The 55,873-nt window shown below is 69.1% G+C and carries 63 protein-coding genes (2 of these 63 running past the window's edge); 60 read left to right on the top strand and 3 right to left on the bottom strand.

Going from position 1 to position 55,873, the window contains the following annotated elements:
* The 13 genes from AC3WRT_RS04240 to AC3WRT_RS04180 form a co-directional block, all read left to right on the top strand.
* A protein-coding gene (locus AC3WRT_RS04240) for an ABC transporter ATP-binding protein (RefSeq protein WP_492719469.1) crosses the window boundary here: on the top strand, positions 1-62 show its 3' end. It extends 973 nt beyond the left edge of the window; the window shows 62 of its 1,035 coding nt (coding positions 974-1,035); its start codon lies off the left edge, out of view; it ends in the stop codon at positions 60-62.
* 1 nt (position 63) lies between these two features.
* Positions 64-834 carry an MlaE family ABC transporter permease gene (locus tag AC3WRT_RS04235; RefSeq protein ID WP_492719467.1) on the top strand — a complete coding sequence of 257 codons (771 nt, stop codon included), beginning with the start codon at positions 64-66 and terminating at the stop codon, positions 832-834.
* A gap of 9 nt (positions 835-843) precedes the next feature.
* Positions 844-1,698 (top strand): MlaE family ABC transporter permease, encoded by an 855-nt coding sequence (locus AC3WRT_RS04230; RefSeq protein WP_492719465.1) that lies wholly within the window; start codon positions 844-846, stop codon positions 1,696-1,698.
* Entirely contained in the window at positions 1,695-3,035 is a 1,341-nt protein-coding gene (locus tag AC3WRT_RS04225; RefSeq protein ID WP_492719463.1) for an MCE family protein, read from the top strand. Before AC3WRT_RS04230 ends, AC3WRT_RS04225 begins: the two co-directional genes overlap by 4 nt.
* Complete coding sequence (locus AC3WRT_RS04220; protein WP_492719461.1) at positions 3,032-4,063, top strand: MCE family protein; 1,032 nt, start codon at positions 3,032-3,034, stop codon at positions 4,061-4,063. The genes AC3WRT_RS04225 and AC3WRT_RS04220 overlap by 4 nt, the downstream gene beginning before the upstream one ends.
* Positions 4,060-5,091 carry an MCE family protein gene (locus tag AC3WRT_RS04215; protein WP_492719459.1) on the top strand — a complete coding sequence of 344 codons (1,032 nt, stop codon included), beginning with the start codon at positions 4,060-4,062 and terminating at the stop codon, positions 5,089-5,091. The genes AC3WRT_RS04220 and AC3WRT_RS04215 overlap by 4 nt, the downstream gene beginning before the upstream one ends.
* Positions 5,091-6,305: an MCE family protein gene (locus AC3WRT_RS04210; RefSeq protein ID WP_492719457.1), complete on the top strand. Its 1,215-nt coding sequence runs from the start codon at positions 5,091-5,093 to the stop codon at positions 6,303-6,305. The genes AC3WRT_RS04215 and AC3WRT_RS04210 overlap by 1 nt, the downstream gene beginning before the upstream one ends.
* A 56-nt stretch (positions 6,306-6,361) precedes the next feature.
* Entirely contained in the window at positions 6,362-7,606 is a 1,245-nt protein-coding gene (locus tag AC3WRT_RS04205) for an MCE family protein (RefSeq protein WP_492719455.1), read from the top strand.
* A complete protein-coding gene (locus AC3WRT_RS04200; RefSeq protein ID WP_492719453.1) occupies positions 7,603-8,901 on the top strand; it encodes an MCE family protein in 1,299 nt (432 codons plus the stop codon). Before AC3WRT_RS04205 ends, AC3WRT_RS04200 begins: the two co-directional genes overlap by 4 nt.
* Positions 8,902-8,925: 24 nt before the next feature.
* Positions 8,926-9,576: an Rv1363c family protein gene (locus AC3WRT_RS04195; protein ID WP_492719451.1), complete on the top strand. Its 651-nt coding sequence runs from the start codon at positions 8,926-8,928 to the stop codon at positions 9,574-9,576.
* Positions 9,560-10,330, top strand: coding sequence for a hypothetical protein (locus AC3WRT_RS04190; protein ID WP_492719449.1), 771 nt, complete (start codon positions 9,560-9,562; stop codon positions 10,328-10,330). The genes AC3WRT_RS04195 and AC3WRT_RS04190 overlap by 17 nt, the downstream gene beginning before the upstream one ends.
* 94 nt (positions 10,331-10,424) lie before the next feature.
* A complete protein-coding gene (locus AC3WRT_RS04185) occupies positions 10,425-11,387 on the top strand; it encodes a nitrilase-related carbon-nitrogen hydrolase (RefSeq protein ID WP_492719446.1) in 963 nt (320 codons plus the stop codon).
* A 47-nt stretch (positions 11,388-11,434) separates the two neighbouring features.
* Positions 11,435-12,445, top strand: coding sequence for an agmatine deiminase family protein (locus AC3WRT_RS04180; protein WP_492719680.1), 1,011 nt, complete (start codon positions 11,435-11,437; stop codon positions 12,443-12,445).
* Positions 12,446-12,548: 103 nt separating this feature from the next.
* On the opposite strand, the gene AC3WRT_RS04175 is transcribed toward AC3WRT_RS04180, so the two are convergent.
* Positions 12,549-12,854 carry a DUF4282 domain-containing protein gene (locus tag AC3WRT_RS04175; protein WP_492719442.1) on the bottom strand — a complete coding sequence of 102 codons (306 nt, stop codon included), beginning with the start codon at positions 12,852-12,854 and terminating at the stop codon, positions 12,549-12,551.
* 698 nt (positions 12,855-13,552) lie between these two features.
* On the opposite strand from AC3WRT_RS04175, the gene rpoB reads away from it, so the two are divergent.
* From rpoB to tuf, 7 genes are all read left to right on the top strand, one after another.
* On the top strand, positions 13,553-17,035 hold the full coding sequence (gene rpoB / locus AC3WRT_RS04170) for a DNA-directed RNA polymerase subunit beta (RefSeq protein ID WP_492719440.1): 3,483 nt from the start codon (positions 13,553-13,555) through the stop codon (positions 17,033-17,035).
* Between the two features lie 121 nt (positions 17,036-17,156).
* A complete protein-coding gene (locus tag AC3WRT_RS04165; protein WP_492719438.1) occupies positions 17,157-21,056 on the top strand; it encodes a DNA-directed RNA polymerase subunit beta' in 3,900 nt (1,299 codons plus the stop codon).
* A 70-nt stretch (positions 21,057-21,126) separates the two neighbouring features.
* A complete protein-coding gene (locus AC3WRT_RS04160; RefSeq protein WP_492719436.1) occupies positions 21,127-21,723 on the top strand; it encodes a hypothetical protein in 597 nt (198 codons plus the stop codon).
* Positions 21,724-22,095: 372 nt separating this feature from the next.
* The gene (gene rpsL / locus AC3WRT_RS04155; RefSeq protein ID WP_020143255.1) at positions 22,096-22,470 is read left to right on the top strand and encodes a 30S ribosomal protein S12; all 375 of its coding nucleotides are present in this window, start codon (positions 22,096-22,098) and stop codon (positions 22,468-22,470) included.
* Complete coding sequence (gene rpsG, locus AC3WRT_RS04150; protein ID WP_492719433.1) at positions 22,470-22,940, top strand: 30S ribosomal protein S7; 471 nt, start codon at positions 22,470-22,472, stop codon at positions 22,938-22,940. The genes rpsL and rpsG overlap by 1 nt, the downstream gene beginning before the upstream one ends.
* 127 nt (positions 22,941-23,067) lie before the next feature.
* A complete protein-coding gene (gene fusA, locus AC3WRT_RS04145) occupies positions 23,068-25,185 on the top strand; it encodes an elongation factor G (RefSeq protein WP_492719431.1) in 2,118 nt (705 codons plus the stop codon).
* Positions 25,186-25,289: 104 nt separating this feature from the next.
* On the top strand, positions 25,290-26,486 hold the full coding sequence (gene tuf / locus AC3WRT_RS04140) for an elongation factor Tu (protein ID WP_492719429.1): 1,197 nt from the start codon (positions 25,290-25,292) through the stop codon (positions 26,484-26,486).
* A gap of 321 nt (positions 26,487-26,807) precedes the next feature.
* Here the strand turns inward: tuf and AC3WRT_RS04135 are convergent, their stop codons facing one another.
* Positions 26,808-27,740, bottom strand: a complete 933-nt coding sequence (locus AC3WRT_RS04135) for an LLM class flavin-dependent oxidoreductase (protein WP_492719427.1) — start codon at positions 27,738-27,740, stop codon at positions 26,808-26,810.
* Positions 27,741-27,874: 134 nt separating this feature from the next.
* Between AC3WRT_RS04135 and AC3WRT_RS04130 the strand changes: the two genes are divergently transcribed.
* The 28 genes from AC3WRT_RS04130 (at position 27,875) to AC3WRT_RS03995 (ending at position 46,046) form a co-directional block, all read left to right on the top strand.
* A complete protein-coding gene (locus tag AC3WRT_RS04130; protein WP_492719425.1) occupies positions 27,875-29,179 on the top strand; it encodes a M18 family aminopeptidase in 1,305 nt (434 codons plus the stop codon).
* Positions 29,180-29,306: 127 nt separating this feature from the next.
* Positions 29,307-29,729 carry a thiol-disulfide oxidoreductase DCC family protein gene (locus AC3WRT_RS04125; RefSeq protein WP_492719423.1) on the top strand — a complete coding sequence of 141 codons (423 nt, stop codon included), beginning with the start codon at positions 29,307-29,309 and terminating at the stop codon, positions 29,727-29,729.
* 343 nt (positions 29,730-30,072) lie between these two features.
* Complete coding sequence (gene rpsJ, locus AC3WRT_RS04120) at positions 30,073-30,381, top strand: 30S ribosomal protein S10 (protein ID WP_009775966.1); 309 nt, start codon at positions 30,073-30,075, stop codon at positions 30,379-30,381.
* Positions 30,382-30,392: 11 nt separating this feature from the next.
* Positions 30,393-31,046: a 50S ribosomal protein L3 gene (gene rplC, locus AC3WRT_RS04115; protein WP_492719420.1), complete on the top strand. Its 654-nt coding sequence runs from the start codon at positions 30,393-30,395 to the stop codon at positions 31,044-31,046.
* Entirely contained in the window at positions 31,043-31,678 is a 636-nt protein-coding gene (gene rplD / locus AC3WRT_RS04110) for a 50S ribosomal protein L4 (protein WP_492719418.1), read from the top strand. The genes rplC and rplD overlap by 4 nt, the downstream gene beginning before the upstream one ends.
* Positions 31,675-31,974 carry a 50S ribosomal protein L23 gene (gene rplW, locus AC3WRT_RS04105; protein WP_020143242.1) on the top strand — a complete coding sequence of 100 codons (300 nt, stop codon included), beginning with the start codon at positions 31,675-31,677 and terminating at the stop codon, positions 31,972-31,974. Before rplD ends, rplW begins: the two co-directional genes overlap by 4 nt.
* 28 nt (positions 31,975-32,002) lie before the next feature.
* Positions 32,003-32,839, top strand: a complete 837-nt coding sequence (rplB, locus tag AC3WRT_RS04100) for a 50S ribosomal protein L2 (RefSeq protein ID WP_492719415.1) — start codon at positions 32,003-32,005, stop codon at positions 32,837-32,839.
* Positions 32,840-32,854: 15 nt separating this feature from the next.
* A complete protein-coding gene (gene rpsS / locus AC3WRT_RS04095; protein WP_141823434.1) occupies positions 32,855-33,136 on the top strand; it encodes a 30S ribosomal protein S19 in 282 nt (93 codons plus the stop codon).
* A 26-nt stretch (positions 33,137-33,162) separates the two neighbouring features.
* A complete protein-coding gene (gene rplV, locus AC3WRT_RS04090; protein ID WP_142204303.1) occupies positions 33,163-33,531 on the top strand; it encodes a 50S ribosomal protein L22 in 369 nt (122 codons plus the stop codon).
* Entirely contained in the window at positions 33,531-34,355 is an 825-nt protein-coding gene (gene rpsC / locus AC3WRT_RS04085) for a 30S ribosomal protein S3 (protein WP_343991715.1), read from the top strand. The genes rplV and rpsC overlap by 1 nt, the downstream gene beginning before the upstream one ends.
* 2 nt (positions 34,356-34,357) lie before the next feature.
* Positions 34,358-34,777, top strand: a complete 420-nt coding sequence (rplP, locus tag AC3WRT_RS04080; protein WP_030194232.1) for a 50S ribosomal protein L16 — start codon at positions 34,358-34,360, stop codon at positions 34,775-34,777.
* On the top strand, positions 34,777-35,154 hold the full coding sequence (gene rpmC, locus AC3WRT_RS04075) for a 50S ribosomal protein L29 (RefSeq protein ID WP_492719411.1): 378 nt from the start codon (positions 34,777-34,779) through the stop codon (positions 35,152-35,154). Before rplP ends, rpmC begins: the two co-directional genes overlap by 1 nt.
* Positions 35,151-35,441 carry a 30S ribosomal protein S17 gene (gene rpsQ / locus AC3WRT_RS04070; RefSeq protein ID WP_492719409.1) on the top strand — a complete coding sequence of 97 codons (291 nt, stop codon included), beginning with the start codon at positions 35,151-35,153 and terminating at the stop codon, positions 35,439-35,441. Before rpmC ends, rpsQ begins: the two co-directional genes overlap by 4 nt.
* Positions 35,442-35,634: 193 nt before the next feature.
* Complete coding sequence (rplN, locus tag AC3WRT_RS04065; RefSeq protein WP_020143234.1) at positions 35,635-36,003, top strand: 50S ribosomal protein L14; 369 nt, start codon at positions 35,635-35,637, stop codon at positions 36,001-36,003.
* A 2-nt stretch (positions 36,004-36,005) separates the two neighbouring features.
* Positions 36,006-36,377: a 50S ribosomal protein L24 gene (gene rplX, locus AC3WRT_RS04060; protein WP_492719406.1), complete on the top strand. Its 372-nt coding sequence runs from the start codon at positions 36,006-36,008 to the stop codon at positions 36,375-36,377.
* 1 nt (position 36,378) lies between these two features.
* Positions 36,379-36,939 carry a 50S ribosomal protein L5 gene (gene rplE / locus AC3WRT_RS04055; RefSeq protein ID WP_492719404.1) on the top strand — a complete coding sequence of 187 codons (561 nt, stop codon included), beginning with the start codon at positions 36,379-36,381 and terminating at the stop codon, positions 36,937-36,939.
* 1 nt (position 36,940) lies between these two features.
* Entirely contained in the window at positions 36,941-37,126 is a 186-nt protein-coding gene (locus tag AC3WRT_RS04050) for a type Z 30S ribosomal protein S14 (RefSeq protein WP_020143231.1), read from the top strand.
* Positions 37,127-37,256: 130 nt separating this feature from the next.
* On the top strand, positions 37,257-37,655 hold the full coding sequence (gene rpsH / locus AC3WRT_RS04045) for a 30S ribosomal protein S8 (protein ID WP_020143230.1): 399 nt from the start codon (positions 37,257-37,259) through the stop codon (positions 37,653-37,655).
* A gap of 12 nt (positions 37,656-37,667) precedes the next feature.
* The gene (gene rplF, locus AC3WRT_RS04040; RefSeq protein WP_492719401.1) at positions 37,668-38,204 is read left to right on the top strand and encodes a 50S ribosomal protein L6; all 537 of its coding nucleotides are present in this window, start codon (positions 37,668-37,670) and stop codon (positions 38,202-38,204) included.
* Positions 38,205-38,207: 3 nt separating this feature from the next.
* Positions 38,208-38,582 carry a 50S ribosomal protein L18 gene (gene rplR / locus AC3WRT_RS04035; protein ID WP_492719399.1) on the top strand — a complete coding sequence of 125 codons (375 nt, stop codon included), beginning with the start codon at positions 38,208-38,210 and terminating at the stop codon, positions 38,580-38,582.
* A gap of 40 nt (positions 38,583-38,622) precedes the next feature.
* Positions 38,623-39,279 carry a 30S ribosomal protein S5 gene (gene rpsE / locus AC3WRT_RS04030; RefSeq protein WP_142176975.1) on the top strand — a complete coding sequence of 219 codons (657 nt, stop codon included), beginning with the start codon at positions 38,623-38,625 and terminating at the stop codon, positions 39,277-39,279.
* Positions 39,279-39,461: a 50S ribosomal protein L30 gene (gene rpmD / locus AC3WRT_RS04025; RefSeq protein ID WP_045191891.1), complete on the top strand. Its 183-nt coding sequence runs from the start codon at positions 39,279-39,281 to the stop codon at positions 39,459-39,461. Before rpsE ends, rpmD begins: the two co-directional genes overlap by 1 nt.
* 2 nt (positions 39,462-39,463) lie before the next feature.
* Positions 39,464-39,940 (top strand): 50S ribosomal protein L15, encoded by a 477-nt coding sequence (gene rplO / locus AC3WRT_RS04020; RefSeq protein WP_492719396.1) that lies wholly within the window; start codon positions 39,464-39,466, stop codon positions 39,938-39,940.
* Between the two features lie 179 nt (positions 39,941-40,119).
* A complete protein-coding gene (secY, locus tag AC3WRT_RS04015) occupies positions 40,120-41,445 on the top strand; it encodes a preprotein translocase subunit SecY (RefSeq protein ID WP_492719393.1) in 1,326 nt (441 codons plus the stop codon).
* Entirely contained in the window at positions 41,445-42,014 is a 570-nt protein-coding gene (locus tag AC3WRT_RS04010; protein ID WP_492719388.1) for an adenylate kinase, read from the top strand. Before secY ends, AC3WRT_RS04010 begins: the two co-directional genes overlap by 1 nt.
* Before the next feature lie 40 nt (positions 42,015-42,054).
* On the top strand, positions 42,055-42,909 hold the full coding sequence (gene map, locus AC3WRT_RS04005; RefSeq protein ID WP_492719386.1) for a type I methionyl aminopeptidase: 855 nt from the start codon (positions 42,055-42,057) through the stop codon (positions 42,907-42,909).
* Positions 42,910-42,956: 47 nt separating this feature from the next.
* Complete coding sequence (locus AC3WRT_RS04000; protein WP_492719384.1) at positions 42,957-44,378, top strand: serine hydrolase domain-containing protein; 1,422 nt, start codon at positions 42,957-42,959, stop codon at positions 44,376-44,378.
* A 90-nt stretch (positions 44,379-44,468) separates the two neighbouring features.
* Entirely contained in the window at positions 44,469-46,046 is a 1,578-nt protein-coding gene (locus AC3WRT_RS03995; protein ID WP_492719382.1) for a DHA2 family efflux MFS transporter permease subunit, read from the top strand.
* 52 nt (positions 46,047-46,098) lie between these two features.
* Here the strand turns inward: AC3WRT_RS03995 and AC3WRT_RS03990 are convergent, their stop codons facing one another.
* Positions 46,099-46,839, bottom strand: a complete 741-nt coding sequence (locus AC3WRT_RS03990) for a hypothetical protein (protein WP_492719380.1) — start codon at positions 46,837-46,839, stop codon at positions 46,099-46,101.
* Positions 46,840-46,960: 121 nt separating this feature from the next.
* Between AC3WRT_RS03990 and AC3WRT_RS03985 the strand changes: the two genes are divergently transcribed.
* The 12 genes from AC3WRT_RS03985 to AC3WRT_RS03930 all read left to right on the top strand — a co-directional run.
* Entirely contained in the window at positions 46,961-47,305 is a 345-nt protein-coding gene (locus AC3WRT_RS03985) for an iron chaperone (RefSeq protein ID WP_492719378.1), read from the top strand.
* A 204-nt stretch (positions 47,306-47,509) separates the two neighbouring features.
* Positions 47,510-47,731, top strand: coding sequence for a translation initiation factor IF-1 (gene infA, locus AC3WRT_RS03980; RefSeq protein ID WP_013493543.1), 222 nt, complete (start codon positions 47,510-47,512; stop codon positions 47,729-47,731).
* A gap of 152 nt (positions 47,732-47,883) precedes the next feature.
* Positions 47,884-47,997 carry a 50S ribosomal protein L36 gene (gene rpmJ, locus AC3WRT_RS03975; RefSeq protein WP_006592630.1) on the top strand — a complete coding sequence of 38 codons (114 nt, stop codon included), beginning with the start codon at positions 47,884-47,886 and terminating at the stop codon, positions 47,995-47,997.
* A 224-nt stretch (positions 47,998-48,221) separates the two neighbouring features.
* Positions 48,222-48,596 (top strand): 30S ribosomal protein S13, encoded by a 375-nt coding sequence (gene rpsM, locus AC3WRT_RS03970; RefSeq protein WP_492719372.1) that lies wholly within the window; start codon positions 48,222-48,224, stop codon positions 48,594-48,596.
* A gap of 56 nt (positions 48,597-48,652) precedes the next feature.
* Positions 48,653-49,048, top strand: coding sequence for a 30S ribosomal protein S11 (gene rpsK / locus AC3WRT_RS03965; RefSeq protein WP_034801606.1), 396 nt, complete (start codon positions 48,653-48,655; stop codon positions 49,046-49,048).
* 32 nt (positions 49,049-49,080) lie between these two features.
* Positions 49,081-49,689, top strand: a complete 609-nt coding sequence (gene rpsD / locus AC3WRT_RS03960; RefSeq protein ID WP_492719369.1) for a 30S ribosomal protein S4 — start codon at positions 49,081-49,083, stop codon at positions 49,687-49,689.
* Between the two features lie 154 nt (positions 49,690-49,843).
* Positions 49,844-50,875, top strand: coding sequence for a DNA-directed RNA polymerase subunit alpha (locus AC3WRT_RS03955; RefSeq protein ID WP_492719367.1), 1,032 nt, complete (start codon positions 49,844-49,846; stop codon positions 50,873-50,875).
* A gap of 72 nt (positions 50,876-50,947) precedes the next feature.
* A complete protein-coding gene (gene rplQ / locus AC3WRT_RS03950; protein ID WP_492719365.1) occupies positions 50,948-51,577 on the top strand; it encodes a 50S ribosomal protein L17 in 630 nt (209 codons plus the stop codon).
* Positions 51,578-51,690: 113 nt separating this feature from the next.
* On the top strand, positions 51,691-52,557 hold the full coding sequence (gene truA, locus AC3WRT_RS03945; protein ID WP_492719363.1) for a tRNA pseudouridine(38-40) synthase TruA: 867 nt from the start codon (positions 51,691-51,693) through the stop codon (positions 52,555-52,557).
* Between the two features lie 62 nt (positions 52,558-52,619).
* A complete protein-coding gene (locus tag AC3WRT_RS03940; RefSeq protein ID WP_492719361.1) occupies positions 52,620-53,234 on the top strand; it encodes a hypothetical protein in 615 nt (204 codons plus the stop codon).
* A gap of 47 nt (positions 53,235-53,281) precedes the next feature.
* Positions 53,282-54,964, top strand: coding sequence for an ABC-F family ATP-binding cassette domain-containing protein (locus AC3WRT_RS03935; RefSeq protein ID WP_492719359.1), 1,683 nt, complete (start codon positions 53,282-53,284; stop codon positions 54,962-54,964).
* Between the two features lie 34 nt (positions 54,965-54,998).
* Positions 54,999-55,873 carry the 5' portion of a nitronate monooxygenase gene (locus AC3WRT_RS03930; protein ID WP_492719357.1) on the top strand. The gene runs 175 nt beyond the window's last position, so 875 of the gene's 1,050 nt are visible here — the first part of the coding sequence; it begins with the start codon at positions 54,999-55,001; the stop codon falls past the right edge of the window.

Here is a 55,873-nt window from a genome sequence, read left to right as displayed (position 1 = left end):
CGACGTCGGTCCAGCCCAATGGCACGGCGACGTCGCCCGAGCTCGTGGGGGAGGTGAGCTGACGTGGCCGCGCCCCTCACCGGCGTCCTGCGCCAGTCGGGTTCGCTCTTCGCGCTGGCCCTCGACGTCATGCGGGCCGTGCCGAAGCGGCCGTTCCAGGTCAAGGAGTTCATCCAGCAGGCCTGGTTCATCGCCAGCGTCACGATCCTGCCGACGGCCCTGGTGTCCATTCCCTTCGGAGCCGTCATCGCCCTCCAGCTCGGCACGCTCACGCGCCAGCTCGGTGCCCAGTCCTACACCGGTGCCGCCAGCGTCCTCGCCGTGCTGCGCGAGGCCAGCCCCATCGTCACCGCCCTGCTCATCGCCGGGGCCGGCGGCTCGGCCATCTGCGCAGACATCGGCTCGCGCAAGATCCGCGAGGAGATCGACGCGATGGAGGTGCTCGGCATCAGCCCGATCCAGCGCCTCGTCGTGCCGCGAGTGCTCGCCTCGATGCTCGTGGCGGTGCTGCTCAACGGCCTCGTGTCCGTCGTTGGCGTCGTCGGCGGCTACGTCTTCAACGTCATCGTCCAGGGCGGCACGCCGGGCGCGTACATCGCCAGCTTCACGGCGCTCGCGCAGCTGCCCGACCTGTGGACCGCCGAGATCAAGGCGCTGATCTTCGGGGCGATCGCGGCCGTGGTCGCGGCCTACAAGGGCCTCGGCGCGGGCGGAGGCCCGAAGGGCGTCGGCGACGCCGTCAACCAGAGTGTCGTGATCACCTTCATGCTGCTCTTCGTCGTCAACTTCGTCATCACGGCCGTCTACTTCCAAGTCGTCCCGCAGAAGATCTGAGAGGCGACGATGGCGACGAAGACCGACAACCCCGCGGGTGAGCGGCTGCTGCACCTCGCGACCCGGCCCTCCCGCGCCCTCGACTCGCTCGGCGAGCAGATGCGCTTCTACGTCCGCTCGCTCGCGTGGAGCGGTCGCACGCTGCGCCGCTACAAGAAGGAGGTCGTGCGGCTGCTCGCCGAGGTCTCCCTCGGCACCGGCGCCCTGTCCGTCATCGGCGGCACGGTGGGCGTCATCGCCTTCCTCGCCTTCTTCACCGGCACCGAGGTGGGGCTGCAGGGCTACTCCTCCCTCGAGCAGCTCGGCACCGGTGCCTTCACCGGCTTCTTCTCCGCCTACCTCAACACCCGCGAGATCGCCCCGCTCGTCGCCGGGCTGGCGCTCGCGGCCACGGTCGGCTGCGGCTTCACCGCCCAGCTCGGCGCGATGCGCATCTCCGAGGAGGTCGACGCCCTCGAGGTCATGGGCATCCCCTCGCTGCCCTTCCTCGTCACGACCCGCATGATCGCCGGCTTCATCGCCGTCATCCCGCTCTACGTCCTGGGCCTGCTGAGCTCGTACGCCGCCACACGGTTCATCGCGACGGCGTACTTCGGGCAGTCGGAGGGCACCTACGACCACTACTTCCACCTGTTCCTGCCGCCCGGTGACGTGTTCTGGTCGTTCGTCAAGGTGATGGTCTTCGCGGTGGTCATCATCCTGATCCACTGCTACTACGGCTACAACGCCTCCGGAGGCCCGGCCGGTGTCGGCGTGGCGGTCGGCACCGCCGTGCGCACCTCGATCGTCGCCATCAACATCGTCGACTTCTTCCTGTCCCTCGCCATCTGGGGCGCGACGACGAGCGTGAGGATCGCCGGATGAGCGTCACGAGCGACACGAGTCCTGGGCCGCTCACCCAGCTCACGCGCTGGCGTATCGGCGTCAAGGCATACGGCATCGTCTTCCTCGTCGTGCTGGCGCTGCTGCTGGGGCTGGCGATCGCCTCCTTCCAGAAGCGGTTCACGCCAGTCGTCACGGTCACGCTCGAGACCGACCGGCTGGGCAGCCAGCTGCAGGAGAGCTCGGACGTGAAGCTGCGCGGCCTGCTCGTCGGCGAGGTGCGCCACGTCGAGGCGACCCCGACGGGCGCCCGCCTCGAGCTCGCGCTGCAACCCGACGAGATCGCCAGGATCCCCGCGAACGTCAGTGCCCGGCTGCTGCCCAAGACGCTCTTCGGCGAGCGCTACGTCGACCTCGTGACCCCCGCCTCGGCGAGCCGGCCGATCCGTGCCGGCGACGTCATCCCCCAGGACCGCAGCCGTGTCTCCATCGAGCTCGAGACGGTCCTCGACAACCTCTACCCGTTGCTGCGCACCGTCCAGCCGGCCAAGCTCGCGACCACCCTGGGTGCCCTGTCGACGACGCTCGACGGCCGCGGTGACCAGATCGGCCGCAACCTCGTGCTCGTGGACCGCTACCTCAAGGCGCTGAACCCGAGCATGCCGACGATCCAGCGGGACATCACCCTGCTCGCCGACACGGCGGACCTCTACGCCGGCGTCGCCCCGGACTTCTTCCGCCTCACCGAGTCGCTGCGGGTCACCAACAAGACGATCGTCGAGAAGGACCAGCAGCTCGCGGCCTTCCTCGTCGGCACCGCGGGCTTCGCCAACGAGGCCGCCGGCTTCCTGCGCGACAACGAGCAGCGGATCATCCAGGTCGGGCGGGTCAGCAAGCCGACCCTCCAGCTGCTCGCCGAGTACTCCCCGATCTACCCGTGCGTGGCCTCGGGGCTCGTCAACTGGCTTCCACGCGCCAACGCGGCGTTCTCCGGCGGCACCTTCCACATCACCCTCGAGGTCGTGCCGCCCCGGCAGCCGTACCGGCCGGGGGAGGAGCCGCGCTGGGACGACAAGCGCGGCCCGCACTGCTACGGGCTGCCGACCCCCAACGGATCGCAGTCGAACCCCTTTCCGGGCAACCACTTCGACGACGGCACCCAGCCGGCGAGCAACGCGCCCACCTTTTCCGCCGTGCCCCGGGCGCTGCTCGGCAACGCCTCCGCCAGCGACTCCGGCAGCTCAGGCACGGTCGACGAGCAACGCGTCGTCGGCGCCCTCCTGGCCCGCGACGGCCAGCCGGCCGCCCAGGGCGCGAACGGCATCCAGACGCTGCTCGCCGGCCCGCTGATGCGGGGCACGGTGGTGAGCACCCGATGAAGGTCAAGGGATCGCTCGTCAAGCTCATCGTCTTCGCCGCCGTCACGCTCTTCGCGACGAGCATCCTGGCGCTGACCATCGCCAACATCCAGCTCGGCTCCAAGGCGACCTACGCGGCGCTCGTCACCGACGCGACGGGCGTCATCCCCGGCCAGGACGTCCGGATCGCTGGCGTGCGGGTCGGCGAGGTGACCGACGTGCGCGTCGCGCGTGGGGCCGCCTCCGACGGGGCGACGGCGGAGATCGACTTCTCCGTCCTGAAGAGCTCGGTGCTCACGCAAGGCACCGAGGTGACCGTGAAGTACCGCAACCTCGTCGGCCAGCGCTACCTCGCGCTGACGCAGGGCACGGGGGCGCCGACGGCGCTGCCCGACGGCTCGACCATCCCGCTCTCACGCACCCACCCGGCGCTCGACCTCACCGTCCTGTTCAACGGTTTCAAGCCGCTCTTCGCGGCGCTCTCGCCGAGCGACGTCAACGAGCTGTCCGGCCTGCTCATCCAGACCCTGCAGGGCGAGGGCGGCGACCTGAACACCCTCCTCGCCAAGACCGCCAGCCTCACGTCGGCCATCGCCGACCGCGACGCCGTCATCGGCCGCACCATCGACAACCTCAACGCCGTGCTCGGCACCGTGGACGCCCACGACCAGCAGCTGCTCTCGCTGATCGACCAGCTCCAGCGCTTCACGAGCGGCCTGGCCGCCGACCGCGAGACCATCGGCCGCTCGCTGTCCGGGATCAACACCCTCTCCGCCGAGACCGCCGACCTGCTCGTCTCGACGCGCCCGCTCATCAAGGACGACGTCGCCCAGCTGCGCACGCTAGCCACGACTCTCAACAAGCCGGCCAACGTCAAGGAGTTCGAGGACTTCATCACCGGCGCTCCGACGCGCATCACCACCCTGACCCGCACCGCCACCTACGGCTCGTGGTTCAACTTCTACCTGTGCAAGTTCGACACGAGGAGCCCCGTCCTGCCCGGCGTGAGTCCCGCCTACGACGTCTCGTCAGCGAGGTGCCAGCCATGAGCATCCCCTTCCGGGAGCGCAACCCGGTCCCGATCGGTGCGGTGGGACTGCTCGTCATCGCCGTGCTGCTCTACCTGGCCTTCAACGCCTCGAGCCTGCCCATCATCGGCGGCGGGACGGCATACAGCGCCGCGTTCTCGGAGGCCGGCGGCATCAAGCCGGACGACGACGTGCGCATCGCCGGCGTCAAGGTCGGCAAGGTCACGGGGGTCGACCTCGAGAACGGCCACGTCCGCGTCGACTTCACCATCACCGAGGACGCGAGCTTCGGCCCGCAGACCGGCGCCTCCATCCGGATGAAGACGATCTTGGGCGAGAAGTACGTCGCGCTCGACCCCAAGGGCCAGGGGCAGCTGGACCCCGACGCGCAGATCCCCGTCTCGCGGACCGTGAGCTCCTACGACATCGTCAACGCGTTCCAGGACCTCACGACGACGACCGAGCGCATCGACACCGACCAGCTCGCGAAGTCCCTCAGCGTCATCGCGACGGAGTTCAAGGACAGCCCGCAGTACGTCAGGGCCACCCTGGACGGTCTCGGCCGGCTCTCCCGCACCGTCGCCAGCCGCGACGCCGAGCTCGGCTCGCTGCTCCAGCGCGCCAACCGCGTCAGCGGCCTGGTGCGAAGCCGCAACGAGCAGGTGAGCACCTTGATCAAGGACGCCGACCTGCTCATGCTCGAGCTGGTCAAGCGTCGCGACGACATCCGTACGCTGTTTCGCAACACCTCGGCGCTCGCCCGCCAGCTGACCGGCCTTGCCCGCGACAACCGCGCGCAGCTGAAGCCGGCGCTCGACGAGCTCGACAAGACCCTTGCGCTGCTCCAGAAGCACGACACCGACCTCGAGAAGACGATCCAGGCGATGGGCCCCTTCACCCGGGTCTACGCCAACACTCTCGGCACCGGTCGCTGGTTCGACACGTGGGTCTCCAACCTCATCGTCCCCGTCGGCACCCCGGGGCTGGCCCTGCCCGGCACGAAGCTGCCCGACCTGCTTCTTCCCGGCCTCACCGGAGGTGGTCGCTGATGCGCGCGCCCCAGCCGTCTCGTATGCCGTTCGGCCGGCTTCACGCCCCCGCGACCGCGCTCGGCCGGCTGGTGACCGCTCTGGTGGTCATCGGACTTGTCGCAGCCGGCGTCGTCTTCTGGCCGCGGCAGACCCAGACCACCGTGAGCGCCGACTTCACCCGGGCGGTCGGTCTCTACCCGGGATCCGACGTGCGCATCCTCGGCGTGAAGGTCGGTCAGGTCGACACGGTCACGCCCGAGGGCGACCACGTGCACGTCATCTTCAGCTACGACGACGAGTACCGCGTCCCGGCCACGGCCAAGGCAGCCATCGTCGCCCCGTCCCTCGTCTCGGACCGCTATGTCCAGCTGCTGCCCGTCTACCAGTCGGGCCCGGCCCTGACCGCCGGGACACGGATCCCCATGGAGCACACCGCAGTTCCGGTCGAGCTCGACCGCGTGTCGCAGAGCCTCGACGACCTCATGGTCGCGCTCGGTCCCGACGGGGCAAACAAGAACGGCGCGCTCAACGAGCTGCTGCACACCTCCGCGGCCAACCTCGAGGGCAACGGGGACCGGATCAACGGCACGGTCCACGACCTCTCGACGGCCCTCTCGACGTTGTCGGGCAGCCGCGACGACCTCTTCGGCACGGTCAAGAACCTCCAGTCGTTCACCTCGATGCTCGCCGCGAACAACGGCCAGGTGCGCCGGCTCAACTCCGACCTCGCCACGGTCGCCGGCCAGCTGAGCGAGGAGCGCGAGAACCTCAAGGACACCCTCCAGAGCCTCGGGGTGGCCGTCGACGAGGTGTCGGGCTTCGTCTCCGACAACCGGGCACTGCTCAAGAGCGACCTGGACCGCGCGGTGGCGGTCACGAACACCCTCGCCAAGAACCGCCAGGCCCTCGCGCAGGTGCTCGAGAACGCACCGGTCGCGCTGTCGAACCTCCAGAACGCCTACCACCCGCAGACCGGCACCCTCGACACCCGCAACAACGCCAAGGGGCTCGACGACCCGCTGCTGCTCGTGTGCTCGATCCTCACCGGGCCGACGCAGACCGGCAACACGAAGCTGTGCGACTCCCTCAAGAAGGCGCTGCTGCCGAAGCTGCCCACCCTGCCGACCCTGCCCAGCGGCGCTGCGCTGCAAGGCGTCCCGCAGCCGAGCGGTCTGGTCAACCTGCGCGGCGCCGACCCTACACTCGGCGGACTGCTCGGAGGCTCCCGATGACGTATGCCGACCTACGGGGGGCCACGCCCCACGTGAGCCCCCCGAGAAAGAGCCGCGTGGTGACCGTCGCGCTCTGCCTGCTGACCCTCGTAGGGGTCTCTGGGTGCAGCGCCTACGACCTGCCGCTGCCGGGCGGCGCCGGCACGGGCGACAACTCCTTCACGGTGACGGCCGATTTCGCCGACGTGCTGGACCTCGTGCCGCAGTCGTCCGTCAAGGTCAACCAGGTCACGGTGGGCTCAGTCGAGGACATCCAGGTGAACGGCTGGACCGCGACGGTGCGGATGCGGCTGCCCGGCGACGTCGTCCTGCCCGACAACGCGACGGCCGAGCTCAAGCAGACCTCCCTGCTCGGCGAGAAGTACGTCGCCCTCGCCGCCCCCACCGACGTGCCGCCCCAAGGCCGGCTCGGGCAGGGTGACCGCATCCCGCTGACGCGCACGAGCCGCAACCCCGAGGTGGAGGAGGTCCTCGGCGCGATGTCCCTTCTGCTCAACGGTGGTGGCGTGGCCCAGCTCAAGACCATCGAGGTCGAGCTCAACAACGCCCTGCGCGGACGCACGGGCGACGTCAAGGACCTCGTGACACAGCTCAACACGTTCGTCGGCGGTCTCGACGCCCAGAAGGGCGAGATCGTGCGCGCCATCGACAGCATCGACCGGTTGTCGTCGACGCTCGCGAAGAACCAGGCCAAGATCGCTGCGGCGCTCGACGAGCTGCCGAAGGGGCTGACGATCCTCGCCGACCAGCGGCGCCAGCTGACGGCCATGCTGACCGCACTACGCGACCTCGGCGAGGTCGGCACCCGGGTCATCCGCGGGTCGCGGGCCGACCTCGAGGCCAACCTCAGGGCGGTGAGCCCGATCCTGCGCCAGCTCAACAAGGCCGGCGACGACCTGCCCAAGAGCTACCAGCTGCTGCTGACCTACCCCTTCCCGAACAACGCCCAGAACACCATCAAGGGCGACTACACCAACCTGTGGGCGACCCTCGACACCAACCTCGGCACCATCGCCGACAACCTCGGCGTCGGCAGGCTCCCGACCGTCCCGGGCATCCCGAGCGTGCCGCTTCCCTCGTTGCCGTCGGTGCCGTTGCCGTCGGTGCCGCGGCCCTCGGTTCCTTCCCTGCCCTCGGTGCCGCTGCCCAAGGTTCCGGTCCCCACCGTGTCCGGCCTCCCGCTGCCGACCACCCTGCCCGGCGGGCTGCTCGGTTCAGCGGCGGACGGTTCCGCTTCGTCCGGGGACTCCGCCGACGCCGAGTCGTGGTCCGTCCTCTTCCCCACGGGAGGCTCACGATGATCACTCGCACCGTGCGGCTGCAGCTTGCCGCGTTCGCCCTGCTGTCCGTCACGCTCGTGGCGATCCTCTCGGCCGGCTACGTCGGGCTCACCGACAAGATCGCGGGTGGCAGCTACGTCGTCTCCGCCGACCTCGACCAGTCGGGTGGCATCTTCGTCGGGGCCGAGGTCACCTACCGCGGCGTCACCGTCGGCAAGGTCGAGGACCTGCGACTCTCCGGCGACGGCGTCGTCGTCGACGCAAGACTCGACCGTGGCACGGAGGTGCCGAAGGACACCAGGGCCGTCGTCGAGAACCGTTCGGCGGTGGGGGAGCAGTACCTCGACCTGCAGCCCCGCACCTCCCGCGCGCCCTACCTGGCGGCCGGCGACGTGATCCCGCGCGACCGGACGGCCTTCCCGGTCCGCATCGACCAGCTGCTCCAGCACGTCGACGACACGGTCTCGTCGGTGCCTCGCGACGCGCTGGTCACCACGGTCGACGAGCTCGCCGACGCCTTCAAGGGCGGCGGCTCCGACCTGCAGCGCCTGATCGACTCGGGCGATGCCCTGACAACCTCCGCGTCCGAGGCGCTGCCGGAGACGACCCGGCTCATCGACGACGGCCGCATCGTCCTCGACACGCAGGTCAGGAGCGGCGCCGACATCCGCGCCGGCGTGTCGGGATTCGCGAACGTCGCTGACGCCCTCCGCGAGGCCGACCCCGACCTTCGCGTCGTCCTCGACCATGGCTCCGTCGCGGTCCAGCAGCTCGACGCCCTCATCTCCGAGAACAAGCAGAGCCTTGCCGCCCTGCTGGCCAACTTCATCACCATCGGCAACGTCACGACGGCGCGGCTCGACGGCATCGAGCAGCTCCTCGTGACCTATCCAGACGTCGTGACGGGCGGCTTCACGGTCGTGCCCGGAGACGGCACAGCCCACTTCGGCCTCGTCCTCAACGTCGACGACCCGAAGGCGTGCGAGGCCGGCTACGAGGGCACGACCAAGGTCGATCCCCACAAGACGACCGGCCTGCCTCCCGTCAACCTCGACGCCCACTGCGCCGCCTCGCGAGGCTCGGGCGTCAACGTCCGCGGCGCGCAGAACGCCCCCAAACCGACGCGTGGCGGACAGAGCGGGCAGAGCTATCCGATGGCATTCGGGCCCACTCCTGTCTCGCTTGGCAACCCGGCCGTGACCTCCGGCAGCCCTGCCTCGTTGTCCGTCCAGTCGCCGGTCGTCCCGGCCGGTGGCGAAGAACGGACCGACAACGGCACGAGCTGGCTCTGGATGATGCAGGAGGCGCTCCGCTAGCCGGTGACGGAAGGAATCCCCTCGATGACGATGGTCACCACCCGCTCGGAGACGAAGCCGCTCGACTCGCCCGAGAGCTCCACCGACCGCGAGCCGCCCGGCGCGGACTCCCTCGCCCCGGACCGCCCCGACGCCGGAGGCTCCGGTCACCTTGACACGCCACGTGCGGGCCTCAGGGGTGTCCGCACGTGGCGTCCCACTCGGCGCCTGCTGTGGAGCGCCACGGTCGTGCTGCTGCTTGCGGCTGTCGCCGTCACCGCCACCATCGGACGTTCGGCCTGGCAGCAGCAGCACGATGCCGACAACCGGGCCGCGGCCCTCGCCGCCGGACGTCAGATCGCGGTGAACTTCGTGACCATGAGGGCCGCGTCCTTCGACGCCGACACCAAGCGGGTCCTCGACGAGTCGACCGGCGCCTTCCAGAAGGAGTACGCCTCCACGCTGGCGCAGCTGAAGCCCGTGGTCACCGCGAACAAGACCGTCTCCACCGTCGAGCGGGCCGAGGCTGCGCTCGTGTCGGGTGACGACGACTCCGCCAAGGTCATCGTCGGTGTCGTCGCCCCGACCTCCAACGCCTCGACCCCGACGGCCGAGAAGAAGACGTACCGGCTGCGGCTCGACCTCGTGAAGGTCGGCGACGCCTGGAAGGTGAGCACCCTTGACTTCGTCAGCTGATCTCCGTCGCCCGGCCGCCGCGGCAGCCGCCCCGCGCAAGCGGGTCGCCGGCGCGCGCCGCCGGTCCTCCGAGGGCGCTCCTGCAGGAGCCGCTCCTCTGGCGGCCGCTCCCGTCGTGTCCGGCACCACCGTCCCGAGGACGAGTGACCTGTCCCGGGCGACCGACGTCCTCGTCGCCCCACGAGCCGCTGAAGCCACTGAAGCCACCGAAGCCACTGAAGCCACCGAAGCCACCGAAGCCAGTGGGGCGACCGGCACCACACGGACCTCGCCCAGGCTGTGGCCGTCCGCGATCGCAGCGACCCTGGCGCTCGCCGTGCTCGCCGCGGCTCTGGTCCATGGCCTGCGCCCCACCGTCTCCGACACGGACCGCACCGCGGCCGTCGGGTCGGCCCGGACCACTCTGGAGAGCCTGCTGAGCTACAGCGGGTCGGCCTTCGACAAGCACGTGGCCGAGGTCGCCCCGCAGCTGGCCGCACCGTTCAAGGACCAGTTCACCAAGGTCGCGGCCACCGACATCAAGCCGATGGCCGTCAAGAACGAGGCGACGGTGCAGGCCAAGGTCTACGAGGCCGGCGTCATGGACTCGAGCGGCGACGGCGGCGAGGGCAGCACCGTGCGGGTCATGGCGTTCGTCAACCAGGCCACGACCACCAAGGCGCAGCAGGCTCCCGCCATCGACCAGAACCGCGTCATCGCGACGATGCGCAAGGTCGGCGACCGCTGGCTCGTCAGCGACCTCGCAGCCTACTGAGCGGTTCGCGTACCGATCCCCTCAGCGAGGTGCTCAGGACCGCGCGTCCCCGACGCGCGGTCCGGGGAACCCGGACGTTGGCATACTGGCCGCTGTGAAGCTCATCCAGGCCAATGGCGTCCCCAAGTCCCTCGCTCGCGTCCACGAGCCGCAGACAGCACCCCTGCGGGTCGGGCTGGTGCAGCACCAGTGGGTCGACGACCCAGCCGGCCTGGTCGAGACGCTCCGTGACGGCATCCGCACCGCCGCGGAGGCGGGCGCCCGGATCGTGTTCCTGCCGGAGCTGACGTTGTCGCGCTACCCCGCCGACACCCTTCCGGAGGGCGTCCCCTCGGCGACCGCGGAGGATCTCGACTCCGGTCCCACGATCAGCTTCGCCCGTGCGGCGGCGCGTGACTTCGGGATCCACGTCCACGCCTCGCTCTACGAGCGGGCCCACGGGGACGACGGCCTGGGGTTCAACACCGCGGTGCTGGTGTCGCCGGCCGGTGAGGTGGTGGCTCGCACCCGCAAGACGCACATCCCCGTCACGGCCGGCTACTACGAGGACAAGTACTTCCGCCCCGGGCCGGTCCAGGACGCGTACTCCCTGGTCACGGTGGCTGACCCCCCTGTCAAGCTCGGGCTGCCGACCTGCTGGGACGAGTGGTTTCCCGAGGTCGCTCGGCTGTACTCGCTCGCCGGTGCCGAGGTGCTGTGCTACCCGACGGCGATCGGCTCCGAGCCGGACCACCCGGACTTCGACACCCAGCCCCTCTGGCAGCAGGTCATCGTCGGCAACGGCATCGCCAACGGCCTGTTCATGGTCGTGCCGAACCGTTTCGGCACCGAGGGGCTCATCACGTTCTACGGCAGCTCCTTCATCAGCGACCCCTACGGGCGCATCCTCGTCCAGGCGCCTCGGGACGAGGCGGCAGTCCTCGTCGCCGACCTCGACCTCGCCCAGCGCGAGGACTGGCTCGAGCTCTTCCCCTTCCTCGCGACGCGCCGTCCCGACTCGTATGCCGACCTGACGGCTCCCGTGCGCCAGGAGCACCGTCGCGAGGTGGCGCAGTGACCGACGCCCCATCGGCTGCGGAGGACACCTCGGCGGCCGGCTGGCTGATGCCGTCCGAGACCGACCGGCACGAGTGCACGTGGATGGCCTGGCCCAGCTCGGGCTACACGCTCGGTGACACCCCGGAGGAGGTGGCCGCGGCACGGCGCACCTGGGCCGCCGTCGCCAACGCGGTGGTGGAGCACGAGCCGGTGCGCATGGTCGTGCTCCCGGCGGACGTTCCGGTGGCTCGGGCACACCTGCACCCGGACGTGGAGCTGCTCGAGGCCGAGCTCGACGACGCGTGGATGCGCGACATCGGTCCGACGTTCGTCCGCTCGGCCGACGGCTCGCGGCTCGGGGCGGTCGACTGGGTCTTCAACGGATGGGGCGCCCAGGCGTGGGCGTCGTGGGAGCACGACGCCCGCATCGGCTCGCTCGTCGGCGGCCGCACCGGCGCCGAGGTGATCGGTTCCTCCCTGGTGAACGAGGGCGGTGGCATCCACGTCGACGGGCTCGGCACCGTGCTGCTCACCGAGACCGTGCAGCTCGACCCGGGCCGCAACCCGGGCCTGACCCGCGCCGACGTCGAGGCGGAGCTCGCCCGCACGATCGGGACCACGACGTGCCTGTGGCTGCCGCGCGGCTTGACGCGCGACTACGACGAGTTCGGCACCCGCGGCCATGTCGACATCGTCGCGACCATCCCGAGCCCCGGGGTGGTGCTGCTCCACGAGCAGCAGGATCCCTCGCACCCGGACCATGCCGTCTCCCGGCAGCTTCGCGACCTGCTCGAGGACGCGCGAGACGCCCGGGGTGAGCGCTTCCAGGTGATCGGGGTGCCGGCGCCGCGCACCCTCGCCGACGCCCAGGGGCCCGTGGACTGGTCCTACATCAACCACCTCGTCGTCAACGACGCCGTGATCGCCTGCACCTTCGGCGACGAGCAGGACGACGCCTCCCTGGGTGTGCTCGCCGCCGCGTACCCCGGGCGCCGGATCGTCGGCGTCGACGCGCGCCCGCTCTTCGACCGCGGCGGCGGCATCCACTGCATCACCCAGCAGCAGCCCGCCCTCTGAGGTCGAGTGGGCACGTTCCCCGCGGTCCGACAGACGTCGAGTGGGCACTTTCACTGGGGGAAGTGCCCACTCGACCTGCGTCCGGGACCGACGCCGGGCGTGGTCAGGCCTGGGGGAGGCGCTGGTGGATGTCCTGGCTCATGCGCACGACGGAGAGGTAGAACTCGAGGGTCATGCGGACGATCGCGAGGTAGATGATGACGAAGATCGGCCCGAGGATGAGGGCCAGCAGGCCGCTCCCGGCGCTGTAGGCGAAGCCCGCGAAGACGAAGACCAGCCAGGCCACCACGAGCGCCACCGTCGCCAGCAGGTAGACGAAGCGCACGAGGATCGGCGTGACGAAGTTCGTGAAGCTGAAGTCGAAGAGCGCGGTGAAGAAGCCGGCGCCCTCCTTGGCTGGGTCGGGCATGGTCGACATGCCTGTTTGCCCGGAGTGGCGGCCGGGCCCTTGGCCTGCCGGCGGCACCGGCGGGGGTGGAGGAGGCGTGCTGCCGGCAGCGGCACCGCCCGCAGGGGCCGGGGGTGTCGCCGGGCTGCTCGGCAGGGGCGTGGTCGGCTCGCTGCCGGCCGGCTGGTTGAAGGAGGGTTGCTCGGGTGGGTTGGGATCTGACATGGCCTGCCTCTCGGACGAGACGTCGACGGATCTCTGGTGTGCCCATGCTAGGTCGGAGCCCTTCGGAGGGGACCCGATCGGCGCCACGTGGTCGGCCATCTCCGCAGGTCAGCGCGGTCCTGCGGCCGGGAGCGCGGCGTGTCGCGACGCGCCCGTGGGCCTCAGGTCTTGACGCGGCGGCCACGGAGGGCCATATTCGTCGCGTTCGCATCGCGAGCCCCCGGTCCGGGGGGCGTGGCAGGTGAGGGCGAGGGCGTCGGTCGTTCGAGACCGGCTGGACACCTCGCCTGACGACCTCCGCCTCTTGACCCGGCTGGACACTCCTGCCCTTTACAGGTAGGCTAAGCCTTTGCGCTGCCCATGCCCACCTCTCGCGCCCTCGGTCAGGCCAATCACCATGCCACCCGGCATCCGGTACGACCCGGGACCAGCGAGCGGAGCCATGCGACAACGCGGATCTGAAGATTCGAAAAAGGCCCGTGGAAGGACCCTCCTTGGCTGCCTCGCGTACCGCGACGAACATGTCCACCGCACAGACCCCTTCGGGGCGTCTGTCCTTCGCGAAGATTCGCGAACCACTCGAGGTCCCCGACCTCCTGGCGCTTCAGACGGAGAGCTTTGACTGGCTGCTCGGCAACGAGCGCTGGCAGGCTCGCGTCGCCGCGGCCAAGGCCGAGGGACGCACCGACGTCCCGGACCGGTCCGGGCTCGAGGAGATCTTCGAGGAGATCTCCCCGATCGAGGACTTCAGCGGCTCGATGTCGCTGTCGTTCCGCGACCACCGCTTCGAGGAGACCCGCAAGACGATCGAGTCGTGCAAGGAGCGCGACCAGACGTACGACGCACCGCTCTTCGTCACCGCCGAGTTCATGAACGCCCAGACGGGCGAGATCAAGAGCCAGACGGTGTTCATGGGCGACTTCCCGCTCATGACCGAGCGCGGCACCTTCATCATCAACGGCACCGAGCGTGTCGTCGTCTCGCAGCTCGTCCGCAGCCCGGGCGTCTACTTCGAGCGCACGCCCGACAAGACGTCCGACAAGGACATCTACACGGCGAAGATCATCCCGAGCCGCGGTGCGTGGCTCGAGTTCGAGATCGACAAGCGCGACATGGTGGGCGTCCGCGTCGACCGCAAGCGCAAGCAGTCGGTCACCGTGCTCCTGAAGGCCCTCGGTTGGACCGAGGCCCAGATCCTCGAGGAGTTCGGCGAGTTCGAGTCGATGCGCCTGACGCTCGAGAAGGACCACACGCAGGGCCAGGACGACGCGCTGCTCGACATCTACCGCAAGCTGCGCCCGGGCGAGCCGCCGACCAAGGAGGCCGCGCAGACCCTGCTCGACAACCTCTACTTCAACGGCAAGCGCTACGACCTCGCCAAGGTGGGCCGCTACAAGGTCAACAAGAAGCTCGGTCTCGACGCCTCCATCAACGACTCGACCCTGTCGATCGACGACATCGTCAAGACGATCAAGTTCATCGTCACGCTGCACGACGGCCAGGACTCGATGAAGGGCGTCAAGAACGGCGAGGAGGTCGACGTCCGTGTCGAGGTCGACGACATCGACCACTTCGGCAACCGTCGTCTCCGCTCCGTCGGCGAGCTCATCCAGAACCAGGTGCGCACCGGCCTGTCCCGCATGGAGCGCGTCGTCCGCGAGCGCATGACCACGCAGGACGTCGAGGCGATCACGCCGCAGACCCTGATCAACATCCGCCCCGTGGTGGCCTCGATCAAGGAGTTCTTCGGCACGTCGCAGCTCTCCCAGTTCATGGACCAGAACAACCCGCTCGCGGGTCTGACGCACAAGCGTCGTCTGTCCGCGCTCGGCCCGGGTGGTATCTCCCGTGACCGCGCCCAGATGGAGGTCCGTGACGTCCACCCGTCGCACTACGGCCGCATGTGCCCGATCGAGACCCCGGAAGGCCCGAACATCGGCCTGATCGGCTCGCTCGCCTCGTACGGTCGCATCAACGCGTTCGGGTTCATCGAGACGCCGTACCGCAAGGTCACCGACGGCCACGTCACCGATGACGTCGACTACCTGTCCGCCGACGAGGAGGACCGCTTCGTCGTCGCCCAGGCCAACGCGCCGCTCGACAAGCAGAACAACTTCACCGAGGACCGCGTGCTCGTGCGCACCAAGGGTGGAGAGGTCGAGCTCGTCCCCGGCGACGAGGTCGACTACATGGACGTCTCGCCGCGGCAGATGGTCTCCGCCGCGACCGCGATGATCCCCTTCCTCGAGCACGACGACGCGAACCGTGCGCTCATGGGCGCCAACATGCAGCGTCAGGCCGTCCCGCTCGTCAAGAGCGAGGCGCCGATCGTCGGCACCGGCATGGAGTTCCGCGCCGCCCTCGACTCGGGCGACGTCGTCCGCGCCGAGAAGGCCGGTGTCGTGCAGGAGGTGTCGGCTGACCTGGTCACCGTCGCCAACGACGACGGCACCTACCAGACGTACCGCATCGCCAAGTTCGCGCGCTCCAACCAGGGCACGAGCTACAACCAGGTCGTCGTCGTCAACGAGGGCGACCGTCTCGAGGCCGGCGGCGTCATCGCCGACGGTCCCGCGACCGAGGGTGGCGAGATGGCGCTCGGGCGCAACCTGCTCGTGGCGTTCATGTCGTGGGAGGGCCACAACTACGAGGACGCGATCATCCTCAGCCAGCGCCTGGTCCAGGACGACGTCCTCTCCTCGATCCACATCGAGGAGCACGAGGTCGACGCCCGCGACACGAAGCTCGGCCCCGAGGAGATCACCCGGGACATCCCGAACGTCTCCGAGGAGGTCCTCGCCGACCTCGACGAGCGCGGCATCATCCGCGTCGGCGCCGAGGTCCGCGACGGCGACCTGCTCGTCGGCAAGGTCACGCCCAAGGGCGAGACCGAGCTGACGCCGGAGGAGCGCCTGCTGCGCGCCATCTTCGGTGAGAAGGCGCGCGAGGTCCGTGACACGAGCCTCAAGGTGCCCCACGGCGAGACCGGCACGGTCATCGGCGTCAAGGAGTTCCGCGCCGACCTGGGCGACGACCTCCCGCCGGGCGTCAACCAGCTCGTCCGCGTCTACGTGGCCAACAAGCGCAAGATCACCGACGGTGACAAGCTCGCCGGTCGCCACGGCAACAAGGGCGTCATCTCGAAGATCCTCCCGGTCGAGGACATGCCGTTCCTCGAGGACGGCACGCCCGTCGACGTCGTGCTCAACCCGCACGGTGTGCCGCGTCGTATGAACCTCGGCCAGATCCTCGAGCTGCACCTCGGTTGGGCCGCCTCGCGCGGCTGGAAGATCGAGGGCAACCCGGAGTGGGCCAAGGAGATCGCGCCCGACGCGCACGAGGCCCCTGCGGGCTCGCGCGTGGCGACGCCGGTCTTCGACGGTGCGTCGGAGGACGTCGTGACGGGTCTGCTCGACTCGACGCTCAAGACGCGCGACGGGGTCCGCCTCATCGACGCCTCGGGCAAGACGCGGCTGTTCGACGGCCGCTCCGGCGAGCCGTTCCCGGAGCCCGTCGCGGTCGGCTACATGTACATCCTCAAGCTCCACCACCTCGTCGACGACAAGATCCACGCTCGCTCGACGGGTCCCTACTCGATGATCACCCAGCAGCCGCTCGGCGGTAAGGCCCAGTTCGGTGGCCAGCGCTTCGGTGAGATGGAGGTCTGGGCGCTCGAGGCGTACGGCGCGGCCTACACGCTCCAGGAGCTGCTGACGATCAAGTCGGACGACGTCCCCGGCCGCGTGAAGGTCTACGAGGCCATCGTCAAGGGCGAGAACATCCCCGACTCGGGCATCCCGGAGTCGTTCAAGGTCCTCCTCAAGGAGATGCAGTCCCTGTGTCTCAACGTCGAGGTCCTGAGCAGCGACGGCACGACGATCGAGATGAAGGAATCCGACGAGGAGGTCTTCCGCGCAGCGGAGGAGCTCGGCATCGACCTGAGCCGGCGCGAGCCGTCCAGCGTCGAAGAGGTCTGAGAAGGCCCCACCCGACGAAGCGGTGCGTATGCCGCTGGGCCCGCTCAGCGGCATACGCACCCCCGTCACCCGAAACCACTCAGACCAAAGACTCAACGAGAGTTACGAGAGAAGGAACCACGTGCTCGACGTCAACTTCTTTGACGAGCTGCGTATCGGCCTCGCCACCGCGGAATCCATCCGCCAGTGGAGCCACGGCGAGGTCAAGAAGCCCGAGACCATCAACTACCGCACGCTCAAGCCCGAGAAGGAGGGCCTGTTCTGCGAGCGCATCTTCGGCCCGACCCGGGACTGGGAGTGCAACTGCGGCAAGTACAAGCGCGTCCGCTTCAAGGGCATCATCTGTGAGCGCTGTGGCGTCGAGGTCACCCGCGCCAAGGTGCGTCGTGAGCGGATGGGCCACATCGAGCTCGCCGCCCCCGTCACCCACATCTGGTACTTCAAGGGTGTCCCCAGCCGCCTCGGCTACCTGCTGGACCTCGCCCCGAAGGACCTCGAGAAGGTCATCTACTTTGCGGCCTACATGATCACGTCCGTCGACGAGGACCAGCGTCACGCTGACCTGCCGTCGCTCGAGGCGCAGATCCAGGTCGAGAAGAAGGAGATCGAGAACCGCCGCGACGCCGACGTCGAGTCCCGGGCCCAGCTGCTCGAGCGCAACGTCGCCGAGCTGGAGGCCGAGGGCGCCAAGGCCGACGCCAAGCGCAAGGTCCGCGACCAGGCCGAGCGCGAGATGAACAACATCCGCAAGCGTGCCGACCAGCAGGTCGAGCGCCTCGAGCAGGTCTGGGACCGCTTCAAGAACCTCAAGGTCCAGGACCTCGAGGGCGACGAGATCCTCTACCGCGAGATGCGTGACCGCTTCGGTCTGTACTTCGAGGGCGGGATGGGCGCCGCGGCGATCCAGAAGCGCCTCGAGTCCTTCGACCTCGACGCCGAGGCCGAGCTCCTCCAGGAGATCATCGCCACCGGCAAGGGCCAGAAGAAGACCCGCGCCATCAAGCGGCTCAAGGTCGTCAACGCGTTCCAGATGACGACGAACCACCCGTCGGGCATGGTCCTCGACGCGATCCCGGTCATCCCGCCGGACCTGCGCCCGATGGTGCAGCTCGACGGTGGCCGCTTCGCGACCTCGGACCTGAACGACCTCTACCGTCGCGTCATCAACCGCAACAACCGCCTGAAGCGCCTGCTCGACCTCGGTGCGCCCGAGATCATCGTCAACAACGAGAAGCGCATGCTCCAGGAGGCCGTCGACAGCCTCTTCGACAACGGCCGTCGCGGTCGCCCGGTCACGGGTCCCGGCAACCGTCCGCTCAAGTCGCTGTCCGACATGCTCAAGGGCAAGCAGGGGCGTTTCCGCCAGAACCTGCTCGGCAAGCGCGTCGACTACTCCGGCCGTTCGGTCATCGTCGTCGGCCCGCAGCTGAAGCTGCACCAGTGCGGTCTGCCCAAGCAGATGGCGCTCGAGCTGTTCAAGCCGTTCGTGATGAAGCGTCTGGTCGACCTCGACCACGCGCAGAACATCAAGTCGGCCAAGCGCATGGTCGAGCGTGCCCGCCCGGTCGTGTGGGACGTCCTCGAAGAGGTCATCACGGAGCACCCGGTGCTGCTGAACCGTGCACCCACGCTGCACCGTCTCGGCATCCAGGCGTTCGAGCCGCAGCTCGTCGAGGGCAAGGCCATCCAGATCCACCCGCTCGTCTGCTCGGCCTTCAACGCCGACTTCGACGGTGACCAGATGGCCGTCCACGTGCCGCTGTCGGCGGAGGCGCAGGCCGAGGCCCGCATCCTCATGCTGTCGAGCAACAACATCCTCAAGCCGGCCGACGGTCGCCCCGTCACCATGCCGACCCAGGACATGATCACCGGCATCTACCACCTGACCGACGCGGTCGACGGTGGCGGCCCGGGTGCGGGTCGTGCGTTCTCGTCCCCGTCGGAGGCCCGCATGGCCTTCGACCGTGGCGAGATCCTGCTCGGCTCGGCGATCAAGCTGCGCCTGACGGACGCGGTGCCCCCGGCCGGCTACGAGCTGCCCGAGGGTGTCGAGGCCGACGAGCGCGGCATCGTGCCGAGCCTCACGCTCGAGACGACGCTGGGCCGCGCGATCTTCAACGACACGCTGCCCGTCGACTACCCGTTCGAGAACCGCCCGGTCGACCGCAAGCGGCTCTCGGCGATCGTCAACGACCTCGCGGAGCGCTACTCCAAGGTCCAGGTCGCCGCGTCCCTCGATGCCCTGAAGGAGGCCGGTTTCCACTGGTCGACCCGGTCGGGCTGCACCGTCGCGATCTCCGACGTCACGACGCCGGACAACAAGACGGCCATTCTCGAGGGCTACGAGACCAAGGCCGCCAAGGTCCAGACGCAGTACGAGCGTGGTCTCATCACCGACGACGAGCGTCGCCAGGAGCTCGTCGAGATCTGGACGCAGGCGTCCAACCAGGTCGCCAAGGAGATGGAGACCAACTTCCCGCGCACGAACCCCATCTACCGGATGGTGTCCTCGGGTGCTGGTGGTAACTGGTTCCAGATCCGTCAGATCGCCGGTATGCGTGGCCTGATGGCCAACCCGAAGGGCGAGATCATCCCGCGCCCGATCAAGGCGAACTTCCGTGAGGGCCTCACGGTGCTCGAGTTCTTCATCTCGACGCACGGTGCCCGCAAGGGTCTGGCCGACACGGCGCTTCGTACCGCCGACTCGGGCTACCTCACGCGTCGTCTCGTCGACGTGTCGCAGGACGTCATCATCCGTGAGGACGACTGCGGCACCGAGCGCGGCCTGAAGCTGCCGATCGCCCAGGTCAACGAGACCACGGGCACGCGGACGCTGAGCGAGGTCGTCGAGGCCTCGGTCTACGCCCGCACGCTCGCCGAGGACGTCGCCGGTCCCGACGGCTCCGTCCTCGCGGAGGCCGGCATCGACCTCGGTGACGTGGTCATCGGCGCGCTCTACGCCGCCGGCGTCGACGAGGTCCGGGTCCGCTCGGTCCTGACCTGCGACAGCAAGGTCGGCACGTGTGCGAAGTGCTACGGCCGTTCGCTCGCGACCGGCAAGCTCGTCGACATCGGCGAGGCCGTCGGCATCATCGCGGCCCAGTCGATCGGTGAGCCCGGCACGCAGCTGACGATGCGTACCTTCCACACCGGTGGCGCCGCAGCGGCCGACGACATCACGCAGGGTCTGCCGCGTGTCGTCGAGCTGTTCGAGGCCCGCACCCCCAAGGGTGTGGCCCCGATCGCCGAGGCCACCGGCCGCATCGAGATCGAGGACACCGACAAGGCGCGCCGCGTCCTGCTCACGCCCGACGACGGCTCCGAGCAGCACGCATACCCGGTCAGCAAGCGTTCGCGCCTGCTCGTCGGCGACGGCGACCACGTCGAGGTCGGCACCAAGCTGGTCCAGGGCGCGATCGACCCCAAGCAGGTCCTTCGCATCCTCGGCCCGCGCGCGGCGCAGAAGCACCTGGTGGACGAGGTCCAGCGCGTGTACCGCCAGCAGGGTGTGTCGATCCACGACAAGCACATCGAGGTCATCGTGCGCCAGATGCTGCGTCGCGTGACGATCATCGAGGCCGGCGACGCCGACCTGCTGCCCGGCGAGCTCGCCGAGCGTGGTCGGTTCGAGGACGAGAACCGCAAGGTCATGGCCGAGGGTGGCCGTCCGGCCGCCGGACGTCCCGAGCTCATGGGCATCACCAAGGCCTCGCTCGCGACCGAGTCGTGGCTGTCGGCCGCGTCCTTCCAGGAGACGACCCGCGTGCTCACGCAGGCCGCCATGGAGGCCAAGTCCGACCCGCTGCTGGGCCTCAAGGAGAACGTCATCCTCGGAAAGCTCATCCCGGCCGGTACGGGCCTGCCCCGCTACCGCAACGTCAAGGTCGAGCCCACCGAGGAGGCCAAGGCTGCGATGTACTCGCTGCCGAGCTACGACGCCTACGACTACGCAGGCTTCGGTTCGGGCACCGGCGAGGCCATCCGCCTCGACGACGAGGCTCTCGGTCTCGACCAGTTCTGACCGGTTCCCGTCAGGGGAGCCGGCCCAGCGGCATTCTGGTCCGAGCCCGGTGCGTCGATAGGGTGGGGCCATGAGCGAGTCGACGGCCGACGTGCCGAACGCGTCCGAGCCCTCCGAGCCGCACGTACCGGCCCCTGCGACGGGGGCCACGGTCGAGGCGGCCGACGGTCACCTGCCCGATGCCGGCCCGTCCCCGGCGATCGTCGTGCTGACCGAGGAGGCCCTCAAGCCCGTAGACGTCGACAAGATCATCGCCCTGCACGAGGACGAGGCCCACACCTACCGGGTGCTCGTCCCCGCCGACACCGACCGCAACATGCTCTCGGGGTTCCTCGACCACCTCAGCCTCTTCGAGATGCGCGAGGCGCTCGACGCGCTCAAGCCCGTCGACCGGACGGAGGCGCACGCCGACGCCCACACGGCCCTGTCCACGACGCTGGCCGAGCTGGAGGCGCACGCGGTCGTGGCGACGGGGGAGATCACCGGTGACGACCCCATGCCGACCCTCGTCGAGGAGGTTGCGCGGCTCGCTGCCCGTGAGGTCATCATCGTCACCGAGCCCCACGCGGTCGAGGACACCTTCCACACCGACTGGGCCTCCAGGGCCCGCGAGACGCTCGGCGTCCCGGTGCTGCACATGTATGCCGGTGACTGGCGGCTCGGCTGACCGGCCCGAGCACGGGTGCCGGGGGACGGCATACCGCATCGACGGTGCGGAAGCTGGTTCAACCGATTTGGTCGGCGTGCCGCGCCCCGGTACCCTTGAAGCCTGTGTCTGAGACACGCATTCAGGCATGCGCGATGACGGCCTCGGTGCCCTGTTCGCCCGCCCCTCGCGGACGTGACATCACTGCGGTCCAGAGCACACTTTCCGCCGGGCAACCCACCTGATCGGCCGCCACCGGGCGGTCTCCACGGATGGGGAGTGCAGGGGGGAGAACCGGTACCGACACACCCGACCTCGGGGGTCGAGGGCCGAACAGCCAAGGAGCCGTCCGCCAGGACGACTGACAACGAGCAACGTTATGGAGTAACCAGGTTGCCTACCATCAACCAGCTGGTCCGCAAGGGCCGCCAGGACAAGGCCAGCAAGGCCAAGACCCCGGCGCTGAAGGGTTCCCCCCAGCGCCGCGGTGTGTGCACCCGCGTGTACACCACCACCCCGAAGAAGCCGAACTCCGCCCTGCGCAAGGTCGCCCGCGTGCGCCTCAGCTCGGGCATCGAGGTCACGGCCTACATCCCCGGCGTGGGCCACAACCTGCAGGAGCACTCGATCGTGCTCGTGCGCGGTGGTCGTGTGAAGGACCTCCCGGGTGTGCGCTACAAGATCGTCCGCGGCACGCTCGACACCCAGGGTGTCAAGAACCGCAAGCAGGCTCGTAGCCGTTACGGCGCGAAGAAGGAGAAGAGCTGATGCCTCGTAAGGGACCCGCTCCGAAGCGCCCGCTCGTCGTCGACCCGGTCTACTCCAGCCCGCTCGTCACGCAGCTCGTCAACAAGATCCTCCTCGACGGCAAGAAGTCGATCGCGGAGACCATCGTCTACGGCGCCCTCGAGGGCGTCCGCGGCAAGACCGGCACCGACCCCGTCGCCACGCTCAAGCGCGCGCTCGACAACGTCAAGCCGGCCATGGAGGTCAAGAGCCGTCGCGTCGGTGGCGCGACCTACCAGGTGCCGATCGAGGTCAAGCCGAACCGCTCGACCACGCTCGCCCTGCGCTGGCTCGTCGGCTACTCGCGGCAGCGTCGCGAGAAGACGATGACCGAGCGCCTGATGAACGAGATCCTCGACGCCAGCAACGGCCTCGGTGCCGCTGTCAAGCGCCGCGAGGACACCCACAAGATGGCCGAGTCCAACAAGGCCTTCGCGCACTACCGCTGGTGACCAGCGGTCCGGTCGGTATGCCGGGAGCCCGCTCCACGGCATACCGACCGGGCACGCGCCCGCCCGTCACTCGACGGGCCCGGCGCCCACGATTTCACTACACGACGAATGAGACGAGAAACCTGACGTGGCACTCGACGTCCTGACGGACCTCAAGAAGGTCCGCAACATCGGCATCATGGCGCACATCGACGCTGGCAAGACCACGGTGACGGAGCGCATCCTCTTCTACACCGGTGTCAACCACAAGATCGGTGAGACCCACGACGGCGCGTCTACGACCGATTGGATGGAGCAGGAGAAGGAGCGCGGCATCACGATCACGTCTGCCGCCGTCACCTCCTTCTGGGAGGGCACCCAGGTCAACATCATCGACACCCCCGGACACGTGGACTTCACGGTCGAGGTGGAGCGCTCGCTGCGCGTCCTCGACGGTGCCGTCGCCGTGTTCGACGGCAAGGAGGGTGTCGAGCCGCAGTCCGAGACGGTGTGGCGCCAGGCCGACAAGTACGACGTGCCCCGCATCTGCTTCGTCAACAAGATGGACAAGCTCGGCGCGGACTTCTACTTCACCGTGCAGACGATCAAGGACCGCCTCGGCGCGGAGCCCCTCGTCATGCAGCTGCCGATCGGTGCCGAGAACGACTTCCTCGGTGTCATCGACCTGATCTACATGCGCGCCCTCGTGTGGCCCGGCGACGCCAAGGGCGACGTGACCATGGGTGCCAAGTACGAGATCGCCGAGATCCCTGCCGACCTGCAGGCCAAGGCCGAGGAGTACCGCACGGCCCTTGTCGAGCGCGTCGCCGAGTCCGACGACGAGCTCATGGAGAAGTACCTCGGTGGCGAGGAGCTGACCCCCGAGGAGATCAAGGGCGGCATCCGCAAGCTCACGGTCAACTCCGAGCTCTACCCGGTGTTCTGCGGCTCCGCGTTCAAGAACCGCGGCGTGCAGCCCATGCTCGACGCCGTCGTCGACTACCTCCCGTCGCCCCTCGACGTGCCCCCGATGATCGGCCACAAGCCGGGCGACGAGACCGTCGAGCTGACGCGTGCGCCGAGCAAGGACGAGCCGTTCTCGGCCCTCGCCTTCAAGGTCGCCACGCACCCGTTCTTCGGCACGCTGACGTTCATCCGCGTCTACTCGGGCCACATCAGCTCGGGCACGAGCGTCATCAACTCGACCAAGGGCCGCAAGGAGCGCATCGGGAAGCTCTTCCAGATGCACGCCAACAAGGAGAACCCCGTCGAGGAGGCCATGGCCGGCCACATCTACGCGGCCATCGGCCTGAAGGACACGACGACCGGTGACACCCTGTCGGACATCAACGAGCAGATCGTGCTCGAGTCGATGACCTTCCCCGACCCGGTGATCCAGGTCGCCATCGAGCCCAAGACCAAGGGCGACCAGGAGAAGCTCGGCACGGCCATCCAGAAGCTCTCGGCCGAGGACCCGACCTTCCAGGTGCACCACGACGAGGACACCGGCCAGACGATCATCGCCGGCATGGGCGAGCTGCACCTCGACATCCTCGTGGACCGTATGAAGCGCGAGTTCAAGGTCGAGGCCAACGTCGGCAAGCCGCAGGTGGCCTACCGCGAGACGATCCGTCGTCCCGTCCTCAAGTACGACTACACGCACAAGAAGCAGACCGGTGGCTCCGGCCAGTTCGCCAAGGTCCAGGTCAGCTTCGAGCCGCTGGGCGAGACCGAGGACGGCTCGATGTACGAGTTCGTCAACGGTGTCACCGGTGGTCGTGTCCCGCGTGAGTACATCCCGTCGGTCGACGCCGGCATCCAGGACGCCATGCAGTACGGCGTGCTCGCCGGCTACCCCCTCGTGGGCATCAAGGCGACGCTCAACGACGGCGCCTACCACGACGTCGACTCCTCGGAGATGGCGTTCAAGATCGCCGGCTCGATGGTCCTCAAGGAGGCCGTCCGCAAGGCGGACCCGGTCCTGCTCGAGCCCATGATGGCCGTCGAGGTCCGTACGCCCGAGGACTACATGGGCGACGTCATCGGTGACATCAACTCCCGCCGTGGCCAGATCCAGGGCATGGAGGACATCAGCGGCGCCAAGGTCGTCAAGGGCCTCGTCCCGCTGTCCGAGATGTTCGGCTACGTCGGCGACCTGCGCTCCAAGACGCAGGGTCGCGCGAGCTTCTCCATGGAGTTCGACTCCTACGCAGAGGTCCCCAAGGCCGTTGCCGAGGAGATCATCAAGAAGACCCGCGGGGAGTGACTACGGGCCATCCCGTAGTCTCTTCCATCGGAAACCACCCCAACAGCGCCACGTCCTGCCCTGGTCGTACGGCGTAACACGAGATAGTCCTGAGGAGGACCACAGTGGCGAAGGCAAAGTTCGAGCGGACCAAGCCGCACGTCAACATCGGCACCATCGGTCACATCGACCACGGCAAGACGACGCTGACGGCTGCGATTTCCAAGGTTCTGCACGACAAGTACCCCGACCTGAACCCCCAGTTCGCGTTCGAGGACATCGACAAGGCTCCCGAGGAGCGCCAGCGCGGTATCACCATCTCCATCGCGCACATCGAGTACCAGACGGAGGGTCGTCACTACGCCCACGTCGACTGCCCGGGCCACGCTGACTACGTGAAGAACATGATCACGGGTGCGGCTCAGATGGACGGCGCGATCCTCGTGGTCGCCGCCACCGACGGCCCCATGCCGCAGACGAAGGAGCACGTCCTCCTGGCCCGCCAGGTCGGCGTTCCCTACATCGTCGTGGCGCTCAACAAGGCCGACATGGTCGACGACGAGGAGATCCTCGAGCTCGTCGAGATGGAGGTCCGTGAGCTCCTGTCGCAGTACGAGTTCCCGGGCGACGACCTTCCGGTCGTGCAGGTCTCGGCGCTCAAGGCGCTCGAGGGCGACGAGAAGTGGGGCCAGTCGGTCCTCGACCTCATGGACGCCGTCGACAACTCCATCCCGGAGCCCGAGCGCGACGTCGACAAGCCGTTCCTCATGCCCGTCGAGGACGTCTTCACGATCACCGGTCGTGGCACCGTCGTCACCGGCCGTATCGAGCGCGGCATCCTCAAGGTCAACGAGGAGGTCGAGATCGTCGGCATCCACACCGGCCCGCCGGCCAAGACCACCGTCACCGGTGTCGAGATGTTCCGCAAGCTGCTCGACGAGGGTCGTGCCGGCGAGAACGTCGGCCTGCTCCTTCGTGGCACCAAGCGCGAGGACGTCGAGCGCGGCCAGGTCGTCGTCAAGCCGGGCTCGATCACCCCGCACACGGACTTCGAGGCTCAGGTCTACATCCTGTCGAAGGACGAGGGCGGCCGTCACACGCCGTTCTACGACAACTACCGTCCGCAGTTCTACTTCCGCACCACGGACGTGACGGGTGTCGTGCACCTGCCCGAGGGCACCGAGATGGTCATGCCCGGCGACAACACCGACATGACGGTCGAGCTCATCCAGCCGATCGCCATGGAGGACGGCCTCAAGTTCGCCATCCGTGAGGGTGGCCGCACGGTCGGCGCCGGTCGCGTCACGAAGATCATCAAGTGATCTGACGCTGCACCTGCAGCACAGCTTCACCTGCAGTACCGGTAGGGCCCGTTCCGCTTCGGCGGGGCGGGCCCTTCCGCATACCCACGCGAGGATGCTCGCTGCCTTTCCGGGTCGTCGCGGACGCCCGACGCGGCTCACGACGAGAGCATCGGCGGCCCCTTCCCGGGCCGCAGTTCTTTGCGTATGCCGTCAGCCGCCTCCGATGCCGCTCGCGCGGTCGCGCGCCCCGCTCCTTGGGCTCCTATGCCGCCGCCGCGCCCGGCGGCTCCGCGGCGCGCGCCGCTGTCCAGGGCGGCGCTGCGAGGGATCCATGGCTCCTCAGGGGCGGTCGAGGAGGGCTGCGGCCTGTCCCACCACCCGGATGGTGTCGATGGTGATCGGGTCGAGGACGAGCTGGAGGTGCACGGCTCCGGCTTCGGCCATGGCGTGGGCGTGGTCCGCGATGGCACCCGGGTCACCGGGCACGGGGACGACCGACGCGGCATACCCGGAGTCACCCATGAGGCGGCCCGCGCCGCCGGCGAACTGGACGTAGACGGCGGCGGTGGCAGCGACCTCTCCGGGCTCGCGACCCACGTGCGCGGCTGCGGCGTCCACGCCGGCCTTGAGGCGGGCGAACTCGGTGGGGGAGTTGGCGTAGCTGCTCCACCACGCGTTCCAGAGGTCGGCGTGCGGCAGGCCGATGCGCATCATCCGTGGCCCGGTCGAGCCGAGCATGAGGGGTGGACCTCCCGCGCGGGCCGGCGCCGGGTCGAGGACGCAGTCCCGGACGTCGTAGTAGCTGCCGTGGAAGTTGCTTCGGCCTTCCCGCAGCAAGCTGCGGACGATGGTGAAGGCCTCCTCGAAGCGACCGACGCGGTGGTCGAACGGGAAGCCGAAGGCGGCATACTCCCGCTCGTTCCAGCCGGCCCCGAGGCCGAGCACGAGCCGGCCGCCGGAGATGGCGTCCACCGTGGCGGCCATCTTGGCAAGCATCGCCGGAGCGTGGAAGCTCGTCGAGGCGACGAGCGGACCCAGCTCGACCCGGCTCGTCACGGCTGCGAGGGCCGCCAGCGACGTCCACGCCTCCCACGGCCCTCGGGTCACGCCGCCCGGGAGGTCGTAGAGCAGGTGGTCGCCGAGCCAGACGGAGTCGAGCCCGACGTCCTCCGCCGCTCGTGCCATGTCGAGGAGCTCGGGCCACTCGACCCGCCGCTCGACCTCGGGAAGCTGGACACCCAGCCGCACCGGGCGCTGCTGCGGGCTGCTCACGGGACCCCGCCACGTTGCACGCTCATGACTCGATCCTGCCTGCCCGGGCTCGCTTCGGGGATGCCGCCGCGGAGGTCATCGGGGGCGGGAGCCGCTACGAGGTCCACGAACGGCCCACAGTAGGGTCGGGAGCCATGGCGCACTCGTTCGACACCGACACCGAAGCCCAGGGCCTGATCGACTACGTCGACGCCTCACCCACTCCGTTCCACGCGTGCGAGCAGGCGGCAGCGCGGCTCGGGGCCGAGGGCTTCACCGAGGTGGTCGAGACCGAGGCCTGGCCGGCGGAGCCGGGACGGCACTTCCTGGTGCGCGGCGGCTCGCTGATCGCCTGGGACACCACCGGCGCGCACGGCGCCGGGGCGGGACCGGCAGCCGGCTTCCGGGTCGTCGGGGCGCACACCGACAGTCCGAACCTGCGCATCAAGCCCAACCCCGACCACTCGCGCGCCGGCTGGCAGCTGCTCGGGGTGGAGCCCTACGGCGGCCTGATCCTCAGCTCGTGGCTCGACCGCGACCTGGGCCTGGCCGGCAGGGTCGCTGTCCGCGGTGCGGGCGGCGTCGAGTCGCGGACCTTCCACGGACGCGACCCGCTGCTGCGTGTGGCCCAGCTCGCCATCCACCTGGACCGGAGCCAGAACGACGAGCTCAGCCTCAACAGGCAGGCGCACATGGAGCCGCTGTGGGGCGTCGGCGACGAGCCCGGCGACTTCGTCGGCTACCTCGCCGAGCAGGTCGGGGTCGATCGCGAGGACGTCCTGTCCTGGGACGTCATGACCCACCCCGTGCAGCCGTCGACGCGCCTCGGCCGCTCCCGCGAGCTCATCGCCGCCCCGCGGCTCGACAACCTCGCCACGTCGTATGCCGGTGTGCGCGCCCTGCTCGATGCCGTGGCCACCGAGCCCACCCACGTGCCGGTCCTCGTCCTCTTCGACCACGAGGAGATCGGCAGCACGTCCGAGCGCGGCGCCACCTCGACGCTGTTGCCATCGGTGCTCGAGCGGATCGTGACGGCAGGGGGCGGCACCCGTGACGACTACTGGCGGGCACTGGCCGCCACCGTCATCGCCTCGGGAGACATGGGCCACGCGACCCACCCGAACTACGCCGACCGGCACGAGCCGATGCACCAGATCCGCGTCAACGGCGGTCCAGTGCTCAAGGTCAACACCAACCTGCGCTACGCGACCGACTCGGTCGGCGCCGCCGCCTTCCGGCTGGCGTGCGAGCAGGCCGGCGTGCCCATGCAGACGTTCGTCACCCGCAGCGACCTGCCGTGCGGGTCGACCGTCGGTCCCGTCACGTCGTCGCTGACGGGCGCGACCACCGTGGACTTCGGCGCTGCCACGCTCTCGATGCACAGCACGCGCGAGCTGATGGGGGCCGAGGACCCGGCGATGTATGCCGGCGCGCTGAGCGCGTTCCTCGCCCCCGCCTGAGCGCGCCTGCGGGACATCGCGGTCGGGCCGGCCCGGCGCGCGACGCCGGCCTGGCTGGAAGGGTGCCGGCGGCATACGCCCTCGGGCTGGGGCGGGGCAGGCCACTCACGGGTGCGAGGATGAGGACGTGGACACCACGCTCGACGCGCCCACGAGGGCGACGCTCGTCTACGACGGCGACTGCGGCTTCTGCACCCGCAGCGTGCAGCTGATCCAACGCTGGGTCGACCGGCGCGGCCGCTACGACGTCCGCCCCTGGCAGGAGCTCGACCTCGTGGCCATGGGTCTGACCGAGCAGGACTGCGACCAGGCGGCTCAGTTCGTGACGCCGGACGGATCGATCCGCTCGGGACACCGGGCGGTCGCGAGCGCCGCGACCCATGGTGCGCCGGCCTGGCGACCCGTCGGGTACCTTCTCCTGGCCCCGGGGGTGTCACAGGTCGCCGCCCGTGCCTACCGCTGGATCGCCGAGCACCGCCACCAGCTGCCCGGCGCGACCATGGCCTGCGCCCGGCCAGGGGTCTCGCCCGAGGCCGGCCAGCCGGGCTGAGCCAGATGGGCCCGCGACGCGCCACGCGCGCAGTCGTGCGGGGCGGACCCGCCCCGATTTGATAGTGCGGCGGGCCCTCTGGCACACTGTTCAGGTTGCTTGACGCGCGTCGCTGACCCATGTCGGTGGCGCCGCCCCTTGAGAGCCTCCTGACGGGGACTCGCCCGGACTCCTCTCGGAGGCCCGAGGGAAGCGCAAGTTACCCGGTTCGGCCGGGCAATCCAGTTGGGAAGTGGCACTTCGGTGCGCACCTCTCGCCGCGAAGCGGGCGCGACACGCCCGACCTCGGGGGTCGGATGCCAAGGGAACCGGTAGTCAGAAGCGAGAGAGAGACGTTCATCAGATGGCGGGACAGAAGATCCGCATCCGGCTGAAGTCGTACGACCACGAGGTCATCGACAACTCGGCCCGGAAGATCGTTGACACAGTGACGCGCGCCGGCGCGACCGTGGTGGGCCCCGTGCCGCTGCCGACGGAGAAGAACGTCTTCGTCGTCATCCGGTCGCCCCACAAGTACAAGGACAGCCGCGAGCACTTCGAGATGCGCACGCACAAGCGCCTCATCGACATCATCGACCCGACGCCCAAGGCCGTCGACTCGCTGATGCGTCTCGACCTGCCGGCGGACGTCAACATCGAGATCAAGCTCTGAGGCGGCCCCCGATGACTGTTGCTCAGAAGAACGTCAAGGGCGTGCTCGGCGAGAAGCTCGGCATGACCCAGGTGTGGGACGCAGACAACAAGCTCGTCCCCGTGACCGTGGTCAAGGCCGGCCCCTGCGTCGTGACGCAGGTGCGCGCCGACGCGACCGACGGCTACTCCGCGGTCCAGATCGCCTTCGGTGCGATCGACCCGCGCAAGGTGAACAAGCCGATGACCGGGCACTTCGAGAAGGCGGGCGTCACGCCGCGCCGTCACCTCGTCGAGCTGCGCACGGCCGACGCCGGCGACTACGAGCTCGGCCAGGAGATCACGGCCGAGTCCTTCGAGGCCGGCCAGCGCGTCGACGCGACGGGCACGACCAAGGGCAAGGGCTTCGCGGGTGTCATGAAGCGCCACGGCTTCGCCGGCGTCTCCTCCTCCCACGGTGCCCACCGCAACCACCGCAAGCCGGGCTCCATCGGCGGCTGCTCGACCCCGGGCCGTGTCTTCAAGGGCATGCGCATGGCCGGTCGCATGGGTGGCGTTCGCCAGACGACCCAGAACCTCCAGATCCACGCCGTTGACGCCGAGAAGGGCCTCCTGCTCATCAAGGGCGCCGTCCCCGGCCCCCGCGGTGGCATCGTCCTGATCCGCACGGCTGCGAAGGGTGCATGATCCAGATGGCCACGAAGACCCCCACGCTTCCCGCTGACATCTTCGACGTCCAGACCAACGTCCCGCTGATCCACCAGGTCGTTGTGGCGCAGCTCGCGGCGGCCCGCCAGGGCACGCACTCGACGAAGACGCGCGGCGAGGTCCGCGGCGGTGGGCGCAAGCCCTACCGCCAGAAGGGCACCGGTCGCGCTCGTCAGGGCTCGACCCGCGCCCCGCAGTTCGCCGGCGGTGGCGTCGTCCACGGTCCGCAGCCGCGTGACTACGCGCAGCGCACCCCCAAGAAGATGAAGGCTGCCGCCCTGCGCGGAGCCCTCTCCGACCGGGCCCGCTTCGACCGCATCCACGTCGTCGACTCCATCGTCACGGGCGAGCTGCCCTCGGCGAAGGACGCCGCCGCACTGCTCGCCGGCCTGACGCAGCGCCCCAACGTGCTCGTCGTGCTCGAGCGCGGTGACGAGCTGTCGTTCAAGTCGGTCCGCAACCTGCAGAACGTCCACGTCCTGGTCGCCGACCAGCTCAACACGTACGACGTCCTGTGCGCCGACGACATCGTCTTCACCCAGGCTGCCCTCGACGCGTTCGTCGCCGGCCCCGTGAAGGCCGACAAGGCCGACAAGGAGGCCACCAAGTGAGCATCCACACCAAGGACCCGCGCGACATCCTGATCGCGCCGGTCGTCTCCGAGAAGTCGTACGGGCTGCTCGACGAGGGCAAGTACACCTTCATCGTCGACCCGCGTGCGAACAAGACGGAGATCAAGATCGCCATCGAGCAGATCTTCAACGTCAAGGTCGACAAGGTCCACACCCTGAACCGTCAGGGCAAGACCCGTCGCACCCGCTTCGGCCTCGGCAAGCGCAAGGACACCAAGCGTGCGATCGTCTCCCTCCGCGAGGGCTCGATCGACATCTTCGGTGCGGGCGCCTGAGATCGACGAAGGATAAGGACACACGAACATGGGTATCCGCAAGTACAAGCCGACAACGCCGGGCCGTCGTGGCTCGTCGGTCGCCGACTTCGTCGAGATCACGCGCTCCACTCCCGAGAAGTCGCTGGTTCGCCCCCTGTCGAAGACGGGTGGCCGCAACAACGCCGGTCGCATCACGACGCGCCACATCGGTGGCGGTCACAAGCGCGCCTACCGCGTCATCGACTTCCGTCGCCATGACAAGGACGGCGTGCCGGCCAAGGTCGCTCACATCGAGTACGACCCCAACCGCACCGCGCGCATCGCGCTCGTCCAGTACGCCGACGGCGAGAAGCGCTACATCCTGGCCCCGAACAGGCTGCGTCAGGGCGACCCGATCGAGAACGGCCCCGCGGCCGACATCAAGCCGGGCAACTCCCTTCCGCTGCGCAACATCCCCGTGGGTACGGTCGTCCACGCGATCGAGCTCAAGCCCGGTGGTGGCGCGAAGATCGCCCGCTCCGCGGGTGCTCGTGTGCAGCTCGTCGCCAAGGACGGCCCCTACGCCCAGCTGCGTATGCCGTCCGGTGAGATCCGCAACGTCGACGCGCGCTGCCGCGCCACCGTCGGCGAGGTCGGCAACGCCGAGCAGAGCAACATCAACTGGGGCAAGGCCGGCCGCATGCGCTGGAAGGGCAAGCGCCCGACCGTCCGTGGTGTCGCCATGAACCCGGTGGACCACCCGCACGGTGGTGGTGAGGGCAAGACGTCCGGTGGACGTCACCCCGTCAGCCCCTGGGGTCAGGCCGAGGGCCGCACCCGCAAGGGACACAAGGAAAGCGACAAGCTCATCGTGCGTCGCCGTCGTACTGGCAAGAAGCGCTGATAAGGAGCCTTTGGAATGCCTCGTAGCCTGAAGAAGGGCCCCTTCATCGACGACCACCTTCAGAAGAAGGTGGACGCCCAGAACGAAGCGGGCACCAAGACCGTCATCAAGACCTGGTCGCGTCGTTCGGTCATCAGCCCGGACATGCTCGGTCACACGTTCGCCGTCCACGACGGCCGCAAGCACGTCCCGGTGTTCGTCACCGAGTCGATGGTCGGCCACAAGCTCGGCGAGTTCGCACCGACCCGCACGTTCAAGGGTCACGTGAAGGACGACAAGAAGGGTCGTCGTCGCTGATGGCCATCGAATCCAAGGAAGAAGTCATGGAAGCCAAGGCTTCGGCGCGGCACGTCCGTGTCAGCCCGCAGAAGGCTCGCCGTGTCGTGGACCTGATCCGCGGCAAGGCCGCCACCGACGCCGTCACGGTGCTCACCTTCGCTCCCCAGTCGGCCTCCGAGCCGGTCAAGAAGGTGCTCGAGAGCGCCATCGCCAACGCCCGCGTCAAGGCCGACCGTGAGTCGGTCGCCTTCGACGAGCGCAACCTGGTCATCACGGCCGCGTTCGTCGACGAGGGCCCGACGATGAAGCGTTTCCGCCCGCGGGCCCAGGGCCGCGCGGGTCGCATCAACAAGCGCACGAGCCACATCACCGTGGTCGTCACCCAGCCCGAGAACAAGAAGGGAGCCCGCTGATGGGTCAGAAGGTCAACCCCCACGGCTTCCGTCTGGGCATCACGACGGACCACAAGAGCCGCTGGTTCGCCGACTCGACCAAGACGGGTCAGCGTTACCGCGACTACGTCAAGGAAGATGTCGCCATCCGTCGCCTGATGGAGAAGGGCATGGAGCGCGCCGGCATCGCCTCGGTCGAGATCGAGCGCACCCGTGACCGCGTCCGCGTCGACATCCACACCGCCCGCCCGGGCATCGTCATCGGTCGCCGCGGCGCCGAGGCCGACCGCATCCGCGGCGAGCTCGAGAAGCTCACGGGCAAGCAGGTCCAGCTGAACATCCTCGAGGTCAAGAACCCCGAGATCGTCTCCCAGCTGGTCGCCCAGGGCATCGCCGAGCAGCTCTCGGCCCGCGTGGCGTTCCGCCGTGCCATGCGCAAGGGCATGCAGTCCGCCCAGCGCGCCGGCGCCAAGGGCATCCGCGTGCAGGTCTCCGGCCGCCTCAACGGCGCCGAGATGAGCCGCACCGAGTTCTACCGCGAGGGCCGCGTCCCGCTGCACACCCTGCGTGCGCAGATCGACTACGGCTTCTACGAGGCCCGCACCACGTTCGGTCGCATCGGAGTCAAGGTGTGGATCTACAAGGGCGACATGACGGCCAAGGAGCTCGCTGCCCAGCAGGCCGCCGCTCCTCGCCCGTCGCGTGGTCCGCGTCGTGACGGCGGTGACCGTCCGAACCGCGCCCGTCGTGGTGACCGCAACGAGACCGCCGCTGCTCCGGCAGTGAACGAGACCGCTGCTGCCGAGGCCCCTGCCGCGGCCAGCACCGAGAATGAGCAGGCCTGACCATGTTGATTCCCCGTCGAGTCAAGCACCGCAAGCAGCACCACCCGAACCGCCACGGTGCGGCCAAGGGTGGCACGACGATCGCGTTCGGCGACTTCGGCATCCAGGCTCTCGAGCCGGCCTACGTCACCAACCGCCAGATCGAGTCCGCTCGTATCGCGATGACCCGCTACATGAAGCGTGGCGGCAAGGTGTGGATCAACATCTACCCCGACCGTCCGCTCACCAAGAAGCCCGCCGAGACCCGCATGGGTTCCGGTAAGGGTTCACCGGAGTGGTGGATCGCCAACGTCAAGCCGGGCCGCGTCATGTTCGAGATCTCGGGCGTGGCAGAGCCGGTCGCGCGTGAGGCCATGCGTCTCGCGATGCACAAGCTCCCCATGAAGTGCCGCTTCGTCCAGCGTGAGGGTGGTGACATCTGATGGCAGTCGGAACCAAGGACCTGGCTCCCGAGCAGCTGCGTGGTCTTGACGACACCAAGCTCGCGGACGAGCTGAAGAAGGCCAAGGAAGAACTGTTCAACCTGCGTTTCCAGTCGGCCACCGGCCAGCTGGACAACCACGGCCGTCTGCGCGCCGTCAAGAAGGACATCGCGCGGATCTACACCGAGATGCGTGAGCGCGAGCTCGGCATCGGTTCGGCCCCCGCCGCCCCCAAGGCGGAGGAGAAGGCCGAGAAGTCGTCGGCCAAGGCCGACAAGAAGGCCGACGAGGCCGAGAAGGCTGACAAGCCCGAGAAGGCTGACAAGGCCGAGAAGAAGGCCAAGAAGGCTGACAAGGCGCAGGAGGCTGACGCATGAGCGAGCAGGAGAAGGTCGTGAGCGACCAGGCGAGTGAGCGCAACTACCGCAAGACCCGTCAGGGCTACGTGGTGAGCGACAAGATGGACAAGACCGTCGTCGTCGAGGTCGAGGACCGCGTCAAGCACGCGCTCTACAGCAAGGTCATCCGCCGCACCAGCAAGGTCAAGGCGCACGACGAGCAGAACGCCGCCGGCGTGGGCGACCGCGTGCTGATCATGGAGACGCGCCCGCTCTCCGCGACCAAGCGCTGGCGCATCGTCGAGATCCTCGAGAAGGCCAAGTAACCGCTCGGGGGCTTCTCCCCCGCGTACCCCCAGCCGCCCGCGTGGCTGGGGGAGCGGGCCGGACGGCATACGTGCCCGTATGCCGTCGGCTCGCACCAAGACCACAGTTCCATTCAGTTCGGCAAGGCTCTCGAACCATGCGCGCCCGGCGCGGATCGTTCGAGAGAACCAGCACGACGACAGGAGTTAGACAGTGATTCAGCAGGAGTCGCGGCTGCGCGTCGCCGACAACACCGGTGCCAAGGAGATCCTTTGCATCCGTGTTCTCGGTGGCTCGGGCCGTCGCTACGCCGGCATCGGCGACACCATCGTCGCCACCGTCAAGGATGCGATCCCTGGCGGCAACGTGAAGAAGGGTGACGTCGTCAAGGCCGTCATCGTTCGCACCGTCAAGGAGCGCCGCCGCGCCGACGGTTCCTACATCAAGTTCGACGAGAACGCCGCGGTGATCCTCAAGGCCGACGGCGACCCTCGTGGGACCCGCATCTTCGGCCCGGTGGGCCGCGAGCTTCGCGAGAAGAAGTTCATGAAGATCATCTCGCTCGCGCCGGAGGTGCTGTGAACATGGCGAACGCCAAGATGAAGATCAAGAAGGGTGACCTCGTGCAGGTCATCTCGGGCCGCAGCCAGAAGAACGGCGGCGACCGGGGCAAGCAGGGCAAGGTCATCGCGGTCTACCCCGAGACCCAGCGCGTGCTGGTCGAGGGCATCAACCGCGTCACCAAGCACGTCAAGGCCGGCGCGACCGCCCGTGGCACCCGCACCGGTGGCCTGACGCACACCGAGGCCGCGATCCACGTGAGCAACGTGGCGATCGTCGACCCGGAGTCGAAGAAGCCGACCCGTATCAAGACGCGTGTCGAGACCGTCGAGCGAGGCGGCCGCCAGAAGGCGGCTCGCGTCCGTGTCGCGGTCAAGTCGGACAAGGACCTCTGAGATGACCGAGACCAGCACCAAGCCGCGCCTCAAGCAGCGCTACCAGGACGAGATCAAGGGCTCCCTGCAGGAGCAGTTCGGCCATGCCAACGTCATGCAGGTCCCCGGCGTCGTCAAGGTCGTCGTGAACATGGGTGTCGGCGACGCGGCCAAGGACAGCAAGCTGATCGAGGGCGCCGTGCGCGACCTCACCGCGATCACCGGCCAGAAGCCGGTCGTGACCAAGGCTCGCAAGTCCATCGCCCAGTTCAAGCTCCGCGAGGGCATGCCGATCGGTGCGCACACCACGCTCCGCGGTGACCGCATGTGGGAGTTCCTCGACCGTCTCGTGACGATCGCCCTCCCGCGCATCCGTGACTTCCGTGGCCTGTCGCCCAAGCAGTTCGACGGCAAGGGCAACTACACGTTCGGCCTGACCGAGCAGTCGATGTTCCACGAGATCGACCAGGACCGGATCGACCGCGTGCGGGGCATGGACATCACCGTGGTCACCACGGCGACCAACGATGACGAGGGTCGCGCGCTGCTCAAGCAGCTCGGCTTCCCCTTCAAGGAGAACTGACATGGCCAAGACCGCGCTCGTTAACAAGGCGAACCGGAAGCCGAAGTTCAAGGTCCGCGCGTACACCCGTTGCCAGAAGTGCGGTCGCCCGCACTCGGTGTACCGCAAGTTCGGCCTCTGCCGCATCTGCCTTCGCGAGATGGCGCACGCGGGCGAGCTGCCGGGCGTGACCAAGAGCTCCTGGTAATCGGCTCCCCGAGCCCAAGAGCAACCCCAGACCAACACACCTCTGACACCGTAGGTCGGCCCCACGGCATACGCCGAGCGGCATCACTGCCAAAGGTCGAAACCCCGGTGAGGAAGGGCGGAGAGCCCACATGACCATGACTGACCCGATTGCGGACATGCTGACCCGCGTCCGGAACGCCAACTCGGCGCACCACGACGTCGTCTCCATGCCGTACTCGAAGCTGAAGAAGAACATCGCCGAGATCCTCCAGAGCGAGGGCTACATCGCCTCGTGGAAGATCGAGGAGGCCGAGGTCGGCCAGACGCTGACCATCGACCTCAAGTACGGCCCGAACCGCGAGCGCTCCATCGCCGGCGTGCGTCGCGTGTCCAAGCCCGGTCTGCGCGTCTACGCCAAGTCGACGAACCTGCCCAAGGTCCTCGGTGGCCTCGGCGTGGCGATCCTGTCGACGTCGAACGGTCTGCTGACCGACCGCCAGGCACACGAGAAGGGCGTGGGTGGGGAAGTCCTCGCCTACGTCTGGTAAGGAGACACTGACATGTCGCGAATCGGACGACTCCCGGTCTCCATCCCCTCGGGTGTGGACATCAAGGTCGAGGGCCAGGACGTTCTCGTCAAGGGCCCCAAGGGTGAGCTTTCCCTGACCGTCGTTCAGCCGATCACGGTCGAGCTCGGCGAGGGCAACCTCGAGGTCAAGCGCCCCAACGACGAGCGCGACTCGCGCTCGCGCCACGGCCTGACCCGCTCGCTCATCCACAACATGGTCCTCGGTGTCACCGAGGGCTACGAGAAGAAGATGGAGATCCACGGCACGGGTTACCGTGTCGCCGCGAAGGGCTCGGACCTCGAGTTCTCGCTCGGATACTCGCACCCGATCCTCATCCAGGCTCCCGCCGGCATCAACTTCGCCGTCGAGAACCCGACCCGCTTCTCGGTGCAGGGCATCGACAAGCAGCTCGTCGGTGAGGTCGCGGCGAACATCCGCAAGCTGCGCAAGCCCGACCCGTACAAGGGCAAGGGCGTTCGCTACGCGGGCGAGCAGATCCGTCGCAAGGTTGGAAAGGCCGGTAAGTAAGCCATGGCAATGATCATCAAGCGCGGCAAGTCAAAGGCTGCCGCCCGCATCCGTCGCCAGGTGCGCGGTCGCAAGAAGATCGCCGGCACCGCGGTCCGTCCCCGCCTCGTCGTGTCGCGGTCCAGCCGCCACCTCTTCGTCCAGGTCGTCGACGACACCGTCGGCAAGACGGTCGCCTCGGCCTCGACGATGGAGGCCGACCTGCGCGCCTTCGACGGCGACAAGACGGCCAAGGCCAAGCGGGTCGGCGAGCTCGTGGCCGCCCGTGCCAAGGACGCCGGTATCGAGGCCGTCGTGTTCGACCGTGGTGGCAACAAGTACCACGGCCGGGTCGCGGCGATCGCCGAGGGCGCCCGCGAAGGCGGTCTGTCCCTGTGAGCAACTTCGTGAACGCAATTGTTGAGATGAGGAACATCTGATGCCCGGACAGCAGCGTCGAGGCACCGGCCCCGCCGGTGGCGGCGAGCGCACCGAGCGCGGAGACCGCCGTGACAACCGCGGCGGCCGCGACAACCGCGACAGCCGTGACGACAAGAACCAGTACGTCGAGCGTGTCGTGACCATCAACCGCGTCGCCAAGGTCGTCAAGGGTGGTCGTCGCTTCAGCTTCACCGCCCTCGTCGTCGTCGGTGACGGCGACGGCACCGTGGGTGTCGGCTACGGCAAGGCCAAGGAAGTTCCTGCGGCCATCGCCAAGGGTGTCGAGGAGGCCAAGAAGAACTTCTTCAAGGTCCCGCGCATCCAGGGCACCATCCCGCACCCCGTCCAGGGTGAGGCCGCCGCCGGTGTCGTCATGCTGCGCCCCGCCGCGCCCGGTACCGGTGTCATCGCCGGTGGTCCGGTGCGTGCGGTGCTCGAGTGCGCCGGCGTCCACGACGTCCTCAGCAAGTCGCTGGGCTCGGACAACGCGATCAACATCGTGCACGCCACGGCCCAGGCCCTGCGCGAGCTCGAGCGTCCCGAGTCGGTCGCTGCCCGTCGTGGCAAGACCCTCGAGGAGGTCGCCCCGGCGGCCATGCTCCGCGCCCGTGCCGCAGGCATCGCCGAGGCCCAGGCCGCGAAGGCTGGTGCGTGATGGCCCGCCTGAAGGTGACCCAGACCCGTTCCGAGATCGGTGGCAAGCAGAACCAGCGTGACACGCTGCGCAGCCTCGGTCTGAAGCGCATTGGCGACGTCGTCGTCAAGGAGGACCGTCCCGAGATCCGCGGGATGGTCAAGACGGTCACGCACCTCGTGACCGTCGAGGAGGTTGACTGACCATGGCCGACAACGCCAAGAAGTCGGGCGAGTCCGCCCTCAAGGTCCACCACCTGCGTCCGGCCCCCGGAGCCAAGACCGCCAAGACCCGCGTCGGTCGTGGTGAGGGCTCCAAGGGCAAGACCGCCGGTCGTGGCACCAAGGGCACCAGCGCCCGTTACCAGGTCCCGGAGAGCTTCGAGGGCGGCTCGATGCCGATGCACATGCGCCTCCCGAAGCTCCGTGGCTTCAAGAACCCGTTCCGCACGGAGTACCAGGTCGTGAACCTGGACCGCCTGCAGCTGCTCTTCCCGGAGGGTGGTCAGGTGTCCGTCGCCGACCTCGTCGCCAAGGGTGCCGTCCGTGACGGCTTCCCGGTGAAGGTGCTCGGCACGGGCGAGATCTCCGTCAAGGTCGAGGTCGAGGCGCACAAGTTCTCGGCCTCCGCCAAGGAGAAGATCGAGGCCGCCGGCGGCACGGTCACGGCACTCGCCGGCTGAGTGATCAGGCGCGAGTGACCACCACACACCTCGTGTGAGCAGCGCCCCGGGCGCCCGTCCCGCGAGCCGACGTGACGTCGGCCATCGCGGGGGGCAACCCGGGGCGCTGCGCATTTGCGTTACCCTTCCACGGATTGCATGACTTACGCCGCGCCACCGCGCGGCCCCAGGAGGACCCAGTGCTCGCCGCCTTCGTACGCGCGTTCCGTACCCCGGACCTGCGCAAGAAGCTGCTCTTCACGCTCGGCATCATCGTGCTGTTCCGGCTCGGATCACACGTGCCGGTGCCCGGCATCAGCTACAGCCTGGTGCAGAACTGCCTGCAGGCCGGCAAGGCTTCCGGTGGCAGCGACCAGAGCGGGTTCCTGAACCTCGCCAACCTCTTCAGCGGCGGTGCGCTGCTGCAGCTGTCGGTGTTCGCGCTCGGGATCATGCCGTACATCACGGCCAGCATCATCATCCAGCTGCTCACGGTGGTCATCCCGCGCTTCGAGGCGCTCAAGGAGGAGGGCCAGTCGGGGCAGAGCAAGCTGACGCAGTACACCCGTTACCTCACGATCGGCCTCGCGATCCTGCAGTCGGCGACCCTCGTGACTTTCGCGCGCAACCCCTCGAGCCTCTTCGGCGGCTCCTGCGACACGATCATGATCGACCAGTCGATGGTCACCATCCTGATCATGGTGCTGACCATGACCGCCGGCACCGGCCTGATCATGTGGTTCGGCGAGCTCATCACGGACAAGGGCGTCGGCAACGGCATGTCCCTGATGATCTTCACCTCGATCGCCGCCGGCTTCCCGGCCTCGCTCTGGAGCATCAAGCAGAACAAGGGCTGGGGCACCTTCCTCGGCATCCTCATCCTCGGGATCTTCGTCATCGCGGCGGTCGTCTTCGTCGAGCAGTCCCAGCGGCGCATCCCCGTGCAGTACGCCAAGCGCATGGTCGGACGGCGCATGTACGGCGGCACGTCCACCTACATCCCGCTCAAGGTCAACATGGCCGGCGTCATCCCGGTCATCTTCGCCAGCTCCCTGCTCGCACTGCCGGGCCTCGTCGCGCAGTTCAACACCCACGCCAACGGCGACAACCCCGGCTGGGTCTCGTGGGTGCAGGAGAACCTCGTCAAGGGTGACCACCCGATCTACATGGCGACCTATGTCGCCCTCATCCTCTTCTTCACGTTCTTTTACGTCTCGATCACGTTCAACCCGACCGAGGTCGCCGAGAACATGAAGAAGTACGGCGGCTTCATCCCGGGTATCCGGGCCGGGCGACCCACGGCCGAGTACCTCAACTACGTCCTGACCCGAATCACCGTGCCGGGTGCCATCTACCTCGCCATCGTCTCGCTGATCCCGCTCGTGGCCCTCGTCCTCGTCGGCGCCAACCAGAACTTCCCGTTCGGTGGCACCTCGATCCTCATCGTCGTCGGGGTCGGCCTGGAGACCGTCAAGCAGATCGAGGCGCAGCTGCAGCAGCGTCACTACGAAGGGTTCCTGCGTTGATGCGACTGATCATCCTCGGCCCACCCGGCGCCGGTAAGGGCACGCAGGCCGCTCGGATCGCCGAGCGTCTCGACATCCCGGCCATCTCGACCGGCGACATCTTCCGCGCCAACATCCAGGACCAGACGCCGCTGGGCGTCAAGGTCCACGAGATCATCACCTCGGGCGGCTACGTCTCCGACGACGTCACCAACGAGATCGTCGAGGACCGCCTGTCCTGGGACGACGCTGCCGAGGGCTTCCTGCTCGACGGCTACCCCCGCACCGCGGGCCAGGTCGATGCCCTCGACGCGATGCTGTCGCGTCACGGGCACGCCCTCGACGCCGTCCTCGAGCTCGAGGTCAACGAGGACGCCATCGTCCAACGGCTGCTGAAGCGGGCCGAGACCGAGGGTCGCGCCGACGACACCGAGGACGTCATCCGGGAGCGGCAGGCGATCTACCGCAAGGAGACGGCACCGCTCGCGCAGCACTACGAGCACGTCGGACTCCTCGTCAAGGTCGACGGCATGGGCACCGTCGACGAGGTCACCGACCGCGTCATCGCGGCCCTGCCGCACCACGCCTGACCACGACTGCCCCTGGGCAGTCAGCGACAAGGAACCACTGATGTTCGGACGCCGGAACCGGCTCCAGGGCCGCACCGACGAGCAGCTCCTCCTCATGCGCGAGGCAGGGCTGCTCGTCGGGCGCACCCTCGAGCTGCTCGCCCGTGAGGTCCGCCCCGGCGTGACGACCCTCGAGCTCGACCGGCTCGCGGAGGAGTTTATCCGCAGCAACGGCGGGATCCCGAACTTCCAGCTCGTGCCCGGCTACAGCCACACGCTGTGCACGAGCGTCAACAGCGAGGTCGTGCACGGCATCCCCGGCCCGCGGGTCCTCCAGGCCGGCGACATCGTCTCCATCGACTGCGGCGCCGAGGTGCAGGGCTGGAACGGCGACGCCGCCTTCACCGCGGTCGTCGGCGGCCGTGAGGCAGGCCGCCCCGAGGACGTCGCCCTCATCGACGCCACCGAGGCGAGCCTCTACGCGGGCATCGCCGCCATGCAGGTCGGCAGCCGTCTCTACGCCGTCGGCGACGCCGTAGAGGGCAGTCTCATGGCCGCAGCCGAGCGCGACGGCCGGGTCTACGGCATCATCGACGAGTACGTCGGCCACGGCATCGGCACGCAGATGCACATGGACCCGCAGATCCCCAACTACGCCGTGCGCGAGACGGGACCGAAGGTGGTGGACGGTTTCACGGGCGCCATCGAGCCGATGGTCACGCTCGGCGGCACCGACACGAAGGTGCTCGCCGACGACTGGACGGTGGTGACCCTCGACGGCACGCGCGCCGCCCACTGGGAGCACTCCGTCGCCGTCCGCGAGGGCGGGCTGTGGATCCTGACGGCCATCGACGGTGGCAAGGCGGCACTCGAGGGCGTCGGGGCGGCATACGCCCCTCTCGACACCACGGGCTGACGCCCCCCGACTGCCGCGGCAGGCCGCGGACGCGTACCCTCGCCGTCGTGAGCCTTCCCCGCAGCACGCCGTCGGCCCAGGACGTCGACGCCGCCGGCCTTCTCGCCTTCCTCGACGCCGCCGAGCGCGACAACCTCGGGCTGCACAGCCTGATGGTGGTGCGCCACGGCCAGGTGGTGGCCGAGGGGTGGTGGAGGCCGTATGCCGCCGGCCGCGTCCATCTCGCGTACTCCCTGTCGAAGACGCTGACCGCCACGGCCGTCGGCTTCCTCGTGCAGGAGGGGCTCCTCTCGCTCGAGGACCGCGTCCTCGACCACTTCCCGGAGATCGACCGCACCGCCGTGGCCGACGGCTGGGACGACGTGCGCCTCGAGCACTGCCTCTCCATGACGGTCGGTCACGAGCAGGACGCCTGGACCCAGGTCTTCGACCGGATGAGCGGTGGCGACTTCGACGGCGACTGGGTGCCGCGCGTCTTCGCGACACGGCCGTCCCGGGCGCCCGGGACGTTCTTCGCCTACAACCAGGTCGCGACCTACCTGCTGTCACTCGTCGTGCGCCGGGTGGCAGGAGCGGGCGTGGCAGAGGTGCTGCGTCCCCGCCTGCTCGAGCCGCTGGGCCTGCCCGACGTCCCCTGGCACCGCGACCCGCTCGGCCGTGAGCTCGGCTTCACCGGTGCGCACCTGACCACCGAGGCGATCGCGTCCGTGGCGCAGCTGTACCTCGACGGCGGCCGGTGGGAGGGGCGGCAGCTGCTGTCGCCGGAGTGGGTCGACCGAGCCACCCGCGCCTACGGGCCGCTGAACGAGGATCCGAACGCCGACGAGGACTGGCGCCGCGGCTACGGCTTCTCGTTCTGGATGCAGCGCTTCGGCTACCGCGGCGACGGCGCCTTCGGACAGTTCCTCATCGTGCTGCCCGAGCACGACACCGTCGTGGCGATCACCGCGGAGCAGACGCGGATGCAGTCGACCCTCGACGGCCTCTGGGCCCACCTCGTGCCCGCCATCGACCGTGGCGGCTCGACCGAGGCGGACGCCGCGCTGGCGCGGCGGCTGGCCGCGCTCGAGATCCCCGCCATGTCGGGCGGCGCCCTGGGCCCGGAGTACGCCGAGTTCAGCCGCTCCGTCGTCTCGGACCTCGCGGGCGACTACACGGCCGTGTCGGTGACCCGGGACGGACCCGGCCACCTGCTGGGCCTCAGCCGCCGCGGCGAGTGGCTCCGCATCCCCGTCGGGCTGGGGCTGTGGCGCGAGGGCGAGCTGGTGGCCGGGGGAGCGACGCTGCCGGTCGTCGCGAGCGGGGGCTGGGTCGACGAGGACACCTTCCGGGCGGAGGTCCTGTCCATGGAGTCGTCGCACCGCTTCCGGGTGGAGGCGCGCCTGCGTGGATCCGACGCCGACCTCACGTGGCGGATGGTGCCGCTCACCGGCCACGACCCGCTCTGGCTGGCGACGCGATGGTCGTAGGCGTCACCGACGAACCCTGACCGGCTGACCGCTGTCGGTGCCCGGGTGCACAATGACGGGTGCGGCACCAGGGCAGCGGAAGGGGCGATCATGGCAGGCGACGAGAGCACCGGCGTGGCCCGGCGCGACGCGACGATCGGCACGTCGTCATGGTCGGCGGGTGCGCCGGAGGGGCACAACCCGTGGCCGGCGCTCTGGGCGATGGTCATCGGGTTCTTCATGATCCTGGTCGACTCGACCATCGTGTCTGTGGCGACCCCGGCGATCCTGCGCGGGCTCCACACGGACGTCAACAGCGTCATCTGGGTCACCAGCGCCTACCTGCTCGCCTACGCCACGCCGTTGCTCATCACCGGCCGGCTCGGTGACCGCTACGGCCCAAAGAACCTCTACCTGGTCGGCCTGACCCTCTTCACGCTCGCATCCCTGTGGTGCGGACTCACCACGTCCATCACGGGGCTCATCATCGCCCGCGTCGCGCAGGGCCTCGGGGCCTCGATGCTCACGCCGCAGACGATGGCCGTCATCACCCGCACCTTCCCGGCGGCATCACGTGGTCAGGCCATGGCGCTCTGGGGCGCGACCGCCGGGGTCGCGATCCTCGTCGGCCCCGTCGTCGGCGGCCTGCTCGTCGACGGGCCCGGCTGGGAGTGGATCTTCTTCATCAACGTGCCGGTGGGGGTGGTCGCGTTCGTGCTCGCCGCCCGCCTCGTGCCGCGGCTCGAGACGCACAGCCACACCTTCGACTGGCTGGGCGTCGCGCTGTCGGCGGTGGGCATGTTCCTCGTCGTCTTCGGCGTCCAGGAGGGCGAGACCTACGACTGGGGCACCATCACCGGCATCGTGTCGGTTCCGCTCCTGATCGCCCTGGGACTGCTCGTGCTCGGGGTGTTCCTCTGGTGGCAGGCGCACAACACCCGTGAGCCGCTGCTGCCATTGGGCCTCTTCGGTGACCGCAACTTCTCCCTCGCCAACGTAGCGATCACGACCATCGGCTTCTCGATCACCGCCATGGCCTTCCCGTTCATGCTGTATGCGCAGGTCGTGCGCGGGATGTCGCCCACCGCGTCGGCGCTGCTGCTCGCACCGATGGCCGTCATCTCCGGAGGCCTGGCGCCGGTGGCCGGCAAGCTCGCCGACCGGGTCCACCCGCGCGGCATCACCGCCGCCGGTATCGGCCTCACCGCTGCCTCCCTTCTCTGGCTCGCTCTCGTCATGCAGCCCGAGACGCAGACGTGGTTGCTGCTGCTCCCGATGGCGCTGATGGGTGTCGGCAATGCCTTCATGTGGGGACCCCTCGGCGCCACGGCCACCCGTAACCTGCCACTGACCTCGGCCGGCGCGGGCTCGGGCGTCTACAACACGACGCGCCAGGTCGGCGCCGTCCTCGGCAGTGCGGCCATCGCCGCCCTCATCCAGGCTCGCCTCTCGGCAGACCTGCCCGGGGCCTCTGGCCGGCTGAGCGGCCTGCAGGGCTCCGGTGCGCCCATACCGGCCAGGGCCGCCTCGGGCTTCGCCGACGCGATGTCGGAGTCCATGCTGCTCCCGGCTGCGGTGCTGCTCATCGGGGTGGTCGCGGTCCTCTTCTTCGAGCGGCCCGCGAGCCACGGGCGGCCACCAGCACCGGCGTCCGCCGTGCCGGCGACCGGGGCGTCAGGCTCGGCCTGACCGTTGCCGCGGTGCGTCGAGGGGTCGAGTCGAGGGGTCGAAGCGGCCCCGGTCACCGGCCGAGGGTGCCGGCGCGGCCACCGACGTGCACGACCATCCTCTCGGCGACGACCCGGGCGTTGGTCTGCAGCACCTCCAGCGGAACACGGGGCAGGTTCTCCTCCCAGTCGATGAGAGGTGAGCCGCGGAACTGCAGCATCCGGGCGGGCCTGCCGAGGAAGAAGAGGTGCAGGTGGGCACCGCCATCGCCGTACTTCGCGACCTGGACGCGCCCGACGCTCGGCACGTGCTCCACCGCGTCGGCAACGGCGACGAGCAGCTGGCCCATCTCGCCGGCCAGCTCCGAGGGCAGCGTCGTCAGGTCGTGGTGCTCGGCCGGCGCCAGCACGAGCATCACGGGCAGACCCGTGTCGCGGGACAGGGTGAGCCGCCAGCGCGGGTTGGTCCACACCACCCGGTCCTCGTCGTCGTCCTGGCCGAGGCCGCCGGCGCACCAGCACTGGGTGGGGTCCTCGCCGCGACGGGCCGGCTCCTCGGCGGCCGGTGGCGCCACCGGCTTGAGGCGCAGCCCACTGATCTCGTAGGGGTAGATGTCCCAGCCGGGCATCTCCTCAACTGCGACGGGGAGCCGGCCGTCCGGCCCGGCCGCAGCGGCGATGCGCGCGTAGTAGTCCTCGACGCTCTCCGCGTCGGCGGGTGGGGCGCTCACCGTGTCGAGGCGGTCGTCCGGCGCGGCGGGCACGCCTGGGTGGTCGGGCAGGGACGGGGGCGTGGCGTCTCCGGTCTCGGTCACCCTGCCAGTATGCCGGGCACGTGACGCGGTGACCGGGGGCGCCGGTCGCGATCGGCGGGCGAGGATGCCACGGCGTGCGGCATACGGGAGCGGTGCCGGGCGCCATGTGGGAGCCTGCGGCATGGGCACGATGGGTGACTACCTGGCCGGACTGGGTGACGACGAACGGACCGCCCTGCAGCGGGTGGTCGACCTGGCGCTGCGCGTGGCGCCCGAGGCACAGGAGGGCACCAGCTACGGCATGCCGGCACTGAAGCTCGACGGTCGCCCGCTCGTCGGCATCACCGCCGCCGCCGGTCACCTGTCGGTCTTCCCGTTCAGCCCGGCCGTCGTCGCGGCCCTCGCCCCGGACCTGCCGGGCTTCTCCCTGAGCAAGGGCACGATCCGCTTCACTGCCGCGCACCCGCTTCCCGACGAGGTCGTCGAACGGCTCGTGACGTTGCGCCGGGCCGAGCTCGAGGGCTGATCGGCCCGCGCTCCTGGAACGGGCCGCTCGAGCACCTTGAGCGGTCCTTGCCCGATTTCGGGAACGACGCGTTCTGGCGTAGTCTTGTGCGTTGGGTGTCGTGTGTCTGGGCGCCTGAGTTCTGCGCGTGCCCCGAGCACGGCATACAGGCACGTCCCAAGGCCGGCTCAGTCCGGGTCGGCCACCAACAGATAGACGGAGGATATGGCCAAGAAGGACGGTGTCATCGAGATCGAGGGCACGATCGTCGAGGCTCTCCCGAACGCAATGTTCCGGGTCGAGCTCTCCAACGGTCACAAGGTTCTCGCACACATCTCGGGCAAGATGCGACAGCACTACATCCGGATCCTCCCCGAGGACCGTGTCGTGGTGGAGCTCTCGCCCTATGACCTGACCCGCGGTCGGATCGTCTTCCGCTACCGCTGAGCACCAGCTCGGCCGTGACCCACCCGCACCTGCGGGCGTGTCCGGCTGGACGAGTGCGAGGCACCAACTCCCGATTACACAACCAAGCACCTGCTCCCACGAGCCCTCCTGGGCCCGCGGTAACGGGTGCGCGATCTGAAGACAGCAGGCAGATGAAGGTTCAGCCGAGCGTCAAGAAGATCTGCGACAAGTGCAAGGTGATCCGCCGCAACGGTCGGGTCATGGTGATCTGCGAGAACCTGCGCCACAAGCAGCGCCAGGGCTGAGCAGCAGCACCACCCTCGCCGTCGACAGACTTTCGACAGCACGCGAAAAAGTGAATGAAAGCAGCACCCGGCCCCTGATGACCGACCGTCGTGTCGGCGCAGGACGTCACCCCCGGCACGGAGGCCGGGGACCGGTGGCCCGTCCTTCTGAGTGACGGGCCGTGACCCCGGATCGGTGACCTGCTCCAGACCTCCGCGAAACAGAAATCAGGAGACAACCCAACATGGCTCGTCTTGTTGGAGTCGACCTTCCGCGCGAGAAGCGCGTCGAGGTCGCACTGACCTACATCTTCGGTGTCGGTCGCACCCGTTCCAAGGAGGCGCTGGTCGCGACCGGCGTCGACCCCAACATCCGCGTCAAGGACCTCGGTGAGACCGAGCTCGTTGCGCTTCGTGACTTCCTCGAGGGCAACTACCGCCTCGAGGGTGACCTTCGCCGTGAGGTGCAGGCCGACATCCGCCGCAAGGTCGAGATCGGCTCCTACGAAGGTCTCCGTCACCGTCGTGGTCTGCCTGTGCGCGGCCAGCGCACCAAGACCAACGCGCGCACCCGCAAGGGCCCGAAGCGCACCGTGGCCGGCAAGAAGAAGGCCAGGTGACGTTGATCGCGCTGCGATCGCGTCCCACCGACATCCAGTTCTGACGTAGGAGAAAAATGCCTCCCAAGGCTCGCGTGACGAAGGTTCGTCGCAAGGAGAAGAAGAACGTCGCCCACGGGCACGCTCACATCAAGAGCACGTTCAACAACACGATCATCTCGATCACGGACCCCACGGGCGCCGTGATCTCGTGGGCCTCTGCCGGCCAGGTCGGCTTCAAGGGTTCGCGCAAGTCCACCCCGTTCGCTGCCCAGATGGCCGCCGAGGCTGCTGCCCGCCGCGCCATGGAGCACGGCATGCGCAAGGTCGACGTCTTCGTGAAGGGCCCGGGTTCGGGCCGCGAGACGGCGATCCGTTCGCTCACCGCCACCGGCCTGGAGGTCGGCGCGATCAGCGACGTCACGCCCACGCCGCACAACGGTGTCCGCCCGCCCAAGCGCCGCCGCGTCTGATCCGGCCAGAGACCAGGAAGAGTAGATAAGTCATGGCTCGTTACACCGGCCCGATCACCAAGAAGTCCCGCCGCCTCAAGATGGACCTCGTCGGCGGCGACAAGAACTTCGAGCTCCGTCCCTTCCCGCCCGGCCAGCACGGCCGTCGCCGGATCCAGGAGAAGGAGTACCTGACGCAGCTGCAGGAGAAGCAGCGCGCCCGCTTCACCTACGGCGTCATGGAGAAGCAGTTCGTCCGCTACTACAAGGAAGCGGCGAAGCGCCCCGGCAAGACCGGTGAGAACCTCCTGCAGATCCTCGAGACCCGTCTCGACAACGTGGTCTACCGCGCGGGCCTGGCCCGCACGCGCCGCCACGCCCGTCAGCTCGTCACGCACGGCCACTTCGAGGTCAACGGCGTGCGCGTCGACGTCCCGAGCTACCGCGTCGAGCAGTACGACATCATCACGGTCCGCAAGCAGTCCGTCGAGAGCTTCCCGTTCGAGCTGGCCCGCCAGACGTTCGGCGAGCGTCCCGTGCCGGCCTGGATGCAGGTCGTCGACGGCTCGCTGCAGATCCTCATCCACCAGCTCCCGGTGCGCGCGCAGATCGACTCGCAGCTCACCGAGCAGCTGATCGTCGAGCTCTACTCGAAGAACTGATCAAGGTTCGGTATGCCGTGAAGCACGCTTCACGGCATACCGAACTCTTGCGTGGGGTCGGCTCGCAGACAGAGCCGCGCCGGCCCGCCCGGATCACGACCGGGCAGTTTCACGAGGCGTCATATGGCGGTCGCCCGTGGGAAGGAAATGAACAGTGCTCATCGCACAGCGTCCCGTCCTCTCCGAAGAGGTCGTGGTCGAGAACCGCAGCCGCTTCACCATCGAGCCGCTCGAGCCCGGCTTCGGCTACACGCTCGGCAACTCCCTCCGTCGCACCCTGCTCTCGAGCATCCCGGGCGCGGCAGTCACCTCCATCCGCATCGACGGCGTGCTCCACGAGTTCACGACCGTTCCGGGCGTGAAGGAGGACGTCACCGAGATGATCCTCAACATCAAGGGCCTCGTCGTCTCCTCGGAGCACGACGAGCCCGTCGTCATGTACCTGCGCCAGCAGGGCCCGGGTGCGGTGACCGCCGCCGACATCACGCCTCCGGCGGGTGTCGAGGTGCACAACCCGGACCTGCACATCGCGACGTTGAACGACAAGGGCAAGCTCGAGATGGAGCTGACCGTCGAGCGTGGCCGTGGCTACGTCTCGGCGCAGCAGAACAAGTCCGGTGACCAAGAGATCGGCCGCATCCCGGTCGACTCGATCTACAGTCCGGTGCTCACCGTCACCTACAAGGTCGAGGCGACCCGAGTTGAGCAGCGCACCGACTTCGACAAGCTGATCGTCGACGTGGAGACGAAGAACTCGATGACCCCGCGTGACGCCATGGCCTCGGCCGGCAAGACGCTGGTCGAGCTCTTCGGCCTGGCTCGCGAGCTCAACGTCGAGGCCGAGGGCATCGACATGGGCCCGTCGCCGACGGACGCCGCGCTCGCCGCGGACCTCGCGCTGCCGATCGAGGACCTGGACCTCACGGTTCGTTCCTACAACTGCCTCAAGCGCGAGGGCATCCACACCGTGGGTGAGCTCGTGGGTCGCAGCGAGGCCGACCTGCTCGACATCCGCAACTTCGGCGCGAAGTCGATCGACGAGGTCAAGGCCAAGCTCGTCGGCATGGGTCTGGCCCTCAAGGACAGCCCGCCCGGATTCGACCCGTCGGCCCTCGTCGACGGCTACGGCGACGACGACTACAGCGACGACGACGACCAGTCGTTCGTCGAGGACGAGCGTCTCTGACCAACCGCTTCTTGACCTAGCCCTCGGCACCTCGCTCGAGACCGGCACGGTCAGACTTCTAGGAGAAACGAAATGCCCACCCCCACCAAGGGTCCCCGCGTCGGTGGCGGCCCCGCCCACGAGCGGCTGATCCTGGCCAACCTCGCGACGTCGCTGTTCGAGCACGACAAGATCACGACGACCGAGGCCAAGGCCAAGCGTCTGCGCCCGCTCGCCGAGCGCCTCATCACCTTCGCCAAGCGCGGAGACCTGCACGCCCGTCGCCGCGTCCTCACGGTCGTGCGCGACAAGGGTGTCGTCCACCGTCTCTTCGCCGAGATCGCCCCCGACATGGCGGCTCGCGAGGGTGGCTACACCCGCATCACGAAGATCGGCGCCCGCAAGGGTGACAACGCCCCCATGGTCGTCATCGAGCTCGTCCGCGAGCCGCTGTCGGCCAAGAAGGCGACGGTCAAGGAGGCCGAGGCCGCCACGAAGCGCGCTGCGAAGCAGGACGCCCCCAAGGCCGCCGCTGCCGAGGACGTCGAGACCGACGAGGAGCTGACCACGACCGACCAGGCCGTCGACAGCACCGAGGCGACCGACGCGCCCGAGGCGACGGACGCTCCCGAGGCGACGGACGCTCCCGAGGCGACGGACGCCGAGACCACGGAGTCCACGGAGTCCACCGACGGCGACGCCGACACCAAGGCCGACGCCTGATCCACGGTCATCGCCACTCGAGAAGGGCCTCGCACCAGTTCTGGTGCGGGGCCCTTCCCGCATCCGTGCCTGCCTGACGGGCCTTGTCTGCGCTGCCGTTAGGCTCGGTCGCCATGAGCGAGTCGACCGGACCGGGGGAGCGCCTGCTGCGCGTGCGTCTGGACCTCGCCTACGACGGCACGGCCTTCTCCGGCTGGGCCGCCCAGCCGGCGCTGCGCACCGTCCAGGGTGAGCTCTCCGCCGCCCTGACCACGGTGCTGCGCAGCCCGGAGCCGGTCCGGGTGACGGTGGCCGGTCGCACCGACGCCGGGGTCCATGCGCGCGGCCAGGTGGCCCACGTCGACCTGCTGGAGGGGGCCTGGCGGTCGATGCCCGGCCGGTCGGGCCGCGAGCCTGGTGAGGCGCTCGTGAGCCGTCTGGGCGGCATCCTGGCACCCGACATCGTCGTGCGCCGGGCTCAGCCGGCGCCGGAGGGGTTCGACGCGCGCTTCTCCGCCGCGGAGCGACGCTACCTCTACCGCATCGCCGACCCGGCCGCCCTGCGCGACCCCCTGCGTCGCCACGACACGGTGTGGTGGCGGCGTGACCTCGACCTCGAGTCCCTTCACGCGGCGTCGGGGGCACTGGTCGGCCTGCGCGACTTCGCGGCCTTCTGCAAGCAGCGCGAGGGCGCCACGACCGTGCGCACCCTGCTCGACTTCTCCTGGGTCAGGCTGCCCGACGGCGTCCTCGCTGCCACCGTGCGGGCCGACGCGTTCTGCCACTCCATGGTCCGGTCCCTGGTCGGTGCCGTCGTGCCGGTGGGCGAGGGGCGCCGGCCCCTCGACTGGCCCCGGTCGCTGCAGGACCGCGCCGAGCGCACGGCCGGCATCCACGTCATGCCCCCGCACGGGCTGAGCCTTGAGGAGGTCGTCTACCCCGACGAGTCGGAGCTGGCCGCCCGAGCGCTGGTCACGCGGGCCCGCCGTGAGCCGGCCTGACGGGCAGCCCCTCCGGCCGGGGGCCGCCACATTGACGTGGCGCCTGTGGTTGGATCGTCCGCATGAGGGCCCGCTCGATCCGCATCGTCTCGGTCGGGCTCCTGACGTGCGCCTTCGTGCTGGGCGGGTGCTCCAAGGCCACCCCGGAACGTCCACCGCGGTCCAGCTCGTCGACCTCCGGCTCGGCGACCACCGGCTCGTCCGCCTCCAGTCCTGCGGCGGCCCAGTCGGGTGACGAGCTGCTGGCGCGTTCGGGCAGCTTCACCGTGGTGCCGCCGGAGGGCTGGACCGAGGCCCCCGACAAGGCGAACGCCATCCCCGACGTCGACCTCGTGCTGCTGTCGTCGAGGAAGGTCGACGCCTTCGCCAACAACCTCGTGGTCACCGCGACCAAGGGCGACCCGTCGGTGCTCCAGGACGAGCTGGCCAAGGGCCGCGCCCAGCTGTCGGCAGCCGGGCGTGCGGTCTCCTCGGCCCCGGAAAGGGCCGTCGCCGGCACCACTGCGGTCGGTTTCACGACGACCTTCGAGCAGCAGGGGATCAAGGTCGTCGCCCGCTCCTACGGGCTGCTGCGCGGCTGCCGGATCTACCTGCTCACCCTCAGCTCCTCGCAGGGTGACGCCACCCACGCGATGGCCGAGTTCGACGAGCTGCTGTCGACGTGGACGTGGACGTAGGTTAAGCGCGTGACGCCGCCTGCCGGCATACGACAGTCTTGACCCTCGTGGGCCACGTCGATGTCAACTCCGTCTCCTTCAGCCTTCCCGACGGCAGGCCGCTGCTGAACGACGTCTCCCTCCGGGTCGGTGAGGGCGCCAAGATCGCGCTCATCGGGCCCAACGGCACGGGCAAGACCACGCTGACGCGGATCATCGCCGCTGACCTCGCGGCGCACGAGGGCGCGGTGACGAGGTCGGGCGGGCTCGGGGTGATGCGCCAGTTCATCGGCAAGGTGCGCGACGACACGACCGTGCGCGACCTGCTCGTCTCGGTCGCCCCGGACCGCATCCGCGCCGCAGCGCAGGAGATCGACCGCACCGAGCTGCTCATGATGGAACGCGACTCCGAGGACGACCAGATGGCGTACGCCCACGCCCTCGTCGAGTGGGGTGAGGCCGGCGGCTACGAGCAGGAGACGCTCTGGGACCAGTGCACGGTCGCGTCGCTCGGCGTGCCCTACGAGCAGGCCCAGTGGCGCAAGGTGACGACCCTCTCCGGCGGTGAGCAGAAGCGCCTCGTCCTCGAGGCCCTCCTGCGCGGCCCGGAGGAGGTGCTGCTGCTCGACGAGCCGGACAACTACCTCGACGTGCCCACGAAGCGCTGGCTCGAGGAGGCGCTCGTCGCCTCGCCCAAGACGGTGCTGTTCATCAGCCACGACCGCGAGCTCCTCGACCGGGTGGCCACCCGCGTCGCCACGCTCGAGCCCGGAGCTGCCGGAGCCACCCTCTGGGTGCACCCCGGCCGTTTCTCGACGTATGCGCAGGCCAGGGCCGACCGCAACGCGCGACTGGAGGAGCTGCGCCGCCGCTGGGACGAGGAGCACCTCAAGCTCAAGACGCTCGTGCAGACGCTCAAGGTCAAGGCGAAGTTCAACGACGGCATGGCCTCGCGCTACCAGGCGGCGCAGACGCGCCTGGCCAAGTTCGAGCAGGCCGGGCCGCCCGAGGAGACGCCGATGACGCAGTCGGTGAAGATGCGCCTGACCGGCGGTCGCACGGCCAAGCGGGCCATCGTCGCGAAGGACCTCGAGCTCACCGGGCTGATGAAGCCCTTCGATGTCGAGGTCTGGTACGGCGAGCGCGTCGCGATCCTCGGCAGCAACGGGTCGGGCAAGTCGCACTTCCTGCGCCTGCTGGCGTCCGGCGGGACGGACCCGGAGCGCGAGCACCAGCCCGTGGGCGACGTGCAGCCGGCTCCGGTCGAGCACTCCGGCGTCGTCCGGCTCGGGTCGCGGGTGCGGCCCGGATGGTTCGCGCAGACGCACGAGCACGCGTCGCTCCTGGGCCGCACGCTGCTGGAGATCCTGCACCGCGGCGACGAGCACCGGGAGGGCATGCCCCGGGAGCAGGCGGCGCGAGCCCTCGACCGATACGAGCTGGCCCGGTCGGGCGAGCAGCGCTTCGAGTCCCTCTCGGGCGGGCAGCAGGCGCGCTTCCAGATCCTGCTCCTCGAGCTGTCCGGCGCGACCATGCTGCTGCTCGACGAGCCCACCGACAACCTCGACCTCCAGTCAGCCGAGGCGCTCGAGGAGGGGCTCGACCGCTTCGAGGGGACCGTGGTGGCCGTGACCCACGACCGCTGGTTCGCCCGGGGCTTCGACCGCTTCCTCGTCTTCGGCGCCGACGGGCGGGTCTACGAGTCCACCGAGCCGGTCTGGGACGAGGGACGGGTGGTCCGGCCACGCTGAGGCGAGGGTTGGTGAGGCGGAGTAGCGTCGAGCCATGCTGCTGCGCTCCCTCGACACCGGCGTCGTGGCCGCCCCGATGGCCGGTGGACCAACGACCCCCGAGCTCGTCGCCGCCGTCGGGGAGGCCGGCGGCTTCGGCTTCCTCGCCGCCGGCTACCTCACGGCCCCCCAGCTCGCCACGGCGATCGCGGAGGTGTGGGACGCGTCGTCCAAGCCCTTCGGCGTCAACCTGTTCGTGCCGGCCCAGGCGAACGCGTATGCGGTGAGCGACGGCGAGCTGACCGGCGCGGAGCGGGCGGCCGCGGTGGCTGCCTACCGCGAGGCGCTGGGTGACGACGCGCGGTCGGTCGGGGCCGAGCCGGGGGAGCCGCGACCCGGCGACGACGACGACTGGGAGCGCAAGCTGGACCTCGTCGTACGTGAGCGGATTCCTCTGGTGTCGTTCACCTTCGGTCTTCCGAGCGCGGCAGTCCTCGGCGAGCTGCGCCGCGCCGGGATCGAGACCGTGGCCACGGTCACCGATGCGGACGAGGCGGCGGTGGCGATCGCTGCCGGAGTCGACGGCCTGTGCCTCCAGGGCCCGGACGGCGGCGGGCACCGTGGCACCCTCGATCCCGTCAAGCAGCCCTCCGTCGCCGACCTGCTCGACCTCGTCGCCGTGGTCCGGTCGCAGACGGACCTGCCGCTCGTCGCCGCAGGTGGCATCGCGACCCGGGAACGGGCGGCCCAGGTGCGCGCCGCCGGCGCCGACGCGGTCCAGATCGGGACCGCCCTGCTGCTCACCCCCGAGGCGGGGACGGGACTGGCCTACCGGCGGGCGCTGAGCAACCCCGCGTTCGAGCGCACCGCCCTGACCCGGGCCTACTCCGGCCGTCTCGCGCGAGGGCTCGAGACCGACTTCCTGCGCCG

Source organism: Terrabacter sp. FW104-15G4B, from assembly GCF_058790095.1.
The sequence above is the reverse complement of the archived record's forward strand: the minus strand, read 5'-3'. Positions and strand labels throughout refer to the sequence as shown.

What these genes read in the sequence shown, in the direction of transcription:
- rplQ (WP_492719365.1), top strand. Translation starts at nt 50,948, where the DNA reads ATGCCCACCCCCACCAAGGGTCCCCGCGTCGGTGGCGGCCCCGCCCAC.
- AC3WRT_RS04010 (WP_492719388.1), top strand. Translation starts at nt 41,445, where the DNA reads ATGCGACTGATCATCCTCGGCCCACCCGGCGCCGGTAAGGGCACGCAG.
- rpsC (WP_343991715.1), top strand. Translation starts at nt 33,531, where the DNA reads ATGGGTCAGAAGGTCAACCCCCACGGCTTCCGTCTGGGCATCACGACG.
- rpsE (WP_142176975.1), top strand. Translation starts at nt 38,623, where the DNA reads ATGCCCGGACAGCAGCGTCGAGGCACCGGCCCCGCCGGTGGCGGCGAG.
- AC3WRT_RS04050 (WP_020143231.1), top strand. Translation starts at nt 36,941, where the DNA reads ATGGCCAAGACCGCGCTCGTTAACAAGGCGAACCGGAAGCCGAAGTTC.
- rplE (WP_492719404.1), top strand. Translation starts at nt 36,379, where the DNA reads ATGACCGAGACCAGCACCAAGCCGCGCCTCAAGCAGCGCTACCAGGAC.
- AC3WRT_RS04215 (WP_492719459.1), top strand. Translation starts at nt 4,060, where the DNA reads ATGAGCATCCCCTTCCGGGAGCGCAACCCGGTCCCGATCGGTGCGGTG.
- infA (WP_013493543.1), top strand. Translation starts at nt 47,510, where the DNA reads ATGGCCAAGAAGGACGGTGTCATCGAGATCGAGGGCACGATCGTCGAG.
- AC3WRT_RS04230 (WP_492719465.1), top strand. Translation starts at nt 844, where the DNA reads ATGGCGACGAAGACCGACAACCCCGCGGGTGAGCGGCTGCTGCACCTC.
- rplX (WP_492719406.1), top strand. Translation starts at nt 36,006, where the DNA reads ATGGCGAACGCCAAGATGAAGATCAAGAAGGGTGACCTCGTGCAGGTC.
- rpsS (WP_141823434.1), top strand. Translation starts at nt 32,855, where the DNA reads ATGCCTCGTAGCCTGAAGAAGGGCCCCTTCATCGACGACCACCTTCAG.
- AC3WRT_RS04130 (WP_492719425.1), top strand. Translation starts at nt 27,875, where the DNA reads ATGGCGCACTCGTTCGACACCGACACCGAAGCCCAGGGCCTGATCGAC.
- truA (WP_492719363.1), top strand. Translation starts at nt 51,691, where the DNA reads ATGAGCGAGTCGACCGGACCGGGGGAGCGCCTGCTGCGCGTGCGTCTG.
- rplP (WP_030194232.1), top strand. Translation starts at nt 34,358, where the DNA reads ATGTTGATTCCCCGTCGAGTCAAGCACCGCAAGCAGCACCACCCGAAC.
- rpmC (WP_492719411.1), top strand. Translation starts at nt 34,777, where the DNA reads ATGGCAGTCGGAACCAAGGACCTGGCTCCCGAGCAGCTGCGTGGTCTT.
- AC3WRT_RS04175 (WP_492719442.1), bottom strand. Translation starts at nt 12,854, where the DNA reads ATGCCCGACCCAGCCAAGGAGGGCGCCGGCTTCTTCACCGCGCTCTTC.
- rplD (WP_492719418.1), top strand. Translation starts at nt 31,043, where the DNA reads ATGATCCAGATGGCCACGAAGACCCCCACGCTTCCCGCTGACATCTTC.
- AC3WRT_RS03995 (WP_492719382.1), top strand. Translation starts at nt 44,469, where the DNA reads ATGGCAGGCGACGAGAGCACCGGCGTGGCCCGGCGCGACGCGACGATC.
- AC3WRT_RS03940 (WP_492719361.1), top strand. Translation starts at nt 52,620, where the DNA reads ATGAGGGCCCGCTCGATCCGCATCGTCTCGGTCGGGCTCCTGACGTGC.
- rplC (WP_492719420.1), top strand. Translation starts at nt 30,393, where the DNA reads ATGACTGTTGCTCAGAAGAACGTCAAGGGCGTGCTCGGCGAGAAGCTC.
- rpsQ (WP_492719409.1), top strand. Translation starts at nt 35,151, where the DNA reads ATGAGCGAGCAGGAGAAGGTCGTGAGCGACCAGGCGAGTGAGCGCAAC.
- rpmJ (WP_006592630.1), top strand. Translation starts at nt 47,884, where the DNA reads ATGAAGGTTCAGCCGAGCGTCAAGAAGATCTGCGACAAGTGCAAGGTG.
- rplB (WP_492719415.1), top strand. Translation starts at nt 32,003, where the DNA reads ATGGGTATCCGCAAGTACAAGCCGACAACGCCGGGCCGTCGTGGCTCG.
- AC3WRT_RS04220 (WP_492719461.1), top strand. Translation starts at nt 3,032, where the DNA reads ATGAAGGTCAAGGGATCGCTCGTCAAGCTCATCGTCTTCGCCGCCGTC.
- rplR (WP_492719399.1), top strand. Translation starts at nt 38,208, where the DNA reads ATGGCAATGATCATCAAGCGCGGCAAGTCAAAGGCTGCCGCCCGCATC.
- rplF (WP_492719401.1), top strand. Translation starts at nt 37,668, where the DNA reads ATGTCGCGAATCGGACGACTCCCGGTCTCCATCCCCTCGGGTGTGGAC.
- rpsH (WP_020143230.1), top strand. Translation starts at nt 37,257, where the DNA reads ATGACCATGACTGACCCGATTGCGGACATGCTGACCCGCGTCCGGAAC.
- AC3WRT_RS03985 (WP_492719378.1), top strand. Translation starts at nt 46,961, where the DNA reads ATGGGCACGATGGGTGACTACCTGGCCGGACTGGGTGACGACGAACGG.
- AC3WRT_RS04210 (WP_492719457.1), top strand. Translation starts at nt 5,091, where the DNA reads ATGCGCGCGCCCCAGCCGTCTCGTATGCCGTTCGGCCGGCTTCACGCC.
- AC3WRT_RS04200 (WP_492719453.1), top strand. Translation starts at nt 7,603, where the DNA reads ATGATCACTCGCACCGTGCGGCTGCAGCTTGCCGCGTTCGCCCTGCTG.
- rpsG (WP_492719433.1), top strand. Translation starts at nt 22,470, where the DNA reads ATGCCTCGTAAGGGACCCGCTCCGAAGCGCCCGCTCGTCGTCGACCCG.
- rpsJ (WP_009775966.1), top strand. Translation starts at nt 30,073, where the DNA reads ATGGCGGGACAGAAGATCCGCATCCGGCTGAAGTCGTACGACCACGAG.
- AC3WRT_RS04160 (WP_492719436.1), top strand. Translation starts at nt 21,127, where the DNA reads ATGAGCGAGTCGACGGCCGACGTGCCGAACGCGTCCGAGCCCTCCGAG.
- rpsM (WP_492719372.1), top strand. Translation starts at nt 48,222, where the DNA reads ATGGCTCGTCTTGTTGGAGTCGACCTTCCGCGCGAGAAGCGCGTCGAG.
- AC3WRT_RS04195 (WP_492719451.1), top strand. Translation starts at nt 8,926, where the DNA reads ATGACGATGGTCACCACCCGCTCGGAGACGAAGCCGCTCGACTCGCCC.
- rplO (WP_492719396.1), top strand. Translation starts at nt 39,464, where the DNA reads ATGGCCGACAACGCCAAGAAGTCGGGCGAGTCCGCCCTCAAGGTCCAC.
- AC3WRT_RS04225 (WP_492719463.1), top strand. Translation starts at nt 1,695, where the DNA reads ATGAGCGTCACGAGCGACACGAGTCCTGGGCCGCTCACCCAGCTCACG.
- rplV (WP_142204303.1), top strand. Translation starts at nt 33,163, where the DNA reads ATGGAAGCCAAGGCTTCGGCGCGGCACGTCCGTGTCAGCCCGCAGAAG.
- rpmD (WP_045191891.1), top strand. Translation starts at nt 39,279, where the DNA reads ATGGCCCGCCTGAAGGTGACCCAGACCCGTTCCGAGATCGGTGGCAAG.
- rpsK (WP_034801606.1), top strand. Translation starts at nt 48,653, where the DNA reads ATGCCTCCCAAGGCTCGCGTGACGAAGGTTCGTCGCAAGGAGAAGAAG.
- rpsD (WP_492719369.1), top strand. Translation starts at nt 49,081, where the DNA reads ATGGCTCGTTACACCGGCCCGATCACCAAGAAGTCCCGCCGCCTCAAG.
- AC3WRT_RS04180 (WP_492719680.1), top strand. Translation starts at nt 11,435, where the DNA reads ATGCCGTCCGAGACCGACCGGCACGAGTGCACGTGGATGGCCTGGCCC.
- map (WP_492719386.1), top strand. Translation starts at nt 42,055, where the DNA reads ATGTTCGGACGCCGGAACCGGCTCCAGGGCCGCACCGACGAGCAGCTC.